Source organism: Brevibacterium yomogidense (genome assembly GCF_900163715.1).
Classification (GTDB): Bacteria; Actinomycetota; Actinomycetes; order Actinomycetales; family Brevibacteriaceae; genus Brevibacterium; species Brevibacterium yomogidense_A.
This window is the reverse complement of record NZ_FWFF01000017.1, coordinates 1-57671: the sequence shown is the minus strand read 5'-3', so window position 1 is coordinate 57671 and position 57671 is coordinate 1. Positions and strand designations below refer to the sequence as shown.

At 69.3% G+C, this 57671-nt stretch carries 54 protein-coding genes and 1 pseudogene (1 of these 55 running past the window's edge); 10 read left to right on the top strand and 45 right to left on the bottom strand.

Annotated features, from left to right (window positions below):
• The 13 genes from resB to FM105_RS09130 form a co-directional block, all read right to left on the bottom strand.
• On the bottom strand, nt 1-962 hold the 5' portion of the coding sequence (gene resB, locus FM105_RS09190) for a cytochrome c biogenesis protein ResB (protein ID WP_256970318.1). 706 nt of this gene lie to the left of the window's left edge; only the first 962 of its 1668 coding nucleotides appear in the window; it begins with the start codon at nt 960-962; the stop codon falls past the left edge of the window.
• A 20-nt stretch (nt 963-982) separates the two neighbouring features.
• Complete coding sequence (locus tag FM105_RS09185) at nt 983-1762, bottom strand: cytochrome c biogenesis CcdA family protein (protein ID WP_087007533.1); 780 nt, start codon at nt 1760-1762, stop codon at nt 983-985.
• Nucleotides 1759-2418: a TlpA family protein disulfide reductase gene (locus tag FM105_RS09180; RefSeq protein ID WP_087007531.1), complete on the bottom strand. Its 660-nt coding sequence runs from the start codon at nt 2416-2418 to the stop codon at nt 1759-1761. The genes FM105_RS09185 and FM105_RS09180 overlap by 4 nt, the downstream gene beginning before the upstream one ends.
• Nucleotides 2415-3080: a histidine phosphatase family protein gene (locus FM105_RS09175; RefSeq protein ID WP_087007529.1), complete on the bottom strand. Its 666-nt coding sequence runs from the start codon at nt 3078-3080 to the stop codon at nt 2415-2417. The genes FM105_RS09180 and FM105_RS09175 overlap by 4 nt, the downstream gene beginning before the upstream one ends.
• On the bottom strand, nt 3080-4417 hold the full coding sequence (gene hemL / locus FM105_RS09170; RefSeq protein WP_087007527.1) for a glutamate-1-semialdehyde 2,1-aminomutase: 1338 nt from the start codon (nt 4415-4417) through the stop codon (nt 3080-3082). The genes FM105_RS09175 and hemL overlap by 1 nt, the downstream gene beginning before the upstream one ends.
• Entirely contained in the window at nt 4414-4905 is a 492-nt protein-coding gene (locus tag FM105_RS09165) for a MarR family winged helix-turn-helix transcriptional regulator (protein ID WP_087007525.1), read from the bottom strand. Before FM105_RS09165 ends, hemL begins: the two co-directional genes overlap by 4 nt.
• Nucleotides 4905-5969: a porphobilinogen synthase gene (gene hemB / locus FM105_RS09160; RefSeq protein ID WP_087008356.1), complete on the bottom strand. Its 1065-nt coding sequence runs from the start codon at nt 5967-5969 to the stop codon at nt 4905-4907. Before hemB ends, FM105_RS09165 begins: the two co-directional genes overlap by 1 nt.
• A 5-nt stretch (nt 5970-5974) precedes the next feature.
• The gene (locus FM105_RS09155; RefSeq protein WP_087007523.1) at nt 5975-7573 is read right to left on the bottom strand and encodes a uroporphyrinogen-III synthase; all 1599 of its coding nucleotides are present in this window, start codon (nt 7571-7573) and stop codon (nt 5975-5977) included.
• Nucleotides 7557-10448, bottom strand: coding sequence for a glutamyl-tRNA reductase (gene hemA, locus FM105_RS09150; RefSeq protein WP_087007522.1), 2892 nt, complete (start codon nt 10446-10448; stop codon nt 7557-7559). Before hemA ends, FM105_RS09155 begins: the two co-directional genes overlap by 17 nt.
• Nucleotides 10445-11137, bottom strand: a complete 693-nt coding sequence (locus FM105_RS09145) for a redox-sensing transcriptional repressor Rex (RefSeq protein WP_256970317.1) — start codon at nt 11135-11137, stop codon at nt 10445-10447. Before FM105_RS09145 ends, hemA begins: the two co-directional genes overlap by 4 nt.
• Nucleotides 11138-11255: 118 nt before the next feature.
• Entirely contained in the window at nt 11256-11513 is a 258-nt protein-coding gene (locus tag FM105_RS09140) for a glutaredoxin family protein (protein ID WP_087007518.1), read from the bottom strand.
• 74 nt (nt 11514-11587) lie between these two features.
• The gene (locus tag FM105_RS09135) at nt 11588-11686 is read right to left on the bottom strand and encodes a 30S ribosomal protein bS22 (protein WP_005504750.1); all 99 of its coding nucleotides are present in this window, start codon (nt 11684-11686) and stop codon (nt 11588-11590) included.
• A 140-nt stretch (nt 11687-11826) separates the two neighbouring features.
• Entirely contained in the window at nt 11827-13029 is a 1203-nt protein-coding gene (locus tag FM105_RS09130; RefSeq protein WP_087007516.1) for an acetoin utilization protein AcuC, read from the bottom strand.
• Between the two features lie 62 nt (nt 13030-13091).
• Between FM105_RS09130 and FM105_RS09125 the strand changes: the two genes are divergently transcribed.
• Nucleotides 13092-14495 carry a TrkH family potassium uptake protein gene (locus FM105_RS09125; RefSeq protein WP_087007514.1) on the top strand — a complete coding sequence of 468 codons (1404 nt, stop codon included), beginning with the start codon at nt 13092-13094 and terminating at the stop codon, nt 14493-14495.
• Nucleotides 14496-14645: 150 nt separating this feature from the next.
• Here FM105_RS09125 and FM105_RS09120 read toward each other — a convergent pair whose 3' ends face one another.
• From FM105_RS09120 to FM105_RS09105, 4 genes are all read right to left on the bottom strand, one after another.
• Nucleotides 14646-15332, bottom strand: coding sequence for a potassium channel family protein (locus FM105_RS09120; RefSeq protein ID WP_143275857.1), 687 nt, complete (start codon nt 15330-15332; stop codon nt 14646-14648).
• Nucleotides 15322-16146 (bottom strand): pyrroline-5-carboxylate reductase, encoded by an 825-nt coding sequence (gene proC, locus FM105_RS09115; protein WP_087007511.1) that lies wholly within the window; start codon nt 16144-16146, stop codon nt 15322-15324. Before proC ends, FM105_RS09120 begins: the two co-directional genes overlap by 11 nt.
• Before the next feature lie 67 nt (nt 16147-16213).
• A complete protein-coding gene (locus FM105_RS09110; RefSeq protein ID WP_087007509.1) occupies nt 16214-17125 on the bottom strand; it encodes a sugar phosphate isomerase/epimerase family protein in 912 nt (303 codons plus the stop codon).
• Between the two features lie 3 nt (nt 17126-17128).
• Nucleotides 17129-18325, bottom strand: coding sequence for a Ppx/GppA phosphatase family protein (locus FM105_RS09105; RefSeq protein ID WP_306298578.1), 1197 nt, complete (start codon nt 18323-18325; stop codon nt 17129-17131).
• An 86-nt stretch (nt 18326-18411) separates the two neighbouring features.
• Between FM105_RS09105 and FM105_RS09100 the strand changes: the two genes are divergently transcribed.
• On the top strand, nt 18412-19077 hold the full coding sequence (locus FM105_RS09100) for a 4'-phosphopantetheinyl transferase family protein (protein WP_087007507.1): 666 nt from the start codon (nt 18412-18414) through the stop codon (nt 19075-19077).
• Between the two features lie 34 nt (nt 19078-19111).
• On the opposite strand, the gene FM105_RS09095 is transcribed toward FM105_RS09100, so the two are convergent.
• The 4 genes from FM105_RS09095 to FM105_RS09080 form a co-directional block, all read right to left on the bottom strand.
• Nucleotides 19112-19894 carry an enoyl-CoA hydratase/isomerase family protein gene (locus tag FM105_RS09095; RefSeq protein WP_087007505.1) on the bottom strand — a complete coding sequence of 261 codons (783 nt, stop codon included), beginning with the start codon at nt 19892-19894 and terminating at the stop codon, nt 19112-19114.
• Between the two features lie 243 nt (nt 19895-20137).
• On the bottom strand, nt 20138-21259 hold the full coding sequence (locus FM105_RS09090) for a bifunctional 2-methylcitrate synthase/citrate synthase (protein ID WP_087007503.1): 1122 nt from the start codon (nt 21257-21259) through the stop codon (nt 20138-20140).
• Nucleotides 21256-22161: a methylisocitrate lyase gene (gene prpB, locus FM105_RS09085; RefSeq protein WP_087007501.1), complete on the bottom strand. Its 906-nt coding sequence runs from the start codon at nt 22159-22161 to the stop codon at nt 21256-21258. The genes FM105_RS09090 and prpB overlap by 4 nt, the downstream gene beginning before the upstream one ends.
• On the bottom strand, nt 22161-23657 hold the full coding sequence (locus tag FM105_RS09080; protein WP_087007499.1) for an MmgE/PrpD family protein: 1497 nt from the start codon (nt 23655-23657) through the stop codon (nt 22161-22163). The genes prpB and FM105_RS09080 overlap by 1 nt, the downstream gene beginning before the upstream one ends.
• Before the next feature lie 214 nt (nt 23658-23871).
• On the opposite strand from FM105_RS09080, the gene FM105_RS09075 reads away from it, so the two are divergent.
• Nucleotides 23872-24411: a DUF4916 domain-containing protein gene (locus FM105_RS09075; protein ID WP_087007497.1), complete on the top strand. Its 540-nt coding sequence runs from the start codon at nt 23872-23874 to the stop codon at nt 24409-24411.
• Nucleotides 24412-24417: 6 nt separating this feature from the next.
• Here FM105_RS09075 and FM105_RS09070 read toward each other — a convergent pair whose 3' ends face one another.
• Nucleotides 24418-25029, bottom strand: coding sequence for a hypothetical protein (locus FM105_RS09070; RefSeq protein ID WP_143275856.1), 612 nt, complete (start codon nt 25027-25029; stop codon nt 24418-24420).
• Nucleotides 25030-25075: 46 nt separating this feature from the next.
• Here FM105_RS09070 and radA point away from each other — a divergent pair, with 46 nt between their 5' ends.
• Entirely contained in the window at nt 25076-26455 is a 1380-nt protein-coding gene (radA, locus tag FM105_RS09065; RefSeq protein WP_087007493.1) for a DNA repair protein RadA, read from the top strand.
• A gap of 8 nt (nt 26456-26463) precedes the next feature.
• On the opposite strand, the gene FM105_RS09060 is transcribed toward radA, so the two are convergent.
• Nucleotides 26464-27225, bottom strand: coding sequence for a hypothetical protein (locus FM105_RS09060; protein ID WP_087007491.1), 762 nt, complete (start codon nt 27223-27225; stop codon nt 26464-26466).
• Between the two features lie 202 nt (nt 27226-27427).
• On the opposite strand from FM105_RS09060, the gene FM105_RS09055 reads away from it, so the two are divergent.
• The gene (locus FM105_RS09055) at nt 27428-28480 is read left to right on the top strand and encodes an A/G-specific adenine glycosylase (protein WP_087007489.1); all 1053 of its coding nucleotides are present in this window, start codon (nt 27428-27430) and stop codon (nt 28478-28480) included.
• Nucleotides 28481-28619: 139 nt separating this feature from the next.
• The gene (gene udk, locus FM105_RS09050; RefSeq protein WP_087007487.1) at nt 28620-29234 is read left to right on the top strand and encodes a uridine kinase; all 615 of its coding nucleotides are present in this window, start codon (nt 28620-28622) and stop codon (nt 29232-29234) included.
• A gap of 101 nt (nt 29235-29335) precedes the next feature.
• On the opposite strand, the gene FM105_RS09045 is transcribed toward udk, so the two are convergent.
• The 16 genes from FM105_RS09045 to hpt all read right to left on the bottom strand — a co-directional run bounded on the left by FM105_RS09045 (nt 29336) and on the right by hpt (nt 45316).
• Nucleotides 29336-29647, bottom strand: coding sequence for a winged helix-turn-helix domain-containing protein (locus FM105_RS09045; RefSeq protein ID WP_087007486.1), 312 nt, complete (start codon nt 29645-29647; stop codon nt 29336-29338).
• Nucleotides 29644-30174 (bottom strand): hypothetical protein, encoded by a 531-nt coding sequence (locus FM105_RS09040; RefSeq protein ID WP_087007484.1) that lies wholly within the window; start codon nt 30172-30174, stop codon nt 29644-29646. Before FM105_RS09040 ends, FM105_RS09045 begins: the two co-directional genes overlap by 4 nt.
• Before the next feature lie 206 nt (nt 30175-30380).
• The gene (locus tag FM105_RS09035; RefSeq protein WP_087007482.1) at nt 30381-30947 is read right to left on the bottom strand and encodes an amino-acid N-acetyltransferase; all 567 of its coding nucleotides are present in this window, start codon (nt 30945-30947) and stop codon (nt 30381-30383) included.
• Nucleotides 30948-31068: 121 nt separating this feature from the next.
• Entirely contained in the window at nt 31069-33678 is a 2610-nt protein-coding gene (locus tag FM105_RS09030) for an ATP-dependent Clp protease ATP-binding subunit (RefSeq protein WP_087007480.1), read from the bottom strand.
• A gap of 236 nt (nt 33679-33914) precedes the next feature.
• Complete coding sequence (locus FM105_RS09025; RefSeq protein WP_087007478.1) at nt 33915-34247, bottom strand: histone-like nucleoid-structuring protein Lsr2; 333 nt, start codon at nt 34245-34247, stop codon at nt 33915-33917.
• Complete coding sequence (locus FM105_RS09020; RefSeq protein WP_087007477.1) at nt 34216-34437, bottom strand: hypothetical protein; 222 nt, start codon at nt 34435-34437, stop codon at nt 34216-34218. The genes FM105_RS09025 and FM105_RS09020 overlap by 32 nt, the downstream gene beginning before the upstream one ends.
• 74 nt (nt 34438-34511) lie before the next feature.
• A complete protein-coding gene (gene lysS / locus FM105_RS09015) occupies nt 34512-36023 on the bottom strand; it encodes a lysine--tRNA ligase (protein WP_087007475.1) in 1512 nt (503 codons plus the stop codon).
• Nucleotides 36024-36096: 73 nt separating this feature from the next.
• Complete coding sequence (locus FM105_RS09010) at nt 36097-37017, bottom strand: Rossmann-like and DUF2520 domain-containing protein (RefSeq protein ID WP_087007473.1); 921 nt, start codon at nt 37015-37017, stop codon at nt 36097-36099.
• Nucleotides 37007-38914: a PH domain-containing protein gene (locus tag FM105_RS09005; RefSeq protein ID WP_087007471.1), complete on the bottom strand. Its 1908-nt coding sequence runs from the start codon at nt 38912-38914 to the stop codon at nt 37007-37009. Before FM105_RS09005 ends, FM105_RS09010 begins: the two co-directional genes overlap by 11 nt.
• A 161-nt stretch (nt 38915-39075) precedes the next feature.
• Nucleotides 39076-39558, bottom strand: coding sequence for a PH domain-containing protein (locus tag FM105_RS09000; RefSeq protein WP_087007469.1), 483 nt, complete (start codon nt 39556-39558; stop codon nt 39076-39078).
• Nucleotides 39555-40061, bottom strand: coding sequence for a DUF3180 domain-containing protein (locus FM105_RS08995; protein WP_087007468.1), 507 nt, complete (start codon nt 40059-40061; stop codon nt 39555-39557). Before FM105_RS08995 ends, FM105_RS09000 begins: the two co-directional genes overlap by 4 nt.
• Nucleotides 40058-41125 (bottom strand): 2-amino-4-hydroxy-6-hydroxymethyldihydropteridine diphosphokinase, encoded by a 1068-nt coding sequence (gene folK, locus FM105_RS08990; protein WP_087007466.1) that lies wholly within the window; start codon nt 41123-41125, stop codon nt 40058-40060. Before folK ends, FM105_RS08995 begins: the two co-directional genes overlap by 4 nt.
• 15 nt (nt 41126-41140) lie before the next feature.
• Nucleotides 41141-41974, bottom strand: coding sequence for a dihydropteroate synthase (folP, locus tag FM105_RS08985; RefSeq protein WP_306298577.1), 834 nt, complete (start codon nt 41972-41974; stop codon nt 41141-41143).
• A gap of 5 nt (nt 41975-41979) precedes the next feature.
• The gene (gene folE, locus FM105_RS08980; protein WP_087007464.1) at nt 41980-42546 is read right to left on the bottom strand and encodes a GTP cyclohydrolase I FolE; all 567 of its coding nucleotides are present in this window, start codon (nt 42544-42546) and stop codon (nt 41980-41982) included.
• Nucleotides 42543-44681 (bottom strand): ATP-dependent zinc metalloprotease FtsH, encoded by a 2139-nt coding sequence (gene ftsH, locus FM105_RS08975; RefSeq protein WP_087007462.1) that lies wholly within the window; start codon nt 44679-44681, stop codon nt 42543-42545. The genes folE and ftsH overlap by 4 nt, the downstream gene beginning before the upstream one ends.
• A gap of 83 nt (nt 44682-44764) precedes the next feature.
• Complete coding sequence (hpt, locus tag FM105_RS08970; RefSeq protein ID WP_087007460.1) at nt 44765-45316, bottom strand: hypoxanthine phosphoribosyltransferase; 552 nt, start codon at nt 45314-45316, stop codon at nt 44765-44767.
• A gap of 174 nt (nt 45317-45490) precedes the next feature.
• Here hpt and FM105_RS08965 point away from each other — a divergent pair, with 174 nt between their 5' ends.
• Nucleotides 45491-46414, top strand: coding sequence for a DUF368 domain-containing protein (locus FM105_RS08965; protein ID WP_087007458.1), 924 nt, complete (start codon nt 45491-45493; stop codon nt 46412-46414).
• On the opposite strand, the gene tilS is transcribed toward FM105_RS08965, so the two are convergent.
• The 3 genes from tilS to dacB all read right to left on the bottom strand — a co-directional run bounded on the left by tilS (nt 46399) and on the right by dacB (nt 50352).
• Nucleotides 46399-47538, bottom strand: coding sequence for a tRNA lysidine(34) synthetase TilS (gene tilS / locus FM105_RS08960; RefSeq protein WP_087007456.1), 1140 nt, complete (start codon nt 47536-47538; stop codon nt 46399-46401). The two genes, FM105_RS08965 and tilS, sit on opposite strands and share 16 nt — an antisense overlap.
• A complete protein-coding gene (locus FM105_RS08955; RefSeq protein ID WP_179207133.1) occupies nt 47535-48731 on the bottom strand; it encodes a zinc-dependent metalloprotease in 1197 nt (398 codons plus the stop codon). Before FM105_RS08955 ends, tilS begins: the two co-directional genes overlap by 4 nt.
• An 85-nt stretch (nt 48732-48816) precedes the next feature.
• The gene (dacB, locus tag FM105_RS08950; protein WP_256970316.1) at nt 48817-50352 is read right to left on the bottom strand and encodes a D-alanyl-D-alanine carboxypeptidase/D-alanyl-D-alanine endopeptidase; all 1536 of its coding nucleotides are present in this window, start codon (nt 50350-50352) and stop codon (nt 48817-48819) included.
• Between the two features lie 160 nt (nt 50353-50512).
• On the opposite strand from dacB, the gene FM105_RS08945 reads away from it, so the two are divergent.
• From FM105_RS08945 to FM105_RS08935, 3 genes are all read left to right on the top strand, one after another.
• The gene (locus FM105_RS08945; protein ID WP_087007452.1) at nt 50513-51010 is read left to right on the top strand and encodes an inorganic diphosphatase; all 498 of its coding nucleotides are present in this window, start codon (nt 50513-50515) and stop codon (nt 51008-51010) included.
• Nucleotides 51011-51279: 269 nt separating this feature from the next.
• Nucleotides 51280-51921, top strand: coding sequence for a VOC family protein (locus tag FM105_RS08940; RefSeq protein ID WP_087007450.1), 642 nt, complete (start codon nt 51280-51282; stop codon nt 51919-51921).
• Nucleotides 51922-51958: 37 nt separating this feature from the next.
• Nucleotides 51959-52612 carry a hypothetical protein gene (locus FM105_RS08935; RefSeq protein ID WP_087007448.1) on the top strand — a complete coding sequence of 218 codons (654 nt, stop codon included), beginning with the start codon at nt 51959-51961 and terminating at the stop codon, nt 52610-52612.
• 26 nt (nt 52613-52638) lie between these two features.
• On the opposite strand, the gene FM105_RS08930 is transcribed toward FM105_RS08935, so the two are convergent.
• From FM105_RS08930 to FM105_RS14800, 3 genes and pseudogenes are all read right to left on the bottom strand, one after another.
• On the bottom strand, nt 52639-53526 hold the full coding sequence (locus tag FM105_RS08930; RefSeq protein WP_256970315.1) for a CPBP family intramembrane glutamic endopeptidase: 888 nt from the start codon (nt 53524-53526) through the stop codon (nt 52639-52641).
• Between the two features lie 56 nt (nt 53527-53582).
• Entirely contained in the window at nt 53583-57149 is a 3567-nt protein-coding gene (locus tag FM105_RS08925; protein ID WP_087007444.1) for an efflux RND transporter permease subunit, read from the bottom strand.
• A gap of 200 nt (nt 57150-57349) precedes the next feature.
• Nucleotides 57350-57671, bottom strand: a pseudogene (locus FM105_RS14800) (HNH endonuclease signature motif containing protein); the annotation flags it as partial.

The window sequence follows — 57671 nt, the reverse complement described above, 5'->3', positions numbered from 1 at the left end:
CCGATGAGGTAGATGTTCGAGCCTTCGACGCGCACCGGCTCGTTGGGACGGAGGACGAAGCTCGTCTCCTCCTCCGGAGTATTGAGGGTCACGTCCGCATCGAACTGGCGCGGCTGACCGAACTGTGCGCCGGTCGCCTCATCGTCGAAGCGGGTCTCGAGGTCATCGAGGGTGAGCCGGAACTCAGGCAGGGAGTTCGCGTCGAAGAACGTGCCGGGTTCGAACGAATCGTACGAGACCAGCGAATGGGAGAACGTGTCGCCCTCCACCAGCACCCGCTGGCCGGAGTATCCGAACAGCCCGCCCATCGCCATGATGATCACGGTCGCGAGGATCGACACGTGGAAGACGAGATTGCCCGTCTCCTTGAGGTAGCCGCGTTCGGCGGCGATGTGGTCCTCGTTGCGGACGGTCCGGTAGCCGGACTTCTTCAGCTGCTCATGGGCCGTCTCCAGCAGTTCTTCCGCGGTGCGCTGCTGGGCGCCGGTCGCAAGCGGCGTCGTGCGGTATGCGGACATGCGGGTGAGCCTGCGCGGCGCCTTGGGCGGGGCCTGCCGCATCGCCTGGAAGTGGTGCTTGGTGCGCGGGATGATGCAGCCCACGAGGGACACCATGAGGAGGATGTAGACCGCGGAGAACCAGACGGACGTGTAGACGTCGAACAGCTGCACGGTGTCGAGGAACTCTCCCCACGAACCGTTCTCCTCGATGAACGTCGACACGGCGCCGGGGTCCTGGTTGCGCTGCGGCAGCAGCGACCCGGGGATCGCTGCGAGTGCCAGCACGAGCAGCAGGATGAGCGCCGCGCGCATCGTCGTCAGCTGGCGCCACGCCCAGCGCAGCATGCCGACGAATCCGATGTCCGCTGCGGGCGCCCGGCCCTTCGCACCCTTCGCACCCTTCGCGCCCTTCGTCGCCTTCGACGTCGTCGGTGGCTGCGACGCCTGCGACGGCTTCTCCACGTCGTTCCTTCGCGCGTTCACTAGATGACTACCTCGAATCCTGCGATCGTGCCCTGCAGGCTGTTGATCCACATCGTCCACACTCCGCTCAGCAGGAGCAGTCCCAGAATGATCAGCATGATCCCTCCGGCCCGCATGATCCCCCGCTGGTGCCTGCGCACCCACTCCAGCCGGCCCAGACCCTTGTGGATGAGTACCGCGACGATGATGAACGGGATGCCCAGCCCCAGGCAGTAGATGAACGTCAGCAGGGTTCCGCGTGCGATGGCTCCCTGCGCCCCGAATCCGGTCGACAGTGCGAGCACGGCGGCGAGGGTGGGACCCATGCAGGGTGCCCAGCTGAGCGCGAACACGGCACCCAGGGCGGGGGCCCCGGCCAGACCCGCACGGGGCCTCGGCGTCGGCTGCGACGTCCGCTGGAGGAACGGGATGCCCCCGAGGAAGATCACGCCGGCCAGGATCACGACGACGCCCAGGACGCGGTTGACGACGCCCATCCATTCCGCGAGGAACATGCCGACCGTGGAGAACGCCGCGCCCATCGCGACGAAGACCGCGGCGAAGCCGAGGACGAACAGGCTGACGCCGATCACGACGCGGGACGTCTTCCGGTCCTCGAGCGACGTCCCGGACAGACCTGTCACGTAGCCGATGTAGCCGGGCACCAGCGGGAGCACGCACGGAGAGACGAACGAGACCATTCCGGCCAGGGCGGCGACGAGCACCGCCAGCAGGAGCGGGCCGTTCAGGACAGTCTGCGCGAACGACTCGCCCAGGCCGCCGGCCAGGACGTCAGTCACTGCGCCAGGACGTCTTCGATGAGCCCCGTGAGCGTCGACTGTGTGACGGCACCGACCACACGGGCCGCGGCGCGGCCGGACGCATCGAGGATCACCGTCGACGGGGTCGCCTGCGGGGGCAGGACGCTCGACAGCAGCGAGACCATGGAGCCGTCCCCGTCGATCATGATGGGGTAGGGCACCTCGAAGGTGCGGACGAACGACTCCGCCGTCGCCGCCTGATCGCGCACATTCACGCCCAGGAATTCGACCTGGTCGCCGAAGTGCTCGTACGTCGCGTTCAGATCCGGTGCCTCGACGCGGCAGGGTGGGCACGCGGCGTACCAGAGGTTGATCGCGACGACCCTGGGACGCCATGAGGCGAGGCTCGTGCTCTCACCGGTGAGCGTCTCGAAGTCGAGGTCGAGCGGTTCTCCGCGCTCGTCGCCGCTCAGCTGCGTGATGACGCCGCTGCCGGACACGTAGCCCTTGTCCTCGCCGGACTGCGCCTGCTGCGCGAGGTCCTCGGAACCGGAGCTGCCGCATCCTGCCAGCGCGAGGCCGGAGAGTCCGAGCAGTCCCAGAGCGCCCCGGCGCGTCGGGATCCGGTCGAGGCCCGCCAGTCGGTCGAGCCGTCCCAGTCCCCCGCGTCCGTCGGTGCTGAAGGGGCGCGTCATGCTCCCGTCCCCGGCTGAGTGAGCTGCAGATCCCCGGCGATGTCCTCGTATTCCACGACGTCAAGTGTGCCGGAGCCGTCTGAGAAACTCGTGACCGAGGCGAGCGCGCACTCCCGCTTCCGCGGGTCGTGCGCGAGCGGCCGGCCCTCCGTCCAGAGGCGCGTCGACCAGATCGGCAGCTGGTGGGACACGATGACTCCGGAGGCCTCGTCGAGCCCGTCGCGCGCGGCGATCGCGGCCAGGCGCGAACGCAGCGACATCATCGCCGCGCGCATCCGCAGGGCCTGGTCGATGTAGCGCTCACCCCACGACGGGCGCAGGGGGTTGCGGACGAGGAACAGCGACCGCGGATCCCGGACCAGTGAGTCCTTCGTCACACGGGTGCCCTCGAAGTCGTTCTCCGCTTCGATCACGCGCTCGTCCGTCACCACCGGCAGTGCGAGTCGCTCCGCGAGCGGCGCGATCGTCTCCTGCGCGCGCTGGAGCGGCGAGGCGACCAGCGCCCGCAGGTGGGGGTCCTTCGCAGGCAGCGCAGCGGCGACCCGCTGCGCCATCTCGAAGCCCCGCTCGGACAGCCCGTACCCGGGGAGGCGCCCGTAGAGGATCCCCTCCGGATTGAAGACTTCGCCGTGGCGGACGAGGTGGATGCGCAGCTGCGGCATCAGGAGACCGCCGAGGAGCCGGTCGCCGCTGCCGCCCGCGCTGCGGCCGGCAGGGCGGAGACGATGCGGTCCAGGACCTCGTCCGTGTGGGCGTAGGACAGGAACCACGCTTCGAACGCCGACGGCGGCAGGTGGATGCCGGACTCCAGCATCGACTGGAAGAACGCGGCGTGGGCCGCGGTGTCCTGTGTTCCCGCATCCTCGAAGTTCCGCACCTCGCGCTCCGTGAAGAACACGGAGAACATCGAGTTCGCACTCTGGATGCGGTGTGCCACGCCGGCTGCGCTCAGGGCGTCGCCCACGGCGGCCCGCAGTGTGTCCGCCGCTGCTTCGAGACGGGGGTACACGTCCAGTTCGCGGGTGAGGCGCAGCGTCGCGAGGCCGGCCGCAGAGGCGACTGGGTTTCCGGAGAGCGTCCCCGCCTGGTAGACGGGGCCCGCCGGCGCCAGGTGCTCCATGACGTCCCGGCGACCGCCGAACGCCGCAGCGGGGAAGCCGCCGCCCATGACCTTGCCGAAGGTGAAGAGATCGGCGGGACCATCCGGATAGCCGTCGCGCGCGGACTCGTATCCGTACCAGCCCGATGCGGACACGCGGAAGCCCGTCATGACCTCATCGGAGACCATGAGTGCGCCGTGCTCCTGGGTGACCCGTCGGATCGCCTGGGTGAAGCCGTCGCGGGGCGGGACGACGCCCATGTTGCCGGGGCTCGCCTCCGTGATGACGCACGCGATGTCGGCACCGTGCTGCTCGAAGGCCCGGGCAAGGGCATCCTGGTCGTTGTACGGCAGCACGAGGGTGTCCGCCGCGGACGCACCCGTCACGCCGGGAGTGTCCGGCAGCGAGAAGGTCGCGAGGCCCGAGCCTGCGGCAGCCAGCAGGGCGTCGACGTGCCCGTGGTAGCAGCCTGCGAACTTCACGATCTTCGAGCGCCCGGTGAACCCGCGCGCCAGACGGATCGCGGACATCGTCGCCTCCGTGCCGGAGTTGACCAGGCGGACCTGCTCGACCGGCTCGACGCGGGAGACGAGCTCTTCGCTGAGCAGGACCTCGGCCTCGCCGGGGGTGCCGAAGCTGAAGCCGCGGCCGGCGGCCTCGCGGACGGCGGCGACGACCTCGGGATGCGAGTGGCCCAGGATCATGGGGCCCCACGAGCCGATGAGATCGACGTACTCCCGGCCGTCGACGTCGGTGAGGACGGCGCCGTCGGCGCGGTCGATGAAGCGGGGGGTGCCGCCCACCGCACCGAAGGCGCGGACGGGCGAGTTCACGCCGCCGGGGATGACGGCCCTGGCGCGGTCGAACAGTGCGGCGGATGCGGGTGCCGGGTGTGTCATGAGACGTCCTCTCCGTCGGGCATGATGCGGGCGTCGGCGGGCAGTTCGCGCATGTGCGCGAGCACCTTCGTGAAGATCCCCGCCATGACTTCGATCTCCGTGTCGTCGAGCAGGTCGATGAGATGCGTCCTCACACCGGTCACGTGCACGGGTGCGGTGTTCTCGAGCAGGCGGAAGCCGTCCTCGGTGAGCTTGCAGCGCACACCGCGGCGGTCCTCGGCAGTCTTCTCGCGCTCGACGATCCCCCGGTCCTCGAGGCGCGCGACGATGTGGGTCAGCCGCGAGCGCGACACCCCGGTGTCCGCGGCGAGGGTGGCCATCCGCAGCGTGTGGTCATCGGACTCCGACAGCCGCACCAGGATGGTGTACTCCGTGAGCCCCAGCGTGGATTCGGCCCGCAGCTCCCGGTCCAGACGGGTCATGAGCAGCATGTGGGAGTCCAGGAACGATCGCCATGCGACCAGCTGCTCCGAGGTGAGCCAGCGCATCAGCGGTCCTCCGTCGTCTGTGTCGTCGTCTGTGTCGCCGTCTGTGTCGCGGCGGGATCCGCCTGGCCGTTCAGCAGTGCGGCCACCTCGGCCGCCCAGTAGGTGAGGACGGCGTCCGCCCCTGCGCGCTTGAAGCCGACCAGGCTCTCGAGGATCGCGGGCATGCGCTCGATCGCGCCGGCGCGCGCAGCGAACTCGATCATCGCGTACTCACCGGAGATCTGATAGGCCCAGACCGGGACGGAGCTGGCTGCGGCCGCGTCTGCGAGGACGTCCAGATAGGGCGTCCCGGGCTTCACCATGACGATGTCCGCGCCCTCGGTGATGTCGAGCTCGAGTTCGCGCAGGGCCTCGCGGCCGTTCGCCGCGTCCTGCTGGTACGTCCGGCGGTCGCCGGTCAGCTGCGAGTCGACCGCTTCGCGGAACGGGCCGTAGAACGCGGAGGCGAACTTCGCCGCGTACGCGAGCACCACCACGTCCTGATGGCCCGTCGCGTCCAGCGCGTGTCGGACCGCGGCGACCTGGCCGTCCATCATCCCGGACAGGCCCAGCACGTGGGCTCCGGCATCGGCCTGCGCGACGGCCAGCGAGGCGTAGCGGTCCAGCGTCGCGTCGTTGTCGACGGTGCCGTCCGCCGCCAGGACGCCGCAGTGGCCGTGCGAGGTGAATTCGTCGAGGCACAGGTCGGCCATGATGACGGTGTCATCGCCCAGCTCATCGCGCAGGAGCCGCAGGGCGCGGTTCAGGATCCCGTCCGGGTCGTCGCCCTGGGAGCCCTGCTCGTCGCGCAGGGTGGGGATGCCGAAGAGCATGAGTCCGCCGACTCCCGCGGCGACCGCGGCGCGCGCATCGGACAGCAGCGAGTCGAGCGTGTGCTGCTTCACCCCGGGCATCGAGGTGAGCTCGAGCGGCTCCTCGAGGCTCTCCTTCACGAACATCGGGAGGATGAGGTCCGCCGCATGGAGGCGGTTCTCGCTCACCAGACGCCGCAGCGCCGGTGTCGTGCGGAGTCTGCGGGGGCGCGGTGCGCCGTCCGCCAGCTGGTAGACCGGTCTGCTGTCCATCATCGTCACCTCTTCTTGAGCGGGCGCATCTGGGAGGGCCGCAGAGGCGCCCGGCCGTCGGCCAGGTCCTGCGTGCGCTTCTTCACCGCGAAATCGACGAGGCCGCTGATGAGGGACCCGAGGTTCGCCTCGTCCGCGAGCACGTCGACCTCCAGCCCGTGCTCCTGCGCGGTCTGCGCGGTGGCGGGACCGATGGCGCACACCACCGTGCTGGACGGCGGCTTGCCCGCGATCCCCACGAGGTTGCGGACCGTGGACGAGGACGTGAAGAGCACGGCGTCGAAGTCACCGGATTTGATCGAATCGCGCACCGGCGCCGGCGGCGGAGCAGCCCGGACCGTGCGGTAGGCGGTCACGTCGTGGACCTCCCAGCCGCGCTCCTGGAGCCCCTCGTAGAGGACCTCGGTCGCGATGTCCGCCCGCGGCAGCAGGACGCGGCCGCCCGGGTCGATGAGCGGGTCCCGATCGGGCCAGTCCTCGACGAGGCCCCGAGCGGAGTGCTCTCCCGACGGGACCAGGTCCGGCGTGACGCCCCAGTCCTCGAGCGCGTCTGCTGTGGGCCCGCCGACCGCGGCGACCCGCACTCCGGCGAGTGCGCGCGCGTCGAGTCCGAACTCCTCGAACCACTCGCGGACCGCGCGGACCGCATTGACGCTCGTGAGGCCGACCCACTGGTAGTCGCCGTTCACCAGGCCCTGGATCGCCCGCTCCATCTGGGTGGGCGTGCGGGGCGGCTGGATCGCGATCGTCGGCACGATCGTGCCGATCGCGCCCAGCTCGGACAGTTCGCGGGCGGTCGAGCGACCCTGCTCCTTGGTGCGCGGGATGAGGACGCGCCAGCCGAAGAGCGGACGCGATTCGAACCAGTCGAGCTCTGCGTGCTGCTCCACGCCCTGACCGAAGAACATCGTCACGCGGGTGCGCTCGGGGACCTCGTCGCGCAGACGGCTCGGTGCCTGCCCGAACGTCGTCTCCAGCGTCAGCTGGGCGATTGTCGAGACCTCTGTCGTGAGGAGGACCGGAGTGCCCTCATCCCAGCCGTCGCTCAGCAGAGCCGTGAGCGCGTCGATGACGTCGTCGCGCTCGCCGTTGATGACGTGTCCGGTGTTCCGATGCTTCGAGACGTCGATGTGCGACTGCTCTCCGGCCTCGACGAGGCGGACGGAGCGGACGCGGTTCGTGGTCACGGGGGCACCCGCGTAGGCCGCTGCGGAGGCTGCGACTCCCACACCGGGAACGATCTCGAAGTCGACGCCCTGACGCCGTACCGCTGCGGCCTCGTCCGTCGTCGCGGAGAAGAGGACGCCGTCATGGGGCACGAGCCGCACGACGCTTCCGTGCTCGCGCGCGAGGCCCGCGAGCTTCCGTCCCCGGGTCGTCGCGGCCTGGCCGAGCTCCGTCGAGTCCATGCGCTGGACGTCTGCTCCGGCGTAGGCGTCGAGGATGCCGTCGTGCACCGTGGGATCGGAGACGACGAGCGGTGCGCCGGCCAGCAGATCCGTCCCGCGGCGGGTCATGAGCGACGGATCGCCGGGGCCCGCGCCGAGGAAGTAGACGGTGGGCACGGCGAGCGCACCGAACGCCTCATCAGCTGGATTCGCCACCCTCGTCACCTCCTGCTGCGTGGTGGGTGGTCGGAAGGTGGGTCTGCGGAGCATTCGCTCCGACCGACTTCCGAGGGTCGATGCCGAGTCCGTCGAGGAGCTCTTCGGCCACTCGCGCGCCGAGGTCCTTCGCCGCATCCAAGCGGGCGGCATGGGCCGCTTCCGAAGAAGCGGTGGCGGAGTCCGCCGAGGCCGTGGCTGAATCTGCCGAGGCCCGGTCGGAATCCCCTGCGGTGGGGAGCTGCGTCGCCTTCGTGACGCGCAGCAGTGTCCCCTCGTCGTCCGCGAGGACTCCGGAGACCTCGAGGGTCCGGCCGTCCAGCGTCGCGAGCGCGCCGATGGGGGCGGAGCAGCCGGCCTCCGCGCGGGACAGGATCGCCCGCTCGCAGTCGACGGCCAGTGCCGTCGTGTGGTCGTGCAGTCCGTGCAGCGCATCGCGCAGCGACGCGTCGTCCGCGTTCAGATCGGCGGTCGCGTCGCGGCATTCGATCCCGAGTGCGCCCTGGCCCGGGGCCGGGAGCATGATCGGTCCGACGAGCACGTCGGTGGCCTCGTCGATCCGGCCGAGCCTCCGCACGCCGGCGGCGGCGAGCACGACGCCGTCCAGGCGCCCCTCCGTCACGTGGCGGATGCGGGTCTCGACGTTGCCGCGCACTCCGGTCACCTCGATGTCGGGGCGCGCGTCGCGCAGCTGTGCGGCGCGACGCGGGGAGCCGGTGCCGATGACGGAGCCTGCGGGCAGATCGGTGAGGCGCATGCCGTCGCGGGCGATCAGGACATCGGACGGGTCGACGCGCGGGGGCACGGCACCCAGGTGGATGCCCGGTGCCGGTGCGGTGGGGAGGTCCTTCAGCGAGTGGACGGCGATGTCGATCGTGCCGCTCAGCAGTGCGCTGCGGACTGCGGAGACGAACACACCGGTTCCGCCGAACGAGGCGAGCGGCCTCATGTTCACGTCGCCCTCTGTGACGACCTCGACGATCTCGACCCGCCATCCCGTCTGCGCGGCGAGCTGCTGCGCGATCGCCGTCGACTGCGACCGGGCCAGCTGCGACCTGCGGGTGCCGAGCCGCACGGTGCGGCCGGTGGGCTCGTCCGGTTCGACGACGTCCAGCGTGTGGTCCGCCACGGGGCGCTGGCCATCGGCCACCACGTAGTGGTCGTCTGCTGACGAGGAGGCTTGCGACGGGGTGGCTTGCGACGAGCCGGCTGATGACGAGGCCGAGGCCGAGGTGACGGCCGAGGAGGCCGCGCCTGCGACAGGACTCGTGCCCGCGACCGGACCGGCACTTGTGACGGGACCGGTCTCCGGCGTCGACACGGCCGCCGCCGGATTCAGCACCGCGGTGGGCGCAGTCGCCAGCGCGGTCACGGACCCAGACCCAGTCACAGACCCAGTCACCGACCCGGACACGAAACCAGTCCCGGACGCGAAGCCGGACTCAGAGATGGACCCAGCGCCCTCCGGAGCGGATGCGGAGGCGAGCACGAACGGATTCGCGGCCATGGCCTCGGCGGCGGTGGCTGTGGAGTCCGGGCCGGGAGCGGACGCGGATTCGACCGCGGCGGGCGGCGTGCGCTGCAGATCGAAGAGCATCGAGAGCGCCGCGGCGTAGTCGACCGATTCGTCGTCCGCGCCCATGAGCTCCTTCACCCGGACCGTCGGAGTGTGGATGAGGTTGGTCGCGACACGGCGCAGGGACTTCCGGATGTCGTCGAGGTCCTTGTCGGACACGCGGTCGCCCAGACGGCGCGACAGCCGTTCGAACTCACGGTCCACCGTGTCGCGGGCCTGGCGGCGCAGCGCCGTGACGGTCGGCGCGATCTGGCGTGCGCGACGGCTCGCTGACAGCGCGGCGATCTCCTCGTGGATGATCGAGCGCACCTGCGTGACGATCTCCACGACACCGGAGGTCTGCGTGTAGGCGGAGTCGGCGAAGAGCGATGAGAGGCCCTCGAGGCCGATCGTCCGCACGTGCTCGTGCGTCTCCACGTCCGGATCCACGTCGAACGGCAGTGCGAGGTCGACGACGAACGTGCTGGTGGGCTCTTCACCGGGGGCCAGATGATCGAGCGATGCCGTGACGGTCCCCGCATCGATGACCGTCCCGCGGGCGCCCGTCACGGAGATGACGAGATCCGCCCGGGCGAACTCCTCTGCGAGCACGGCGGGCGTCAGTTCCCGGGCCCGCCCTCCGACGGAGTCCGCGAGCCGCTGCGCCTTGTCGAGCGTCCGGTTGAGCACGGTCACGGAGGCGACGCCCTGGCGCGCGAGGGTGGCGACCGACAGTCCGGACATGGCGCCTGCGCCCACGACGAGCACATCCGCGTCTGCCAGCGGACCGATGTGGGGCACGGCCTCCGTCAGGGCGGTGTCGAGCAGTGAGCGGGCGACGGAGTCGAGCTCCGTCTCCGCGTGCGCGCGCTTGCCCACACGGAGCGATTCCTGCACCGTGCGGCTGAGCTCACCCGTGAGGTGTCCCTCTTCCTGCGCGGCACTGTACGACTGGCGGAGCTGGCCGAGGATCTGGGATTCGCCCACCGCCATCGAATCCAGTCCGGCGGCCACCGTCAGGAGGTGCTCCACGGCCTTGTCGTCGAAACGGACGTAGACGTGGTGCGCGAGTTCCGCCCACTCGATCCCCGTGACGCTCACGAGTGCCGAGCCCACGTCGGCGAGTCCGCCGTGGAAGGCGCGGACGTCGGCCACGATCTCGAGGCGGTTGCACGTCGCCAGCACGAGCGCACCGTCGACGTACTCACCGCCGAGCACGCGGTCGGTGAGGAGGTCGACGTTCCTGCCCGACAGCGCGACGGCGTCGAGCACCGACATGGGTGCGGAACGGTGTGAGACTCCGAGTACGAGCGTGGTCACGTCTCTGCCTCCAGGGGGCCGGGCGACGGATGGGGACTGTGTGCGGCGGCTCCCGGCACGGGCTGCGCGCCACCGGCGGCCTCCGCGCTGCTGGGAGCGAAGTGTGAGAGGACCTGCAGTTCGGTCGCGAGGTCGACGTGGCGGACTTCGACGCCTGCGGGCGTGCGCACGGGCACGGGCGCGAAGTTCAGGAGGCCCCTGATGGGGGTGCCCGCCACGGCGTCGACGACGGACTGGGCCGCGCCCGCGGGGACCGCGATGACGAGGAGTTCGAGTGCCAGCGCTTCGACTGCGCGCGGCAGATCGGAGATGTCCGTGACGACGAGGTCGCCGACCGGCTCGCCGATGCGTGCGGGGGCGGCGTCGAAGACGGCCTGCACGGAGAAGCCGTGCTCGGGGTCCGACAGGTAGTGCGCCAGTGCGGTGCCCAGACGGCCCGCACCCACCACGCCCACGGGGCGCAGCCGGTCGATGCCGAGGAAGGAGCGGATCGCGTCGGCGAGGTCGAGGGCGTCGTAGCCGACCCCGCGGCGTCCGGTGAAGCTGAGGAGGGAGAGGTCGCGGCGGACGATCGCTGCGCCGACACCGCAGGTGCGGGCGAGGTCCTCGCTGGAGGCTGTCGTCCGGCCGGAGGCGATGAGAGCGGTCAGTGCGCCGAGGTAAACCGGCATGCGGGTCACGGCTGGCATGGGAGCCGACCGTTGTGCGCCACCGGGCGCCGTCGCAGCCGACAAGGTCTGTGCCACCGCGTCTCGCTCTCCTCTCTGCGCTGTGCGCTCAATCAGATGCTCGTCCGATTGAGCGCGTTCAGGCTTTGGCCGCTTGGCGCGCGTCGATGGCGCGCGCCAAGCGATCGGGGTCGATCCGGTGGAAGCCCACCTGCCGGCCATCGACCAGCACGACGGGGACATCCCAGTCGTACCGGTCCTTCAGTTCAGGGTCTGTGTCGATGTCCGTGAACGTCACATCGACGTCACGGCCCTCGGACACCTGCGCCACGACCTGCTCCGCAGCGGAGCACAGTCCGCAGTCCGTCCTCGTGAGGACGGTGACCCGAACGACCACCGGTCTCCCTTCACCCCTTCACAACAAACCCCCGGCCTGCACATGCGTGCCGGACGGGGTCTGCGCGAGAAGTATTACTTCTTGTTGCGGCGCTGGTGGCGCGTCTTGCGAAGCAGCTTGCGGTGCTTCTTCTTCGACATACGCTTGCGGCGCTTCTTGATCACTGAGCCCATGGGCACACCTCACCGGGTTGACATCACGGTGAACAGGGGATGCCCACCGCCGGAACATAGCCGCTCAAGTCTATCCCCGCGCTCGGGTCAGGGCAAAAGGAGTCCGCCGGACGTGATCCCGGCCTCAGCCGGGCGGGCGCTCAGTCGTAGTAGGCGTCGAGTCCGAAGAACGGGAAGACCGATTTCCGGGTCGCCATGACGGCGCGGTCCAGGTCCGCCTGGGGGTCGTACCCGTTCGACCACGGGACGAAGGAGCCGTCGTAGCCGTCCGTCATGACCAGCGGTGCATCGCGCCCCACGATCGACTCCGCGTAGCGCCTCCACCGATCGGGCGTCTCCGTGCTCGGCGCGATCTGCGCTCCGGCGGCGATCGCGACGAGCTGGGTCCAGGCGCGCGGGACCACGTCGAGGATCGAGTAGCCGCCGCCACCGGTCGCGATCCACTTCCCGCCTGTCAGCTCCTCCGACAGCGAGCGCGCCAGCAGTGCGGTCTCCCGCATGCCGTCGACGCTGAAGCGCAGGTGGGTGAGCGGATCGGCCCGATGCCCGTCGCACCCGTGCTGGGTCACGAGGATCTGCGGGTCGAACTCGCGCAGCACGTGGGGCACGACGGCATCGACCGCGCGCAGCCAGTCCGCGTCGTCCGCGCGGGGCGGCAGTGCGACGTTGACGGCGGAGGCGGCCGCCTGCATCCCGCCGATGTCGTTCGCGAAGCCGGTGCCGGGGAAGAGGAAGCGGCCGTTCTCGTGGACGGACAGCGTGAGGACGCGGGGGTCGTCCCAGAAGATCCGTTCGACTCCGTCCCCGTGGTGGGCGTCGAAGTCGATGTACGCGACGCGGCGGTACCCGTTCTCCAGGAGCGTGGTGATCGTCGCGGCGATGTCGTTGTAGATGCAGAAGCCCGATGCCCGATCGCTCATCGCGTGGTGCATGCCGCCGCAGAAGTTCACGGCGCGGTCGTACCCGCCGCCCGCCACGGCGCGCGCGGCCTCGACACCGGCCTGGAAGATCCGGCCGGAGGCCTCGTGGATCTTCTCGAAGCGCGGCACGTCCTCCGTGCCGATCCCCCACTCCTGCTGGAACGCTTCGTCGAGCGAGGTCGTCTCCCCCGCTTCCTTCACCGCATCCACGTAACCGCGCGTGTGGACCTTCGCGAGCTCTGCCTCATCCACCCCGCCGACCGCGGACACCGTGATGCGCGGATGGTCGAAGAGGCCGAAATCGGTCGCGAGCTTCGCGGTGAGGTCCAGCCTGAGCGGATGCATGGGGTGGCTGGGCCCGAAGTCATAGTCGGTGAAGGTCTCGTCCCACGTGACGAAGAGATCGAGATCACTGCTTTCCATGCCCACACTGTATCCGTCCCGATGCGGTCCTGACGCCCTGCCCCGGCCGTACCATGTGTGGAATGGAGAGCACCGCGGGTTCCGGCTCATCGGACGGGGAGGCGCAGTCATCGCGCCGTCGGCTGCGTGACGCGGTCGACGACGCGGTGCTCGCGTCCCCGGCCCGCACGGCCATGGTGGCGTTCGTCCTCGTCGCAGCCGTCGTCACCGCCCTGCTCTGCCTGCCGGTCGCCGTGCGCAGCCCGGGGTCCGCATCATTCGCCGACGCGCTGCTGGTCGCAGTGTCCGCCGTCTGCGTCACCGGGCTCACTCCTGTCGTGACGGAGGTGCACTGGTCATCGTTCGGCATCGGCGTCATCACCGTGGCCGTGCAGGTGGGCGGCATCGGCATCCTCACCGCCGCGTCGCTCCTGGGCATGGCCATGTCGAAGCGGCTGGGCATCCGCCAGCGGCTCCTGGCCGCGCAGGCGACCAGCGCCTCCCAGCTGGGGCAGGTGGGGTCCCTGCTGCGGGTCGTGCTGCTCACGATGATCGCCGCCGAGGTCGTCGTCGCCTCCCTGCTGCTGCCCCGCTTCCTGCTGCGCGGCGAGGGCGTGTGGGAGGCGCTGTGGCACTCGGTCTTCTACTCCGTGTCCTCGTTCAACAACGCGGGCTTCACCGTGCACGCCGACGGGATGGCCCACTTCGCCGACGACCCGTGGGTGCTGAGCGTGATCGGCGCTGCGGTGTTCGTGGGCTCGCTCGGCTTCCCCGTCGTCTTCGTGATGAGCATCCTGTGGCGGACGCCCCGGGCCTGGGACCTCCACACGAAGCTCACCCTCGCGACGTCCGCGATCCTCGTCGCGGTCGGCTGGGTGCTGCTGCTGGCCTTCGAGAACGCGAACCCCCGCACACTGGGCGGCACCGGGTGGTTCGGCACGGCGGGAGAGGCGCTCTTCCTGTCCGTCGTCTCCCGGTCCGGCGGCTTCGCGACCATGGACATCGAAGCGATGTCGCAGATGAGCCATGTCGTGCTGGACCTGCTGATGTTCATCGGCGGGGGCTCCGGGTCGACTGCGGGCGGGATCAAGGTGACCACCCTGGCCGTGCTCGTCCTGGCGGCGACTGCAGAGGCCCGCGGCTTCACGGACACCACCGCGTTCCATCGCCGCATCAGCCCGGGCAGCATCCGACTCGCGGTGTCGGTGCTGCTGGCGGGCGGCACGATCGTCCTCCTGGGCACGATCGCGATGCTCGGAGTCACGGACGAGCCGCTGGACCTGGTCCTCTTCGAGGTCGTGAGCGCGTTCGCCACGTGCGGACTGTCCGTCGGGGTGACGGAGCGCTCACCGGATGAGGGGCTCTACGTCCTGAGCGCTCTCATGCTCGTCGGCCGGCTGGGGACCATCACGCTGGCCTCCGCGCTCGCGCAGCGCTCGCAGAGCCGCCGCTACCGGTACGCGGAGGAGCGCCCGATCATCGGCTGAGGGCTCCGGTCGTCATCGGTTGCTCGCCGCGGACCGGTGGGTTCGGGGCGCCATTCGCCGCCTGCGTGCTCCGGGGACCGCCGCGTGCACCGGCGCGTGGAGCACGGAGGCGGTCAATCGACGGCGCAGCCGGGTGCAGGCCGCGCACGCTCAGGGTCGGCCCGCGAACCTCCTCAGCTTGTCGACGTGCCCCGCGACGATGAGCACGTCCTGGCTGCCCATCCGCGTGTCCATGTCCGCGTAGGTGAAGTCCTTCCCGGGCGCCTTGATGCCGACGACGGTGACCCCGTAGGTGTCCCGGATCCGCGCTTCCGCGAGGGTGAGGCCCTTGGCCTCCTCGGGCGGCCGCATCTTCACGACTGCGAAGTGCCCGTCGTCGAAGTCGATGTAGTCGAGCATCCGGGAGTTCATGAGGTGGGCGACCCGATCGCCGGCCTCCGTCTCCGGGTAGAGGACGTGCTCCGCCCCGATGCGGCGGAGGATCTTCCCGTGCGCCTCGGAGATCGCCTTCGCCCAGATCTTCTCGACGCCGAGGTCCGTGAGGTTCGCGGTCGTGAGCACACTCGCCTCGATCGACGATCCGATCCCGACGACCGCGGTCGAGAACTCTCCCGCTCCCAGCTGACGCAGCACATCGAGGTGGGTCGCATCCGCCTCCACGACGTGCGTGAGCTTGGGCGACCACTCCTGCACGAGTTCCGGATTCGTCTCGATCGCCATCACCTCGCGACCCATCTGCATGAGCGAACGGGCGGTCGCGGACCCGAAGCGGCCCAGGCCGACGATCAGGACCCCGGACGAGGACGTCACCGCGCGGCGGCGGCGCTCACCCCTCACGGTTCTCCGCCTCCATCTCCAGCGACCGGTCCCCCGCGGCGCGGACCGCGCGTGCGACGATCTCGTCCATTCCGTCCTCGGCGAACGACGCGATGCCGGCCGCCGTCGTCCCGCCCGCACTGCTCACGGCCGCGCGCAGGGCGGCAGGATCGGGCGAATCCGTGAGCAGGCGGCCGGCGCCCTCCGCAGTTGCCGCGACGGCTCGCTTCGCAGTCTCCTCGTCGAGTCCCTGGGACACTGCCGCCGCGACCATGTGCTCTGCGAGCAGGAAGAAGAAGGCGACGCCCGAGGCGGATGTTCCGATCATCGTCGGCATGTCCTCCTCGCTGATCGGGATGACCTGGCCCGCACCGCCCAGCAGAGAGGTGAGCTCGTCCAGCGTGGCGGATGGGACCTCGTCAGCGGCGGCCAGCGAGATGACGCCGTGGCCCACGGACGACGGCGTGTTCGGCATGATCCGCACGACGGGACGGTGCGGGAAGTGCGCGGTGAGCGTGGCGAGGTCCACACCGGCGGCCATCGACACGACAGTAGCCGTGTCCTTCAGTGCGCCGTCCAGTTCGGACGCGGTCTCCGCCAGCATCCAGGGCTTCACCCCGAGGAAGACCAGGTCCGCCCCGTCGACGGCGCTGCGATTGGCCTGAGGGTCGTCCGCGACCGCGGTCGTCGGCACCCCCAGGCGGGATCCGAGCGCGGCGGCCGACTCCGCGGAGCGAGTCGTCGCACGCACCTGACCCGCGTCCTGTCCCGCGGCGAGGATGCCCGCCAGCAGTGCACTGCCCATGTTCCCTGTACCCACGAAAGCGATCAGCATGAGATGAGGCTACTACCGGCCCGACCGCCTGTCCTAGTGCGCGAACAGTCCTCGTGGACGTCCATTCCTATTGCGCGTCGAGCCCCAGGTGCCGACGCGCGAAGGCGAGCGATTCCGTGAGCATCGCGTCCCGGGTCGACCGGCGCGCGGTGAAGCGGGTGTTCACCTCGACCACGACATCGCCGGACCAGTCGTTCTTCGCGAGGTACTGGAGCGTCTCCGCGACCGGCATCCGCCCGCGGCCGGGGACCAGGTGCTCATCCGTCAGTGTGCCCGCACCGTCCGTCAGGTGGACGTGCCGGAGCTTCGGGAACAGGGCGCCGACCGCTTCGAGTGCGTCCGTGCCCGCTGTGGAGGCGTGCGAGAAGTCGAACGTCACCGCGTCGTAGTCCTGCCCCGCGAGGTCCCAGTGCGGGGAGTAGACGATCACCTCCCGCAGGCCGGCGCGCCACGGGTACATGTTCTCCACCGCCAGCGTCACCCCGGTCTCCCGGGCCATCTCGCGCACGCCCTCGACGAAGTGACGGGCGTAGCTCCCCTGCCAGCGGAACGGCGGGTGGAGGACGACTGTGCGCGCGCCCGCGTCCTTCGCCAGTTCGGCGGTGCGGCGCAGCTTCTCCCAGTGGTCGTGGTGCATGACGCGCGGGAGCAGCAGGAGCGTCGGCGCGTGCACGGACAGCACCGGCAGACCGGTGGACCGCGACAGCAGGTTCATGAGCGACGGGTCCTGCGTCTCCTCGTTGTTCGTGATCATGACCTCGACACCGTCGTAGCCCAGACGGGCCGCCGTCTCGAAGCATTCGCGCACCGTCATCGGATAGACGGACGAGGTGGAGAGCCCGATCCGGATCTCGTTCTCCGAGCGATGCGTCGCATCCGAGTCGTAGACGGGATTCCTGGCGAGCTCCTCCCGCTGCCGCTTCGCCTTCGAGCGTGCGGCGTTGCGGCTGGTCAGAGGTGGTCGAGACGCATCAGCCACGGGTCACCTCCTGCGCTTCGATCCGGCCGAACCGGATGCTTCGGCAGACCCGGCCCCACTGGCAGAACCGGATGGACGTGCTCCTCCCGCCGGCACCGTCGGGACAGCCGGGACTGCTGTGGCAGTCGGCGCGGGCGGACGGACGGCCGCGCCTGCATCGTCACTGGGCGTGAGGTCTGGGGTCTCTCCCGTCGACGTGCCGTTCGAGGGCATCGTGAGTGCGGGAGGGGGCAGGGCCCCGATCCCGCGGCGGGTGGGTGAGAGGACCTCGGAGGAGTCGAGCAGGTCGAGCTGGCGCATGATGATGCCCTCGCGCAGAGCCCAGGGAGAGATCTGGAGGATGGGGACGTCGAAGATCGTCATGGCGGCCTCCGCGACGATCGCTCCCGCCAGCACCTGACCGGAGCGGGCCTCGGACACGCCGGGCAGTGCCGCGCGCTGGCTGGGCGTCCGGTGCACGAGCTCATCGATGATGCCCGGCATGTCCTTCCGCTTGAGTTCGCGGGGGACGAAGATCCCCGCACCGCTGGGTGCCGCTCCCGCGATCCGGGCCAGGGACCGGAACGTCTTGGACGACCCCACCATGCGGTCGGGCTTCCCGACGCGGTTCAGGTCGCCCGCGACGCGACCGATCGTGTGCCGCGCGTACTTCCGCAGCCCGTCGACCTCATCGGCGGATGGGACGTCCGAATGGAGGAAGTCGCGATGCATGCGTCCCGCTCCCAGCGGGAGCGACAGTGCGGCGTCCGGATACTCATCGCGACCCGATGCGAGCTCCAGCGACCCGCCGCCGATGTCCATGAGGAGGATGCTCCCGGCCGACCAGCCGAACCAGCGGCGGACGGCGAGGAAGGTGACGCGCGCTTCGTCCTCCCCGCTCATGACATTGAGTTCGACGCCCGTCTCCTGGCGGATCCGGTCGATCGTCTCATCGCCGTTGGGCGCGGAGCGGATCGCAGACGTCGCGAAGGCGAGGATCTGCTCGGACCCCTGGTCCTCCGCGATGTCGATGGAATCGCGCACGAAGTCGACCAGGCGGTTCTGCCCGTACGTGGAGATCGACCCGTCGTCCTTCAGGTATTCGGCGAGCCGGAGCACCTCCTTGTGTGAGGTCGCCGGCAGAGGCGGCGCACCGACGTGCGCATCCACCACGAGGAGGTGGACGCTGTTGGACCCGATGTCAAGGACGGCTAATCGCACCTCGCCATGGTAGCGCGCACTCCTGCCGCCCGGCGGTTGGCGTACCGTGGACTCGCTGCGGACAGTGACGCACGGAACGGAGGCGCATGGGTCAGCCCCTGCTGGAGGACCTGCTGCGGGACCTTCTGCCTGCGACCGTCCGCGTCGCCGCCACCCGCGGCGATGCACCCGCACACGAGCTGCTTCCCGCCGAGGCCGCCCACATCGCCCGTGCCGTGGACTCTCGTCGCGCGGACTTCGCCGCCGTGCGGCACTGCGCGCGGGTCGCCCTCGCGGAACTCGGGATCGAGCGCGGGCCGATGGTGCCGGGCAGGCAGGGCGCACCGGTCTGGCCGACGGGAGTCGTCGGTTCGCTCACGCACGCCGCCGGTCTGCGGGCGGCCGCGGTCGCACGCGACGGGGACATCGCCTCGCTCGGCATCGACGTGGAGGCGGCGGCGCCGCTGCCCGACGGCGTCCTCGACGTGATCGCGCTGCCGCAGGAGAAGGACTGCCTGCGCAGGCTCGATCCGCTGTGCGGGAGGGTGCTCTTCAGCGCGAAGGAGGCGCTGTACAAGACGTGGTTCCCGCTCACCCTGCGCTGGCTGGACTTCGAGGACGCCGAGGTCCGGGTCGCCTCCGACGGCGGGTTCACCGCCCGCCTGCTCGTGGAGGGGCCCACTGTCGACGGGCGGCGGATCCAGACGCTCACCGGCCGGTGGGCGATCGCGGACGGGATCGTCGCGACCGCGATCGCCCTGCCGCGCAGATGAGCGGGGATGGTCCCTGTCAGCCCCGTCAGACTCGTCAGCCCTGCCAGTCCTGCCGACGGAACCCGAAGTCTGGCTTCTCCTTCGCGAAGAAGGCCCGCTGCCCTTCCCCCAGCTCGACGGGGTAGACGTCACCCAGCCACCCTGCGGGGTCGAGGTCCTCGCCCCGCATGATCCGCAGGAGACCCGTCTGGGTGAAGGCGGAGCGCCCTGCGATGCGCTCGGCAGTCCGCTGCGCGGCGGCGAACGGATCATCGTTGACCTCGTGGAGGAATCCGAGCGAGTCCGCGCGACCGGTGTCGATGAGGTTCCCCGTCAGCAGCAGGTAGCGCGCCCACGACTCGCCCACTGCTGCGGCGAACCGGCGAGTGGGTCCGGGCGGGTACACGAGGCCCAGCTTCGCGGCCGTGATCCCGAAGCGTGCGCCCGGGGCGGCGATGCGGATGTCTGCCGCGGCCGCCAGTTCGGTGCCGCCGCCCACGCAGACGCCCTCGATCGCGGCGATCGTGGGGATGTCCGCCTGAGCCAGGGCGTCCTCCGCCGCAGAGTTCATCGCCCAGAAGTCCGCCAGCGGCACGTTCAGGTCATTGATGTCGGAACCGGCGGAGAAGTTGCCGTCCGTGCCGCGCAGGATGAGCACGGAGACATCCGGCGAGGCGTCGATGGCCGCCACGATGTCAGGGAGCGCGAACCACATCTCGCGGGAGAGTGCGCCCAGCTTCTCCGGCCGGTCGATCGTGAGGGTTCCGACGGAGCCCTCGAGGTCGAAGCGGAACCCGTCGACGAGCGGGATGGCGGGGATGGACGACTCAGTGGTCACAGGGGTCTCCTCACGGGGATGACTGGGTCACACGGGTGCTGTGGGGGTCTGATGGGTACTGCGGGGGTTTCATGGGTGATGCAGCGGTCTCACGGGTGCTGTGGACGGCTCACGGGGGACGACCAGGGCCCACGGTGAATGCCGCACGGCCGGGGCACCGAGGAGGTGCCCCGGCCGTGCGGGTGGCTCAGCAGCGGGAGCCGGCCCGGACCTCGGGCGCGGTTCTCCCGCAGTGACGGTCGCTCAGCGGTCGGTCGGGACTGACCGCTGCTCGGAGCCGCTGTATGCGCTCAGCGGGCGGATGAGCGCGTTCGACGCCTGCTGCTCCATGATGTGCGCGGACCAGCCGGTGATCCGCGACATGACGAAGATCGGCGTGAACTGCGGTGTGTCGAAGCCCATGAGGTGGTAGGCCGGGCCCGACGGGTAGTCGAGGTTGGGGTAGATCCCCTTCCGTCCCACGAAGTCCTCTTCGAATGCGTTGTAGAGCGCGAGCAGATCGTCCGCGCCCTTCGCCTCGACCATGTCCTCGAACGCCTTCCGCATGGTGGGAACGCGCGAATCGCCGTTCTTGTACACGCGGTGGCCGAAGCCCATGATCTTCTCTTTGTTCGCGAGTGCCTTGTCGATCCACGCGCTCGCGTTGTCCGCGGTCCCGACCTCTTCGAGCATCGCCATGACGGCTTCGTTCGCACCGCCGTGCAGGGCGCCCTTGAGCGCACCGATCGCACCGGCGACGGCGGAGTACATGTCCGACGTCGTCGACGTGATGACGCGACCCGTGAAGGTCGAAGCATTGAACGAGTGCTCCGCGTAGAGGATCATCGACACGTCGAAGCAGCGGACGACCGCCGCGTCCGGTACCTCGTCGAAGACCATCTTGAAGAAGTTCTCCGCGTAGCTCAGCTCCGACGACGGGGCGACCGGGTCGAGCCCGTGGCGACGACGGTGATCGATCGCCACGATGGTCGGCAGCTGGGCGTAGAGGCGCTCCGCCTTGCGGCGGTTGGCCTCCTCTCCCTCCTCCTCGGCCTCAGGGTCCACTGCGCCCAGGTACGCGACCGCCGTCTGCACGACGTGCATGGGGTGCGTGTCCTTCGGCAGACCGAGGATGATGTCGACGAGCTCCTGCGAGATCGCGCGCTGACCGCGTTCGCGGGCCGTGAACTCGGCCAGCTGCTCCTTATCGGGCAGTTCGCTGTTCCAGATGAGGTACGCGACCTCTTCGAACGTGCAGTTCGCGGCGAGCTCCTGCACCGGGTAGCCCCGGTAGGTCAGGGAGTTCGTCTCCTGCACCACTTTGGACACGGCGGTGGTGTCGACGACGACCCCCGCCAGGCCCTTCTTGATCTCCTGATCCGTCACTGGTGTCCCTCCTGAGAGAAGTTGAAGACGGCTGAGTCGAACGAGTTGTACGCCTCGTAGTCGATTGCCTCGTAGAGGTCCGCACGCGTCTGCATGCGATCCACCACCGAGGCCTGGGTGCCCTCCGAGCGGATCGCCCTGAGTCCGTCGGTGATCGCGCCCATCGCCAACCGCAGTGTGGTGACAGGGTAGATGACGACACGGACACCCGCATCGGCCAGCTGAGACGTCGTGAACAGCTCGCTCTTGCCGAATTCGGTCATGTTGGCGAGGATCGGTGTGCCTACGGCGTTCGCGAATTTCTCGAACTCGCCCAGATCACGCATCGCCTCCGGGAAGATCATGTCCGCGCCGGCATCGACGTAGGCCTTGGCCCGATCGATCGCCGCGTCAAGACCCTCTCCCGCGCGGGCATCCGTGCGAGCAGTGAGGACGAAGTTCTCATCGCGGCGGCCCTTGGCGGCGGCGGAGATTCGCTTGACCATCTCCGCCGTCGTCACGACCTCCTTGCCGTCGAGGTGGCCGCACCGCTTGGGGTTGACCTGGTCCTCGAGGTGGATGCCGGAGAGTCCCGCGTCCTCGAACTCCTGGACGGTGCGGGCGACGTTCATCGCCTCGCCCCACCCGGTGTCCGCATCGATGAACGTCGGCAGGTTCGTGACCCGCGCGATGTTCCGTCCGTGGTCCACGACCTCCGTGAGCGTCGTGAGGCCGATGTCCGGCAGCCCCTGCGCCGCGGAGAACGCGCCGCCGGAGATGTAGACGCCCTCGAACCCGGCCTGCTCGATGAGCATGGCAGTCAGCGGGTTGATGGCCCCGGGGAACTGGACGATCTCGCTGCCGTTCAGCAGTGCGCGGAAATCCGCGCGCCTGGCAGCTGCGGTCTTCTCAGCGCCCAGCATCAGAAGACGCCCTTCGAGCCGGAGTGCTCCAGGCCGTCCACCGTGAAGCTCAGGGCGCGCAGGTCAGCGGCACCGAGGTCCGCGAGGTTCTCCGCGAGTCCCAGGAAGCGGTTCTGCTCCTGCTCGGACAGGATGCCGTCGGACAGGGTGCGGAACTTGTTGACGTAGTTCTCGCGGACGAACGGGCGCGCGCCGTTGGGGTGTGCGTCTGCCACGGCGATCTCGTCGACCAGTGTGGAGCCGTCCTCGAATTCGATCTCGACGCGGCCGCCGAAGGCCATCTCGTTCGGATCGGTCGAGTGGTAGCGACGGGTCCACTCCGGGTCCTCGCGGGTCTCGACCTTGTGCCACAGCTCGACCGTCTCCGGACGCCCCGCGCGCTCCGGCGCGTAGGACTTCTCGTGGTGCCACGCCTGGTCCTCGAGCGCGACGGTGAACATGTACATGATCGAGTGGTCCAGCGTCTCGCGCGATGCCTTCGGATCCATCTTCTGCGGGTCGTTCGCGCCCGTGCCGATGACGAAGTGCGTGTGGTGCGAGGTGTGGATCGTCACCTTGCGGATCTTCGAGAAGTCCTCGATCTGCGCGCCCATGCGGCGGGCCAGGTCGATGAGGGCCTGAGCCTGGTATTCCGCGGAGTGCTCCTTCGTGTACGTGTCCATGATGCCGCGCTTGGCCTCTCCCCTGCTGGGCAGCGGGACCGTGTAGCGGGCTTCCGGACCGGACAGGATCCAGGCGATGAAGCCGTCCTCGCCCTCGTAGATGGGCGACGGAGCGCCCTCGCCGCGCATCGCACGGTCGACCGACTCGACGGCCATCTTGCCGGCGAAGGCGGGTGCGTGGGCCTTCCAGGTGGAGATCTCGCCCTTGCGCGACTGGCGGGTGGCGGTGGTGACGTGCAGCGCCTGCTGGACGGCCTGGTAGATGACCTCCGTGGGCAGGTGCAGGAGCGTGCCGATGCCCGCCGCAGCCGAGGGGCCCAGGTGGGCGACGTGGTCGATCTTGTGCTCATGGAGGCAGATGCCCTTCACGAGGTCGACCTGGATCTCGTACCCGGTGGCGATGCCGCGGATGACGTCCGCACCGCTGATGCCCTTGTGCTGGGCGACGGCGAGGATGGCCGGGATGTTGTCGCCGGGGTGCGAGTACTCCTTCGCGAGGAAGGTGTCGTGGAAGTCGAGTTCGCGGACGGCCACGCCGTTGGCCCAGGCGGCCCACTCCGGCGAGATCGTCTCCTCGAGGGAGAGCCCGAAGACGGCGGCACCCGGCTTCATGGGGTGGCCCTGCGCCTGCTCGCGGGCGTGCATGGGCGCCCCGCGGCGCACGGAGGCGGCGGCGACGGACGCGTTGTCGATGATGCGGTTGATGACCATGTCCTGGACATCCGCCTCGACCGCGACGTCATCCGCGGCGACCTCTGCGATCTTCCAGGCGAGCTGGTCCTCACGGGCGAGGGGTTCGGAGCTCTTGTACGTGCGGACTTCGTGGTTGATCAACTGGCTCTCCTTCGTCTTGAGCGCTGACCGCTCGAGTGACCTGGATGGTCCCAAGCCTATTCGGCGGGGTGTCGTCGGCCCAGCGGGGATGTCCGGTGGGCCGCATCACACCACATATCTCGACATCAAGATACTTCAGTTCGAGGGAGGTTCTCAAGTTTTTCGTGCCGTCCCGGGCGGCCTACGAACCGGTGATCGCCGCTACATTGGAGGCATGACGCGCACAGCCCTGGACTTCGACGAGAACTGGCTGGATCCGGAGGAACTCGAGCACATCCGCCGTCGCATCCCGATCACCTACGTGCACGGGCTCCCCGTCAGACGCGGGGACGACGGGGAGGTCGAGAGCATCGGACTGCTCCTCCGCACTCTCGAGGACAGCACACTGGGACGGGAGATCGTCGGCGGCCGCGTGCGGTACCACGAGTCGATCCGCGCCGCGCTCCTGCGACATGCGGAGAGCGATCTGGGCCACCTCGCCCTGCCGACGGTGCCCCTGTCGCTGACCCCGTACCACGTCGCCGAGTACTTCCCGGCGGAAGCGGTCTCGCAGTACCACGACCCGCGCCAGCACGCCGTCGCGCTGTGCTACATCCTGCCCGTGATCGGCGACTGCGAACCGCGCGGTGCCGCACTGAGCCTCGACTGGCTCACGCCGCGGGAGGCCGTCAGCGACGAGATCCTCTCGGAGATGCGCCACGGGCAGCAGCACATCGTGCGAGCGGGGCTGGCCCACCTCGGCATCCTCCCCTGAGCGGGCTCAGCCCAGGGCCCCCACCACGGCCCTGAGTGCGGTGCGGACCTCTTCGCGCTGCTCCTGGGAGTCGAGCCCGGTCGCCGTGAGCGTGACCAGGCACCGGTCATCCGCCTTCGGCTCCACGGAGACCGCGAGCTTCGCTCCCCCGCCCAGGCCGGTGCGCCAGTAGAGCCGCTTGGGCGTATCGGACTCCCGCCCTCCTGAGCCCACGGACAGGCCCGCGAGATGCTCAGCGGCCAGGACCTCGGCGACGGCACGGGCGCGCAGCTCCCCTCCTGCCCCTGGCAGGGTACGGGAGGCGGCCACCTGGAAGTCGCCCGCGCTCGACTGCCCTGCGACGCGGCGGCCGATCGACTGCTCGTACACGACGGTCGCCCCCTGTGCCCACCAGCCGGCGTTGTCCACGCGATCGGTGAACAGCGGCTCCACCGTTCGCGCGAGCTCCGCGTGCGTGAGTGCCGCTCCGCCCGCGTCGTTGAAGGCAGCCGCGATCGTGGGCCAGTCGAGTCCAGTCGCGCGCTCGATCGGCGCTGCACCGTCGGGAGAGCCTGTGGCGGGTGGGGCTGTGGCGGGTGGGGCTGCATCTGACGATCGGGGTGCCTGTGCGTCGCTCATGCACTGATCGTAGGACCGTGTCCGTGCCTCGTGGAAGACTTCGACCATGGCGTCGACGATGCAGTACCTGTGCAATGCGTGCGGTCACACGACTGCGAAGTGGCTGGGCCGGTGCCCGCAGTGCCGCGAGTGGGGGACGATCGAGGAGACGGTCCCCGCGCGCAGGACTGTGCGCACGCAGGCGAAGCCGGCACCGGACAGCGTCGGAGCCACCCCCATCACAGAGGTCGATCGCAGGCTGGCGGAGGCCCGTTCGACCCACATCCCCGAATTCGACCGTGTGCTGGGCGGCGGCCTGGTGCCGGGGGCGGTCGTGCTGCTCGCCGGTGAACCGGGCGTCGGCAAGTCGACCCTGCTGCTGGAGGTCGGGTCGTGGACCGCTCGCCAGGGAACTCGGGTCCTCTACGTGACGGGCGAGGAGTCCGCCGCCCAGGTCCGGCTCCGGGCCGAACGCGTCGACGCCCTGTCGGAGACCCTCTACCTCTCCGCGGAGACGGACCTGGGGATCGTGCTCGGCACCATCGACCAGCTCCAGCCGGACCTCATCATCATCGACTCCGTCCAGACGCTGGCGTCCGCGGACGTCGATGGCGCGCCGGGCGGGGTGGCTCAGGTGCGGGAGGTCGCCGCGGCGGTGATCCGCGCCGCGAAGGACCATGCGATCCCCACGGTCCTGGTCGGTCACGTGACGAAGGACGGCAGCGTGGCCGGTCCGCGGACGCTGGAGCACCTCGTCGACGTCGTCTGCTCGTTCGAGGGCGAGCGCCACTCGCGCCTGCGGATGCTCCGCGCCGTGAAGAACCGCTACGGTCCGACGGACGAGGTGGGCTGCTTCGATATGACGGAGTCGGGCATCGAGAGCCTCCCCGATCCGTCGGGCCTGTTCCTGACCCGGTCCGCGACGCGGGCGCCGGGGTCGTGCCTCACGGTCGCGCTCGAGGGCCGGCGTCCCATGCTCATCGAGGTCCAGTCGCTCATCGACGACGCGCACAGTCATCCCCGACGGACGGTCAGCGGGCTCGATTCCAACCGCATCGCCATGATCCTCGCGGTGCTGGGCCGCCTCACGAAGACGGCGGACAAGGACGTGTTCTCTGCGACGGTCGGCGGCATGCGGGTGTCGGAGCCCGCCTGCGATCTGGCCCTGGCGCTCTCCCTCGCCTCAGCGCGCACGGGCGACGCCCTGTACTCCCGGCTCGTCGCGATCGGTGAGATCAGCCTGTCCGGGGAGATCCGCCAGGTGCCCGGTCTGGGTCAGCGGCTGTCCGAAGCGGCTCGCCAGGGCATCACGAATGCGATCGTCGCAGGCGGATCGCTCGACAACGTGCCCGTGCCGGACGGCATGCGCGTCGCAGAATGCGAGAACCTCGCAGAAGCCATCGCCACTGCCCTGCCGGAGACCACTCTGCCTCCCAGAGACGCTTGACGCGGAGGCTAGTTCGCTGCCTCTTCCTCGGCTTCGGCTTCGGCTTCGGCTGCATCCTCACCCGCGGCAGCGTCGCCCTCACCGGCGCCGTCGCCCTCACCGGCGGCATCACCCACAGCCTCGCCTGCTCCGGCGTCAGCACCGGCATCGTCGCCGGGGTCATCCGTCGCGTCATCCGCGGGGTCGCCCTTGAGCGTGAAGGGGGCGGGCTCGCTCTCCTCGTCACCCAACTTCACGATGAGCTCGTACTGGCCCGCGGGGAACGCTTCCGCGGTCTGCCTGCACGACTCGTCGACGGGGACTCGCGGCCAGTCGAGAGACGTCTTCTTCCCCGACTGCGCAGGGAACACCAACGGGTTCGACCCGCCTTCGGCGTCCTCATCGGTGCTCTCGCAGTACCGCGACGACCAGACGGTGTCGCCCTCGTGCTCGATGACGAACTCCTGGCGCTCCGTGCCCACGTCGATCAGGCAGTCGGCGGAGTGGGTGTTCTTCACCTCGATCGTGAGGACGGGCTCCTCGTCGTCCTCGTACTCGTCCTCATCCGTCGACGCGGCCACGCGCGTGGTGTCCGGCGGGCAGCCTCCGGAACCGGCGTCGCCCACCGGTCCGGGTGCGCTCGGCTCCGGTGATTCCGCGACGGGCGGAGGGCTGCCCACACCCTCGCGGACGCTCTGGATCGCCTGCACTGCAAGCACGACACCCAGGGTGAGTACGGCGGCGACGATGATCGCCAGGACTGCCACGATGATGCGGCGCCGCCGGAACATCTGGCGCCGGGCATCGTCCGGCCCTGGCGCCCGGCCGCGGGTGTCCCCGCGCCCCCTGTCACCGCGCCCCCGCGCAGGCGGACGGGCCGCTCCGCGGGAACCCGTAGACTTCCCGGACGGACGGCTGGGACGACCCTGACGCGGACCACGACCGGAGCTGCTCATCCCCTCGAGCCTAAGGCGAGCACGCAGGAAGGACCCGATGACACACCGCCGGACGACACAGGTCACACGCGCACCCCAGACGCCGGGCCTCCCACCGGTGCCTCAGGCCCGCGTCGCCGACGTCCAGCGGCTCGTCATCGACTGGTTCAGCCGCAATGCCCGACCGCTGCCGTGGCGCGAACCCGACGCATCCGCGTGGTCGATCCTGGTGTGCGAGGTGATGAGCCAGCAGACGCCGGTCGCCCGAGTCCTCCCCCGGTGGCGCGAGTGGATGCGACGGTGGCCGAGCCCTGCAGACCTCGCCGCCGCTCCCCCGTCGGACGTGCTCATCGCGTGGGATTCCCTGGGCTATCCGCGACGTGCGCTCAGGCTCCAGGAGACGGCCGCCGCGATCGCGGACCGGCACGGCAACCAGGTCCCCCACGAGGAGGACCGACTGCTGGCGCTTCCCGGTGTGGGCGCCTACACGGCCGCTGCCGTCGCAAGTTTCGCCTACGGCCGCAGGGCAGTCGTCCTCGACGTGAATGTCCGCCGGGTGCTGGGACGCGTCTTCGCGGCCGTGGAGCACCGGCCCGCCTCACTGACCGCGGCGGAGAAGCGGTGGGCCGGCGCGCTCGTGCCCGCACGCGAGCACGTGGAGTGGAACGCCGGAGCGATGGAGCTGGGCGCGCTCATCTGCACTGCACGGAATCCCGACTGCGATTCGTGCCCGTTGGCGGATGCGTGCGCCTGGGTCGCCGCGGGGAAGCCCTCCGATCCGACTGTCGTCCGTCGCACCCAGGCGTGGGCGGGCACCGACCGGCAGCTGCGCGGCGCGATCATGAAGGTGCTGCGCACGGCGCACGACGAGCTGGCAACGTCCGACGAGGAGCAGGCCGTGAGCATCAGCACGCACCTGCTCACGGCACCGACCGCTGAGCTCACTGCTGACGACGCCGAGGCCCTCGCGCGCCTGAGCGAGCCCATCAGGAAGGCCATCGCCGCGGTGCGCGACCTCGACGCCGACGGGACCAGGACCGCCCGGCTCATCGACGACCTCGTCCGGGACGGTCTCGCATCCCGCAGCTCAACCGGGATCCGACTGCCCTGACCAGCCGGGGACACAACCGACTGAGGAGACACGCAGAGACCGCCTCCGCACGCTCCCGGTTCCTCTAGGATGGTGCGCTGAGTCAACGCGAGCCCCTCCCGGGGCGTCGCACAGTGGCAGCGCGACGGAAGGGTCGGACGTGGGAGCTATCGCGGTGGGTGTCGCCGGCGGCACCGGGAGCGGCAAGACGACGCTGACCCGGTCGCTGCTGGATCGCTTCGGCAGCAAGTCGACGGTCCTCTTCATGGACAACTACTACCGCGCGCACACCGGCAAGACGTGGGACGAGCGTGCGGCCACGAACTTCGACGCACCGGAGGCGTTCGACATCGATCTGATGTACGAGCACATCCGCGCCCTCAAGGCCGGCGCGCCGATCGAGAGCCCGCTCTACGACTTCACGGACCACAACAGGTCTGTCGACACCCTCGCCGTCGATCCGACCCCGGTCCTCATCGTCGAGGGGATCCTCCTCTTCGCAGAGCCCAAGCTGTGCGACCTGCTGGACATCCGCCTCTTCGTGGACACGGACGCGGATGTGAGGATCCTGCGCCGGATCCGCCGCGACGTCGTCGAACGAGGACGCTCCCTGGAGTCCGTCGAGGCCCAGTACCTCGAGACGGTGAAGCCGATGCACGAGCTCTACGTCGAGCCGTCGAAGCGGAAGGCTGACCTGATCATCCCTGACGGCGGGCACAACCTCGTCGCGCTCGACATGATCATCCACCGGATCAGCCGGGAGTTCGCGGCCTGACGGGAGTTCGCGCCCGGCCGGACGTCCCATCCAGCGCGACCCGCGGCCTCATCGGCTGCGGGCGCGCTGCGTGCGGCCGTTCACGTCACGGGTTCCACCTGTCAGGAATCCTGCGGGTCCGCGATCCGTCGGAGGGCATCGAGGTGCCCGCGCCAGCGGACCAGCCCGTCTGAGGTCAGCGAGAGGGTCGTGCGGGGGCGCTTGCCGACGAACGACTTCGCCGCCCTGACGAATCCCGCCTTCTCCAGTTCCGCGATCTGCTTCGACAGCACGGAGTCGCTCACCTGGAGCTCGTCGCGGAGGTCGCCGAACGCCATCTTCTCCACCGTCGCGAGTGCCGCGACGAGCGAGAATCGGACGGGGTGGGCGAGGGAGGAGTCGAGCGCGAACCGGGGGTGCTGGGGTGCGCTCACGGCGCGTCCCCGTCCACGACCGCGCTCTGCGCCGCCTCCTCCTCGGCCCGTGCGGTCCGCGCGCGCTTCGCCTCCGTCGCCGCGGCGATCATGAACAGCCCGAGGAAGAGCGGCGCGAGCACCAGGGCTGCGAACGTCTCCCCCAGCAGCATGGACGCCGCCCAGAGGACGCCCCAGGACCCCATGTAGATGTACCAGCGCACGGCCAGCCCCCGGCGCAGAGGTCGGCGGAAGAGGAACGGGACGATGATCGCGACGAAGACCCAGGCCATTGCCATGACGGTGACCGCGAGCGGCGCATCGAACGAGGAGTCGGGGAGCACGCGCGCCGCGAGGTGCACGCCCAGGGTCGCCATGGTGCCGATCGCGCAGAGGATCGCGAACGAGATGAGGACGGGCGGCACCGCGTCGGGCGTCCGGTGACCGATCCGAGCGGCGTCGGCGAGCATCCGCCGCGCCTCCTCGGGTGTGGGTCCCCGGTCGCCGCCGCGGTCCCCCGTCGGCAGGCTGTCGCTGTGGGTGTCCATCGGACTGCTCCTTCGCATCACTGTCGTCCCGAGCCCCGTGAGGAGGGCTGCGGCTTCATCGATCGACCGGTTCCTGCAGAACGTCGATGTGTCCAGTGAAGCATGCACTTTCCAGCCTGGCAAGTACTTTCTTGCTGGAAGGCAGTCGCGGATGCGCCTCGCGTGCGAAGCGTGCGGTCCACAGCATCCGGTTCACGGCATCCAGTTCACAGCGTGCGGAGCATCCTCGAGTTCCCGAGCGTGTTCGGCTTGACCCGCGCGAGGTCCAGGAACTCTGCGGTGCCCTCGTCCCGCGAGTGGAGGAGCTCGACGTAGACCTCGGGCGCCACCGGTGTGCCCTCGATCACCTCGAAGCCCAGCGAGGAGAAGAAGTCGGTCTCGAACGTGAGGCAGAAGACCCGCTTCGCGCCCAGCACGCGCGCGTCCGCGAGCACCTGCTCGACGAGCGTCCTCCCGATCCCGCGCCCGCGGTAGGCGGGGCTGGTCGCGATGGTCCGGACCTCGGCGACGTCCGACCAGATGAGGTGGCAGGCGGCACAGCCCGCCAGGACCTCGCTCCCGTCGTCCTGCAGCTCGAGCACGAGCCAGAACTCATGGATGCCCTCGAAGTAGTCGACGCGCTCCTTGGGCACGAGGATGCGCGCATCGACCATCGGGGCGACGAGCTCCACGATGGCGGGGACGTCCGCCGCCCTCGCCCGCCGCAGGATCAGGCCATCGCCGAGGGGGTAGGGACGGTACTGGTCGCTCGCGCGCTCTGCTGCAGTCGTCATCCCACCATTCAACACCGTGGACGAGTGCTGCGACGAACCATCCGCCCCGGCACGACGAAGCGGCGGGCCGGACTCCTCGTCCGACCCGCCGCTTCCACCGAGCAGGCGCCTGCGCACTCCGTCAGCGCTCCGGCGGAACCTCTGCGGTGGCCTGCGCCTCCGCTTCCGCTCCCCCGCCGTCACCGGTGGGTCCGGAGCTGTTCGCCACGCCGGCTTCCGGGATCGCCCCGGAGCCGTCTTCGTCGGTGCCGTAGACCGCACCGACCCGCTCGAGGACGCGCGAGTCCTCTTCGCCCCTGAAGGTGAAGATCGCATCGATGCCCGTGCCCTCGACATCGACGTACACGCGCTGGCCCGAGCGCAGCTCATCGAACAGGATGCGCTCAGAGAGCTGGTCCTCGATCTCCTGCTGGATCGTGCGACGCAGCGGTCGCGCGCCCAGCACCGGGTCGTACCCGCGCTCGGAGAGCAGCTCCTTGGCCGCATCGGTGAGGTCGACTGACATGCCCTGGGCTGCCAGACGCGTGTCGAGCCGCTCGACGAACAGATCGACGATGGTCAGGATCTCCGCCTGCGACAGCTGCGGGAAGACGATCGTGTCATCGACGCGGTTGAGGAACTCCGGACGGAAGTGCTGCTTCAGCTCTTCGTTCACCCGCTGCTTCATCCGCGTGTAGTCGATCGACGGATCGCCCTCGACCTGGAAGCCCATCTGCTGGGTCTTCGCGATGTCCTTCGTCCCGAGGTTCGTGGTCATGATGATGATGGTGTTCTTGAAGTCCACCTCACGACCCTGCGAATCCGTCAGACGTCCGTCCTCGAGGATCTGCAGCAGCGAGTTGAAGATGTCCTGGTGGGCCTTCTCCACCTCGTCGAACAGCACGACGGAGAACGGCTTCCGGCGGACCTTCTCAGTCAGCTGTCCGCCTTCTTCGTAGCCCACGTAGCCGGGGGGAGAGCCGAAGAGGCGGGACACCGTGTGCTTCTCCGCGTACTCCGACATGTCCAGCGTGATGAGGGAGTCCTCGTCACCGAACAGGAACTCCGCCAGTGCCTTCGCGAGCTCCGTCTTGCCGACGCCCGTGGGGCCAGCGAAGATGAACGACCCGGAGGGACGCTTGGGGTCCTTGAGGCCCGCACGCGTACGACGGATCGCACGCGACACGGACTTGATGGCCTCGTTCTGGCCGATGACCCGCTTGTGCAGCTCGTCCTCCATCCGCAGCAGACGCGAGGACTCCTCCTCTGTGAGCTTGAAGACCGGGATGCCCGTGGACTGCGCCAGCACCTCTGCGATGAGCTCCTCATCGACGACGGCCGCGCCCTTGTCGCCGGCCTTCCAGGTCTTCTCGCGCTCTTCCTTCTGCTTCGTGAGCGCCATCTCCGCGTCTCGCTCGGACTGCGCGAGGTTGAAGTCCTGCGCGTCGATCGCGGCCTCCTTGCGGCGGCGCGCCTCGACGATCTGCTCCTCGATCTCCTTGACCTCAGGAGGCGACGACATGCGCGAGATCCGCAGTTTGGCACCGGCCTCATCGATCAGGTCGATCGCCTTGTCCGGCAGGAAGCGGTCGTTGATGTAGCGGTCGGAGAGGTTGACCGATGCGGCCAGCGCGCCGTCCGTGATCGTCACCTTGTGGTGCGCCTCGTACTTGTCGCGCAGGCCCTTCATGATGAGCACCGAATCGGCGAGCGTCGGCTCGGGCACCTGGATCGGCTGGAAGCGGCGCTCGAGTGCCGCATCCTTCTCGATGTTCTTCCGGTACTCGTCGAGCGTCGTCGCGCCGATCGTCTGCAGCTCGCCGCGGGCGAGCATGGGCTTGAGGATGCTCGCAGCATCGATCGCGCCCTCTGCGGCACCCGCACCGACCAGCGTGTGGATCTCATCGATGAAGAGGATGATGTCCCCGCGCGTGCGGATCTCCTTGAGGACCTTCTTCAGCCGCTCCTCGAAGTCACCGCGGTAGCGGGAGCCCGCGACCAGCGAACCGAGGTCGAGCGTGTAGAGCTGCTTGTCCTCGAGCGGCTCCGGCACTTCGCCGTTCACGATGGACTGCGCGAGCCCCTCGACGACGCTCGTCTTGCCGACGCCGGGTTCGCCGATGAGCACCGGGTTGTTCTTCGTCCGGCGGGACAGCACCTGCATGACGCGCTGCATCTGCAGCTCGCGCCCGACGACGGGGTCGAGCTTGCCTTCCCGCGCGGCGGCGGTGAGGTTGGTGCCGAACTGGTCCAGCACGAGCGATCCGGAGGGGGTCCCCTCTTCGCGCGCACCGGTCGAGGCAGGTTCCTTGCCCTGGTAGCCCGAGAGGAGCTTGATGACCTCCTGGCGCACGCGCGCCAGGTCGGCTCCGAGCTTGACGAGGACCTGCGCGGCCACGCCTTCGCCCTCACGGATGAGGCCCAGCAGGATGTGCTCCGTGCCGATGTAGCTGTGGCCGAGCTGCAGCGCTTCGCGCAGGCTCAGCTCGAGGACCTTCTTGGCGCGCGGGGTGAAGGGGATGTGCCCCGAGGGCGCCTGCTGGCCCTCGCCGATGATCTCCGTGACCTGCTCGCGGACCTGCTCGAGGGAGATCCCCATCCCTTCGAGCGCCTTCGCGGCAACGCCCTCACCCTCGTGGATGAGACCGAGCAGGATGTGCTCGGTACCGATGTAGTTGTGCTTGAGGAGCTTCGCCTCTTCTTGCGCGAGCACGACGACGCGCCTGGCCCGGTCGGTGAACCGTTCGAACATGATGGTCCTCCTCGTGTCTGATTCCTAGCACTCTAACCACGCGGAGGGTCGTTCTATTGCGGTGTTCGCCCTGAGCCGAACGGTGTTCGCCGTCAGCCGAAGATTGATCGCGGACAGCGATCCGCAGCGCGCATCCGCAGCGCGCGTCCGGAGCCGCGCCGCCGCCGCGTGCGGGCAGACGGAAGCGCCCCGACCAGAGTGCGTTTCGCAGCAGTGGTCGGGGCGCTTCCGTGGGGTCAGTGCGCTGCGTGGTACTCGTCGATGATCGCCTGGGAGATGCGACCGCGCTCGGAGACCTGCTTGCCCTCGCTCTTCGCCCATTCGCGGATCTTCGCGTTCAGGTTGCTGTCCTGTCCGCCCGAGGAACGACGCGGACGCGCCGCTCGCTGGGTCGCGGCGACCCGGCGGGCCTTCGCGATGTACGGGGCGAAGGCCGCACGCAGCCTCTCCGCATTCTCATCGGACAGCTCGATCTCGTAGGTTCCCTGGTCGAGCCCGAAACGGACGGTCTCCGTCGCTTCAGTCCCGTCGATGTCGTCAGTCAGGACGACCTTCATTTCGCGTGCCATGCGGGTGATTCTCCTCTGTGACACCGGTGGAGGATTCGTGATCCTCCGCCGCATCTTCACTGTCCATTCGTCGGTAGTACCGCTCCATCTCCTCGCGCTCGATCGAATCCGAACGGAGAATCCCTCGCATTACGTACCAGAACAGCAGTCCGACACCGATCGAGGGAAGGAGGACCTTGATGTACTCCATGAACACACTACCTTTTCTTCAGAGGAGTGCGCACCCTCGCCGGATCATTCACAACGGCACGCACGTGATTCATATCAATCGGACAGCGGCTTCACGAGAGGAAAGAGAATCGTCTCGCGGATACCCAGACCCGTGAGTGCCATGAGGAGGCGGTCGATTCCCATTCCCATTCCGCCCGCCGGAGGCATTCCGTATTCCATCGCGGTGAGGAAATCCTCGTCGACGCGCATCGCCTCCGCGTCGCCCGCAGCCGCATCGCGCGCCTGCGCCTCGAAGCGCTCCCGCTGGATGACGGGGTCGTTGAGCTCGGAGTACCCGGTCGCCAGCTCGAACCCGCGCACGTAGAGGTCCCACTTCTCCACGACGCCGGGGTTGTGCCGGTCGCTCTTCGTCAGGGGCGAGGTGTCCACGGGGAAACCGGTGACGAATGTGGGCTCGTGGAGTTCGTCCGCGTGGAAATGCTCCCACATCTCCTCGACGTACTTTCCGTGCAGCCGGAACACACCTGCAAGGTCGATATCGTGCTGGCGCGCAAGTGCTTCCAGCTCATCCACGGATGTATCGGATGTCACATCGACGCCGAGCTTCTCGGAGAGCGATTCATACATCGGAATGGTCCGCCATTCACCGCCGAGATCGTATTCCGTGCCGTCTGCGAGAGTGACTATATGAGAACCATATGCATCAAGCGCTGCGTTCTGCACGAGGGTCTTCGTCAGTTCCCCGATTGATCGGAAGTCGCCGTATGCCTCATATGCCTCGAGCATGGCGAATTCCGGCGAGTGCGTGGAATCAGCACCTTCATTCCGGAAGTTCTTATTGATTTCGAAGACATTGTCCAGTCCGCCCACGAGTGCCCGCTTGAGGAACAGCTCCGGGGCAATGCGCAGATACAGCTCCATGTCATACGCATTGATGTGAGTGCTGAAGGGCCTGGCCGCGGCACCGCCGTGGATGGTCTGGAGCATCGGCGTCTCGATCTCCATGTAGCCGCGCTCGTCGAACGTCCGACGCAGCGACTTCATGACGTCCGCACGCACGCGCACGTTCTCGCGCGCCTGATCGCGTGTGATGAGGTCGATGTAGCGCTGCCGCATCCGGGTCTCGTCCGTGAGCTCGGTGTGCAGCGTGGGCAGCGGGCGCAGGGCCTTCGAGGCGAGCGCCCAGTCGTCGGCCATGATGGACAGCTCGCCGCGCTTCGACATGATGACGCGTCCGTGCAGGTGCACGTGGTCTCCCAGGTCGACGTCGCGCTTCCACCGATCGAGGTTCTCCTGGCCGACCTCTGCGAGGGACAGCATCCCCTGGAGGCGGGTCCCGTCACCGGCCTGCAGAGTCACGAAGCAGAGCTTGCCGGTGTTCCGCTGGAACACGACCCGACCCGCGACGCCGACGATGTCGTCCGTCTCCTGCCCGGCCTCGAGGTCCGGGTGGGCTGCGCGCACCTGGGCGAGGGTGTGGGTGCGGTCCACCGCGACGGGATACGGCGAGCGCCCCTCGCCGAGCATCTGCTCACGCTTCTCCTTGCGGATGCGCAACTGCTCCGGATCGTCGTGGTCATGGGGCTGGGGCTGGGTCTGCGGCATGGGCCCAAGGCTACCGCGCGGCTCCTGCCGCGCGGAAAACGAGCCGTTCAGCGTTCTCAGCCAGTCCGCACCCTCAGTCGTCCTCTGCGTCCAGCGGGTCCGGTGCGTTCAGGGTGTCGAGCAGTCGCGCCGCAGTGGGCTCGTCGATGCTCCCGTTCTCCAGAGCCCGCGCAGTGGTCGCGCGGGCCATCGCCCGGTAGGCATCGACGACCTCGGCGGTCCCCCGGGTCAGGGCGAACTCGGACAGCGCCTCGACATGGGCGCCGACGGTCGCCACATCACCGCGGCTCACGGGACCGGTGAGCGCCCGCGGCCCCGCTCGCAGCACATTCGACACGCTCGCATCGACGAGCGAGGCGAGGACGCGCGAAGGATCCTCCACGCCCAGCGAGGACAGGACCTCCATCGCCTGCGCGAGGATCGCGACGGTGTGGTTCGACGCGTGGGCGATCGCGGAGTGGTAGAGCGCTCGGTCCGCCTCCGCGAGCACGATCGGCTCGGAGCCGATCTCGACGACGAGTGCCTGGCCGATCGGCAGGACCGGCTTGGGCGCTGTCACCCCGATGGTGGTCTGGCGGAGACGCGGGAGGTCCATGCTCGTGCCGGTGAAGGAGAGTGAGGGGTGCAGTGCGATGGGGATCGCACCCGCGTCGGTCGCCGGCTGGAGGACACCGAGGCCGTGGCGGCCCGCACAGTGCACCACGATCTGCCCGCCGCTGAAGAGGCCGAGCTTCGCCAGCCCGGCGACGAGCTCTTCGATCGTGTCGTCCGGCACCGTGAAGAGGATGAGCTCCGCGCGTTCGACGAGGGTCTCCACGTCGAGCACCGGGACGCCCGGGAGCATCGCGTCGACGCGGTCGCGGCTCGCCTCGGACCCGGCGGTCACGCCCACTATCGCGTGCCCCGCATCGCGCAGCGCGGCTCCCATGACGGCTCCGACCTTGCCGACGCCGATGATGCCCACGCCCAGTCGGGTCTGATCGTCAATGTTCATGGGGCGGCCTTTCGGACGGTGCGGGCGGTGACTGCGCAGGCGGAGACTGCGCAGGTGGAGGCTGAGTCGGCGGCGCGGGCGGAACCGGCGGAACCTGTGGGACCAGCCGAGCATGCGAAACCGGTGGGGCCGACGGAACCGCTGGAGCAGGTGGGACCGGAGGCACTGCGGGGCCACCCTGGTACGCGTCCAGTTCCTCCCGGGCCATCCGGGTGACAGTCGCGTGGTGATCGAACAGCTGTGTCGCCTCAGCCGCCGGCAGGTGCACGAAGTGCGGTGCGATGGGACCGGGTGAGATGTGGAGAGCGATCGTGGAGAGCCGAAGTGCCCTCTGCAGCGGGCCCTGCTTCAACCGCAGCGACTGCACGCGGGCGTGTGGGACGAACTCGAGCGTGCGGGACAGTCGACCCGACCGGATGAGGGTGAGAGTTCCAGTCAGCGCATGCGCATTGCGCTTCCACGTGACCGGATCCATCCATGCCGATGCGCGGGGGCGACCCCGGTAGACGTGCTCCGCGGCCAGGGTCTCCGCGTCGCGCGTCATGGGACCGGCCATCCCCGCGAGGACGAGCGAGCGCGCATCCGTCCCCTGCGGCGGACGCGGGTCGGGCAGGCACAGGCCCAGCATGAGCATGACGTCGTCGCGCGTGCCGACGGGCAGCAGCACGTTCTGGGTGGTGTCGTCGTCGCTGCCCACGGAGGCCATGGTGAACTCGGCGCGCCACCAGCCCGGTCCGCGCCACAGCAGCGGCTGGTGGAGCTTCACGGCCTGGATGCGGTCGAGCGGAATGATGCGGTTCGTCGTCGACGCCAGTCCATGGCTGACGCGCAGGCCGTCCTCGGTGATCGCCACGGTGAAGTTCGCGAGGCCCAGTTCCGACCTCAGCACGCCGATGAGCGCGAAGATGCCGGGGATCATCGCGAACACCGTGGTCACCAGTGCAGCCGGGGTCGCCAGGACAGCGACGATGATGATCGCCACGATCATCCCCACCATGAACACCGCTGTCACCAGCACCGTCGTCGACAGCAGTGCGGAGAAGACCAGGCGGTGGAGCGGCACGCGCAGCAGGCGGCCCTCCGCACCTGCCGTCGGCGACAGCCGATACGGGCGAAGCAGCGCTCGGAGGCTGCTGCTCAGGTCGTCGACCGTGACGGATGCGTGCGTCTGGAGCTGCTGGGTCGTCCTGCTCAGCAGCCGCTGTCCGAGCGGCGCCGTCGGTGCGGCCGGACTGGCCGTGGGCATCTGCCGGGACGGGACGGACTCCGGGCCTGCGGGCCCGTGCGTCGGAACCCGGCCCGCCGCCGAGGTGCCGGTCGCCGCTCCGGTGCCCGTGGCCTCGGCGGCGGGGCGGGCTTCCGGAGCGTGCGTCGTCCGCCCCTGCCGGCCGGAGCGCAGGTAGCTGAGGATCTCGTCCCGCAGCGCCTCCGCCTGGGCCCGCTTGAGATAGGAGATCGTGATGTCCGAATCCGACCCGCCCGCGACGTCGAAGACGAGCGAGGCGAGGCCCAGCAGACGCGGGATGAACGGCAGGGAGATGTCGACGGACTGGACGCGGTCGTGCGAGGCGGATCGCTCCTTCCTCGCGATGACGCCGGTGCGCAGGGACACGCCTGCTCCATCGACGCGGAACCGTGTGTACCGCCAGCTCAGCCACAGGAGGACCATGGTGATGACCAGGATGAGGACGATCACGCCGATCACCGCAGCGGTGATGAGCGGGTGCTCCCGGATGAGGGTCGGCAGCAGCCGGATCACGCCGAACCCCCCGGCGTCGCGGCCCTCACCGCCCAGGCCCTCGACGACCAGGTCCTCCAGGACGGCCTGGAGATTCTGGAACACGATCACGACGATGACACCCAGCGCAGCGATCAGCCCGGCGCCGCCCTTGAGCACCGGAGTCAGCCGGTGGACGTGCCGCCACCGTGCAGGATCATCCGCGGCCGGCCGAGCATCCGGACGCGGGCTCTGCGGCGCCTGTGGCTGATTCTGTGGTGGGTGATTCTGAGGCGGCTGGTCCTGCGGTGGAGGAAACCGCCCGGGCCCCTGCGGCGCGGTCACAGTCCCGCCAGACGGGCGCCGCCGCGCGACGCGATGGAATCCCGGAGCGCCTCTGCCTCCGGCCGCGGCAGGCCCGGCAGGGATGCGTCGGTCGCCGCTGACGCGGTGTGGAGTGTGATCGTCGCGAGTCCCGCCATGCGCAGCAGCGGACCGGCGGAGACCTCGACGTACTGCAGCCGTCCGTAGGGGACGACCGTGGTCGACCGGAACATGATGCCGCGCTGGACCAGGAGATCGTGCTCGCGCTCGAGGTAGCCCAGGGCCTTCACCTGACGCACGACGATGATCGCCTCGATGACCGCGAGGATGATGCATCCGGCCGCGAGGGCGAAGCCCAGGACCATGAGCCAGGTGATGTCGAAGATCAGTCCGCAGACCGCGGCGACGAGGAGGATGACGACGAAGATCGCCCACACGATCGCGGATCCGATGAGCTGGACGCCGATGAACTTCGGGCTGACGGGGTTGAGCTGTCTCATGCGGGAGCCTCCGGTGGGTCACGTCGTTCACGTCGTCCGTCCCCGGGACCGTCCGAGGCTCGTGGGTCGTCGGGCGGCAGCGAGCAGAAGGACTCCACGATCAGTCCGACGGCCATGAGGATCGCTGCGGAGATCGCAGCGGCGAGCATGCCCAGGCCCGCTTCCGCGCGCAGGCCGAACGCGGAGGCGAAGAGGTAGAGGGCGCCACCAAGGTACCAGGCGGTGAGCACCGCACCCGCCAGGGCCGCGGCCTTCGCGAGCATCGCGATCCGCGCCGCCTTCACCAGGTCGATCTCCGTCGTCCTGTCCCCGTCGCGCCAGGCGCGCACCGGCCATCCCAGCGCGAGCAGGACCCCGGACAGGACGAGCATCCCGACGATCGCGGGCCACGGCACCAGCGGCAGTGCATTCCCGCCGCGCTCCCACAGCGTGTGGAACGCGATGGACGCGACGAGTCCCACGACCCCCCAGAGGAGGAGCTGCGTGGGCCTGGTGCGGTTCATCCTCCGTCACCCTCACTCGCCGAGGCCGGGCCCCCGTGGTCTGCGGTCCAGACGACCGCGTCGGTGCGCCGCACTCCCTCCGCGTCCTCTGAGAGCGCGAGCGCGGTCGCGATCGGCTCGGGTCCGCGCGGTGTGTCGACGAGCGCGTCCGCCTGGAGATCGGCCCACGGAGCGAGCACGAATGCCCGCTCCCCCGCGCGCGGATGCGGGAGGGTCAGCACGTGGTCGTCGAGACGCACCTCGGCAGCCGACGGATCGGGTCCCGGCATGTCCTCTGCTTCGGTTCCCGGCACATCCCCGGCCTCGGTTCCCGGCACATTCCCTGCGTCGAGGCTCGTGCGCACGTGCACGACATCCAGGTCGAGCGTCCGCGGGCCCCATCGCACCTCACGGGTCCGCCCGGCACCCACTTCGATCCCCTGGCAGACGGCGAGCAGCTGGTGGGGCGGCAGAGTCGTGTCGACGATGACCGCGGCGTTGTGGAAGTCCGGCTGGTCGATGCCGCCGACGGGGACCGTCACATACACGGGGGATCCGGCGACCACGTCGATGCGCGGGTGGAGATCCAGGGCATGCGCCGCGTCCTGCAGGGTCGCGAGTGCATCCCCCAGGTTCGCCCCGAGCGCGATGACCGCGCGCCAGCGCGGGGACAGCATCCCGCCGGCCGGAATCTGTGCCGGTGCCTGTGTCGCTGCCCGCGTTCGGGTATGCGCCCGTGTTCGCCGCACGGTGACGGCGACATCGGTGAACGCGTGGGCGATCGGCGCCTGCGGCTTGCGGACCGTCACCTCCACCTCCGCGCAGGATGCGAGGCATCGGTCCGCCAGCGCCCCGGCCAGTGCCTCGATGAGGTCGTAGGGCTCCCCCGCGACGATCCCCGCGAGGTCGTCGGCGAGTGTCCCGTAGTCGATGGTGTCGGCGAGGTCGTCGGTCGCGGCGGGAAGCGACAGGTCGCCCCGCAGGACCACGTCGACGACGAAGTCCTGGCCGTCTCGCTTCTCGAAGTCGAAGACGCCGTGGAAGCCGCGGATGGTGAGGCCGGTCAGGCGGATCTCATCGGTCACGTCAGGTCCTCCATGTCAGCTACTCGGGCTGCTCGCTGCGTTGACGGCCGCAACAGCATCGGCTGCGATGCGCGAGGCGCGCGGTTCGTGGACCCGCACCGCCCAGGCACCTGCCTGGGCGGCCATCACGGTGATCGCGGCGGTGCCCGCATCGCGGTCCTCCTGCGAGGCCGATGCCGGGTCCTCGGGTGAGGCCAGCGACGCGAGGAACCGTTTGCGGGACGCGGCGACGAGCAGCGGCAGGCCCATGTCGACGAACACGTCGAGGCGGGCGAGCAGGTCCCAGTTGTGCTGGGCGTTCTTCGAGAACCCCAGCCCCGGATCCAGGATGAGGGCGTCGCGGGACACGCCGGCGGCCTCGGCGGCCTCGATCCGGGCTGTGAGTTCGTCGGCGACCTCGCGGACGGTGTCGTCGTAGTGCACCGGGGCAGCGGTGTCGGACAGCAGGCCGCGCCAGTGCATGAGGACGAGGGGTGCACCGGATTCCGCGGCCAGGCGGAGCATTCCGGGCTCGCTCTGCCCGGCTGACACGTCGTTGATGATGGCGGCGCCTGCGTCCAGCGAGGCGCGCGCCACTGATTCCCGCATCGTGTCCACGCTGATGACGGCGCCGTCACGGGCCAGTTCGCGGATGACGGGCAGGACGCGGGCGAGCTCCTCCTCCTCGGAGACGCGCGCCGATCCGGGTCGGGTCGATTCCCCGCCCACGTCGATGATGTCCGCGCCCCCGTCCAGCAGCTCGATGCCATGGGCGACTGCGTCCGCGTGCGTGAACCAGCGACCGCCATCGGAGAAGGAGTCCGGGGTGATGTTGAGGACCCCCATGATCTGCGTGCGCGTCAGGTCCACGACCGTCACCTCCTGAGGATGAGGCTCATCGCCTCGGAACGGGATGCTGCATTGCGCAGCTGGCCGCGCACCGCCGACGTGATCGTCGAGGAGCCCGGCTTCTTCACGCCGCGCATCGACATGCACAGGTGCTCCGCCTCGACGACGACGATCGCGCCGCGCGGCTGCAGGTGAGTGACGAGCGCGTCCGCGATCTGCGTGGTGAGTCGCTCCTGCACCTGGGGACGGCGCGCGAAGACTTCGACGAGGCGTGCGAGCTTCGACAGGCCCGTCACCCGACCCTCGGGGCCGGGGATGTAGCCGATGTGCGCCGCTCCGTGGAACGGCACCAGGTGATGCTCGCACGTCGAGTACAGAGCGATGTCCCGCACGAGGACCATCTCGTCGAACCCGATGTCGAACTGGACTCCCAGGATGTCCGCGGCGTCCTGGGAGAGCCCTGCGAAGGACTCCTCGTAGGCCCGCGCGACACGGGCCGGGGTGTCGACGAGCCCGTCACGGTCGGGATCCTCGCCCACGGCCAGGAGGATCTCCCGGACTGCGGCCTCGATGCGTGCATGATCCACGGTCATCGCGGGGGCTCCTGTCCGTCTGCACCCGGGAATCCGGTCGGGCCCGTCTCTCCACCCGGTACAGCGCCTCCCGCGGGCCCGGTGTCTCCAGTCGGCCCGACCTCTCCGACCTCTCCGATCGGTCCGATCTGTCCAGTCGGCCCGGCTCCTCCGGCGTCTCCACCGTCTCCATCCCCATCGCCGTTCTCCACGCGGGGTGCGGGCGGGTCGATCGGGGGACGGTCGGAGACCGGGCGGTCGCGGCTGGCGAGCCAGACGGTGCGGCGGTCCCGCTTCACGACGTCATGGAAGAGCTCTGCGAGCTGGTGCTCGTCGAGCGTCTCCTTCTCGAGCAGGTCGTATGCGAGGCGGTCGAGGACGTCGCGGTTCTCGTTGAGCGCCCAGTACGCGTCCGCATGGGCCGCGTCGACGAGTGCGCGCACCTCGGCATCGATCGTCGCGAGGGTGGCGTCTGAGAACGACTTGTCCGAACCCCCCATGCTGCGTCCCGCGAACGGCTCCGACGATCCGTCGCCCAGCTTCACCATGCCGGCACGATCGCTCATGCCGTACTCGGTCACCATCTTGCGGGCGATGTCCGTGGCCTTCTCGATGTCGTTCGCCGCACCGGTGGTCGGGTCGTGGAAGACGATCTCCTCCGCGACGCGGCCGCCCATCGCATATGCCAGCTGGTCGAGCAGCTCGTTGCGGGTCGTCGAGTACTTGTCCTCGCTGGGCATCACCATCGTGTAGCCCAGCGCCCGTCCGCGCGGCAGGATCGTCACCTTCGTGACGGGGTCCGTGTCGTTCATCGCGGCGGCGACGAGTGCGTGTCCGCCCTCGTGGTAGGCGGTGACGCGACGCTCCTTGTCATTCATGAGGCGGGTGCGCTTCTGCGGTCCGGCGATCACGCGGTCGATCGCCTCGTCGACGATCGTGTTGTCGATGACGGACTTCTTCTCGCGCGCCGTGAGCAGTGCGGCTTCGTTGAGGACGTTCGCGAGGTCGGCACCGCTGAAGCCGGGGGTGCGCTTCGCGACCATGCCCAGATCGACGTCGGGGGCCAGGGGCTTGTCCTTCGCGTGGACGCCGAGGATCTGCTTGCGGCCCTTCATGTCCGGGGCCTCGACCTGGATCTGGCGGTCGAAGCGTCCCGGGCGGAGCAGGGCCGGGTCGAGGACGTCCGGGCGGTTCGTCGCGGCGATGAGGATGACGTTGGTCGAGGCTTCGAACCCGTCCATCTCGACGAGCATCTGGTTGAGCGTCTGCTCGCGCTCGTCGTTCCCGCCGCCCATGCCGGCGCCGCGCTGACGGCCGACCGCGTCGATCTCGTCGACGAAGATGATGCAGGGCGAGTTCTCCTTCGCCTGCGTGAACAGGTCGCGGACGCGCGATGCGCCGACGCCCACGTACATCTCGACGAAGTCCGAACCGGAGATCGAGTAGAACGGCACCCCGGCCTCGCCGGCGACTGCGCGGGCCAGCAGGGTCTTGCCCGTGCCGGGCGGTCCGTAGAGGAGCACGCCCTTGGGGATCTTCGCCCCCACGGCCTGGAACTTGTCCGGCTCCGCGAGGAACTCCTTGATCTCCTCGAGCTCTTCGAGGGCCTCGTCGACACCCGCGACGTTCTCGAACGTGACGTCCGGGTTCTCCTTGTTGACCAGCTTCGCCTTCGACTTGCCGAAGTTCATGAAGCGGCTGCCGCCGCCTCCCAGCTGCGACAGGAGGAACCAGAAGACGATGAAGATGATGACGAACGGCAGGAGGTTCAGCAGCAGTGTGCTGATCCACGACTGCTGCGGCACCTCGTCGGTGTATCCGCCGTCGGGGGCCGCGCTCGTCACGGCCTCGATGATCTCTTCGCCGCGCGGCTCGATGTAGAAGAACTGGACCTTGTTGCCGTAGTCCTTGCCCGCGAACTCGTATTCGTCGGCGAGCACCAGGTCGACCCGCTGATCGTTGTCGACGATCTTCGCCTGCTCGACCTTCCCCTCGTCGAGGAGCGTGAGGCCCTGTTCGGTGTCCACGCGCTGGAAGCCCGTGCCGCCTGACAGCAGGAGGCCGACGGTGATGAAGGCGAGGACCAGCAGCACCCAGATGAAGGGACCTCGGCGGGCCTTCTTGACGGGGGTGCTGCGATCGGGGGTTTCTGCCATGGGTCCTCTCAGGAGCGTCTACGGCGGCCAGGCGGCGGATGCGGCCCGGTCAGGGTACCGCCTCCGTCTGCAGGGAGACTGCGTCAGCTGTACACGTGCGGGGCCAGCGTCGCGACGAACGGGACGTTGCGGTACTTCTCCGCGAAGTCGAGGCCGTATCCGATCACGAACTCGTTGGGCACGTCGAAGCCCACGTACTTCACGTCGATGTCGACCTTGGCAGCTTCCGGCTTGCGCAGCATCGTGCAGATCTCCACCGATGCGGCACCGCGCGACTTCAGGTTGGTGAGCAGCCACGACAGTGTGAGACCGGAGTCGATGATGTCCTCGACGATGAGGACGTGCTGGTCCTTGAGGTCCGTGTCGAGGTCCTTGAGGATGCGCACCACGCCGGATGACTTCGTGCCGGAGCCGTACGAGGAGACGGCCATCCAGTCCATCCGCACGGGTGAGTGCAGCGCGCGTGCGAGGTCCGCCATCACCATGACGGCGCCCTTGAGCACACCCACGAGGAGCAGCTCACGGTCCTTGTAATCACGATCGATCTCCGCCGCCATCTCCGTCAGGCGGTGCTGGATCTGTGCTTCCGTCGCGTGGATCGTCGTGATGTCGTCGCCAAGGTCCTGCTCGTCCACCTGTAGCTCCTCGTTCGCAGTCGTGAGACTCAGGCCGGGTCGGCCTGCACAGTCGTCGTATGTGCCAACCACTCTAGCGGTCGGCGCGGAGGCTGATCGTCCGGCGTGAACTCCCGTGTCCGGCATCGACTATCGTTCGGTCCGAACCCCGCGCCCCCGAACGAGGACACGAGTGTGACCACCCCCACAGACCGCCGCTCACTGGCGCAGCTGCCACTCGATCTCGGCAGAGGCTTCCTCATCGGCCTCACCGAACTCGTGCCGGGCGTCTCCGGTTCGACGATCGCCCTGATCGTCGGCATCTACACGGCGCTCATCCGCTCGGCCGGCCACGTGGTCGGCGCCGCCAAGCACCTGGTGCGCGGCCGCGGCTGGAGCTCTGCGCGGAGCGAGCTCGGGCAGGTCGACTGGCGCATCATCATCCCCGTGCTCGTCGGCATGGCCGCGGCCGTGCTGCTCCTGGCCGGGCCGATCAACCACCTCGTCGAATCGTTCCCGCTGAGCTCCCTGGGGCTCTTCTTCGGCATCGTCGTCGTGGGCATCGCGGCACCGCTGCGGATGGTGCACTGGACCTCCCGACCGCGCCTCGTCCACTACGCGCTGTTCCTCGCGGGCTTCGTCGCGGCGTTCCTCCTGACGGGGCTGGTCGCCGACGGAGACCAGGAATCGCCGTCCATGATCATCGTCTTCCTCGCCGCCGCCGTCGCGATCTGCGCGCTCGTCGTCCCGGGCGTCTCCGGGTCGTTCCTCCTGCTGGCGATGGGCCTCTACGCCCCCACGCTGCAGGCGGTGAGCGATCTGGACCTCATGTACATCGGCGTCTTCGGACTGGGCGCGGTGGTCGGGCTGGCGAGCATCGTGCAGGGGCTCCTCACCGCGCTGGAGAAGTTCCCGCACCTCACCGTGGTGCTCATGGCCGGTCTCATGGCGGGATCCCTGCGGGCGCTGTGGCCCTGGAAGCCGGCCGACGGGCCGTTCTCGTCGGGCGATGTCGTCGCCCCCATCCTCTTCATGGTGGCGGGCGCGGTGTTCGTCCTCGTGCTCATGCTGCTCGATCGCCGAGCCTCCGAAGCACCGCTGGCTCAGGGCCGGCCCTGATCTTCGCGACCGGATCCCACGTGGAGGATCCGGTCGCCGGTCCGGCGCACCACGCCGCCTCCCGGAACGGATGCCTCCCGCTTGACCGCGCCCGAGGCCGCCGCCACCTCCCGCACGTCCCGCACGTGGTCTGCGGTGAGCTCGCCCGCGGCCACGCCGCGGTCCACCAGCCAGAGGCGCAGGATCCGGCTGGTCACCGCCGGGCCGAAGGCGGCGAGGTCCCGGACCGCCAGCGAGGCCGGAGCAGCTGTGTCGTCGTGCACGGGAACGTTGCCCTGCAGTGAGACGTCTCCGTCTTGCGGGGCCCTCCCCTGCACTGACGCGTTCTCCTGTGCGGAGGTGAGGAGGTCTGCCCAGGCGGCCGCGGCCTCGGCGTCCAGGTGGTCGGCGTCCTCCCGCAGGAGGTCGGCTGTGCGCGCGAGCCCGGCGCGCGGGTCCTGCCCCAGCGAATCGCGCAGCAACTCGAGAGTCCGGCGGGCGCGCACCCGGGTGAAGCGCGTGTCGTCATTCATCGGGTCGTCCCACACCTCAAGGTCCTGCGCCGCGCAGCTCTGCCGGGTCTCGTCTCGCGTCACGCCGAGCAGTGGACGCCCGATCTTGATCGGCCCGTTCGCGGTGTCGAACCGTGTGCGGGGGGCCATCCCGGACAGGGACCTCGCGCCCGATCCCCGCAGCAGTCCCAGGAGGACCGTCTCCGCCTGATCGTCGCGCGTGTGGCCCGTGAGGATCTGCGGGATCGCACCATGAGGCGGAGCGCTGTGCGCGATCGCGGCCAGAGCCGCGTACCGGCCGCTGCGAGCCGCCGCCTCGAGTCCGCCGGAGTGGTGCGGATCGACCTCCGTCGTCACGCTGGTGACCGGCAGTCCCAGCGCCTCCACCCGATCGACCACCTGCGCCGCCACCTGCGCGGATCCCGGCTGCAGCCCGTGGTCGACCGTGCACGCGAGGAAGCGCCCCTCACCCCGCCTGTGCAGGAATGCGGCGGCTGCGGCGAGCGCCAGCGAATCGGCACCGCCGGACACGGCGACGATGACAGGGGTGGTGTCCTGTGGCCTGCAGTGAGCGCGCAGTGCGTTCCGGATCCGAGCGGTCGCAGGATCGAGCCGCGGCCGCCGGCCCGTCATGGGCAGGCCGCCTCCACGGGGGCGGCCGCTGCCTCATCGTCCGCTGCCTCATCCGGGTCGGCAGACTCCTGTGCGCCGTGCACACGTGCGACCCAGTCGTCAGGACGGGCGATCTCTGCGACGGTCGGCAGCATGTCGGGTGAGGTGAAGACCGCGGCGAGGCCCTCGTGTCCGACCCTGCGCACGACTGAGCGGACGAACACGGCGCCTTCGCGGTACTGCTGCAGCTTCGAGTCCATCCCGAGCAGTCGGCCGATGGAGCCGCCGGGCCCGATCCCGTCTTCCCGACGTGCTTCGAAGCGCTGCCGGATCCGGGCCAGGTCGGGGATCACCGACGGGCCGACGGCGTCCATCACGACGTCCGCGTGCCCTTCGAGGAGGCTCATCAGTGCCATGACCTGGTCGAGGACCGCCTTCTTCTCCGGTCCTGTCACGACGTCGACGAGCTGGGTCTCACCGCGCACGATCTCCGGAATGCTGCGAATGAGCGGCTTCAGGCCGGTGAGCCCGGAGAGGGCGGGGTCGTCGCCCAGCAGCTCGGAGACCAGTGAGCTGAGGTGGTCGCGGAGCCAGGGCGCTGCGGCGAACTGGACGCGGTGGGTGGATTCGTGCAGCGCGACCCAGAGCCGGAAATCACGCGGGGTGACGCTCATCGTCGCCTCGATCTGCGCGATCGAGGGTGCAACGAGCAGGAGCCGCCCCGCTCCGGCGGGGTGCGGCCCGCCGCCGAAGGGATCGAACTGCCCCAGCACCCGTGTCGAGAGGACGGAGAGGACTGCCGCCATCTCGAGTGTGTTCGGGACCCGTCCGGCCTCCATCGCGGCGCGGACGTCGTCCGGCAACGCCGTGCCCACCATCGCGGTGAGCGACTGCCCCGTCGCCTTCGCCCAGCCCAGTCGGTCGACGATCAGGACACTGCCGGCGGCGGCCCGTGCGCGGACCGCGTCTGCCTCCCCGGCCTCCAGCCGCATGACGTTCAGGACGAGATCGATCGACGTGTCCGCTGCGTCCCGCAGCTGGTCGACGACCTCTGCGGTCTCCTTCTGCGGGAGGCGCGGACCGCCGGGGACCAGCTCCCGCACCGAACGCTCCAGAAGGGTGAGGTCCAGGATGTTCGCGCTGGATCTGTCTGGGCCGGATCCGTCTGGGCTGGATCCGCCTGAGCTGTGTTGGTCCGTGCCGTGTCCGTCCATGCAACCATCCTGCCCCATGCACGGACTGCGCCGCGGACGGACACACAGGTTCACTGCAACCGCACACGCGAGACCGACGTCCCGCTCACCCGCAGCCGCACTCCGCGATGCGTGCGAGTGCCGTGTCGAAGGCGAGGCGGGCCTCGTCGGAGGTGCCCCGATCCATCTCGTCGGCCATCATCGAGAACACGAGCAGTCGGTCGTCCGCCGTCACCACGGTCCCGGACAGCGAGCTCACGGTGGCCAGCGATCCGGTCTTCGCGTGGACGACGCCCGCGCCGGACTCGGTCTCGTCGCTCGTGTAGCGCGGTGCGAGCGTGCCGGAGAACGCGGCCACCGGCATCGCCGGGACGAGCATCGACAGGTCCCCCTCCGCCTGGGCGGATGCCTCGATTATCGTCGTGAGGTCGCCCGCGGAGATCCGATTCCCGTAGTCCAGGCCCGACGTGTCCTGCAGTGCGATCGAGCCGGTGTCCAGGTCCTGGGAAGCGAGGGCGTCGATGACGGCGGACGGGGCCTCGGCGGCGGAGGCCTCCCGATCGGTCGCGAGGGCGACCTCGCGACCCAGCACCTCAGCGACGACGTTGTCGCTGTGGACGAGCATGAACTCCACGAGCTGAGACACCGGAGCGGATTCGACGGCTGCGAGCTCGCTCGCACCGGACGGTGCGGCGGACGGCTCCGCGACCACGACCTCGAGGCCCGCGTCGGCTCCCGCGTCGGCCAGCGCCGAGGCGAACGAGTCGGTCGCCACCGCCGCGGCATCCTCGTGACGAGACGAGTACCGCTCGTTCGGCTCGCTGTAGCCGGATTCCTGCATGAGCGGGACGATGGGGGTGATGTAACCGCTCTCGATGTCCGGTCTCTCCCACCCCGCGTGCCACCCGTCACCCGAGTACCTGCTGAGATCCGCGGAGACCGTCACCTGCGTGATGCCCGATTCCGTCAGCGCCGCCGCAGTGTCCTGGGCCAGCGTCGTCAGCCCGGCGCGCCCCATGACGGCGTCCGGGTCGTTCTCGCCGGGCCCGAGCAGGACATCGCCGCCGCCCACGAGGTGGACGGTCGCCGGACCGGTGGAATCTGCGCCGGGATCTGCTCCAGTACCGGAATCTGCACCAGTATCTGCGCCGGCCACTGCCTCCGCAGGCGGTGCATCCACCAGGGCACGGGTCGTGAAGCGCCTGTCCGCGCCGAGTGCGCCGAGGGCCGCGGCGCCGGTGAGGACCTTGGTCACCGATGCGGGCGTGTGGGCGGTCTGCTCGTCGCGGGCGAGCAGGACGTCGCCGGTGAGGGCGTCCCGGATGTCATAGCTCCAGCGGCCGGAGAGCTCGGCGTCCTCGAAGATCGGCTCGACGATCTCGTCGAGACCGGACGGGATCGGCGCGTCTGCGGGCAGGGGTGCTGCGGCGGCCTCTGCTTCGGGATCGATCGCACCGGGGCTCGGCAGCGCGTCCACCTCGATCTGCGGCGCAGTCGTGAACGGCCCCGGCACGATGTCCGCCGCGTCCAGCGCGACGAACGCCGCCACCAGCACCGCGGCGCCGCCCGACACCCACCACGCGGTGCGCGGCCGACGACGTCCGGCCGCGCGCGGTCGACGGCCATCAGTGGTGTGGGACACTCGGCCTCCTGCGCGCGGGACTGGATTCGCTCACTATGCTAGGTGAGACTTCCCGGAGCGCGGGGAGCGCTCCCATCCGCACGGCCGCGCGCCGTTCCGCAGTCAGTCGGCTGTGGTGCGGGCTGGGCCACTGACAGTCAGTCATCTGTAAGGAGACCACATGGAACTTCTCGCCACCATCGAAATCCCGGCGGGCTCCCGCAACAAGTACGAGGTCGATCACGAGACCGGTCGGCTGAAGCTGGACCGCTACCTCTACACGTCGATGCAGTACCCCACGGACTACGGGTATTTCGAGGACACGCTGGGCGAGGACGGCGATCCGCTGGACGTGCTCGTGCTGCTCCACGAGTCTGTGTTCCCCGGGTGCCTGGTCGACGCCCGCCCGATCGGCGTCTTCAAGATGGAGGACGAGGCCGGTGGCGATGACAAGGTGCTGGCGGTCCTGGGCGGCGATCACCGCTTCGACCACATCCAGGACGTCGAGGACATCCCCGCGTACCGCCTCGAGGAGATCGCCCACTTCTTCACCCGCTACAAGGACCTCGAGAAGGGCAAGTTCGTGAAGGGCTCCGAATGGGCCGGCAAGGATGAGGCCGAGCGCATCGTCACCGAATCGATCGAGCGCTTCAAGGCCGAGGGCCACTCGGACGCGTAAGAGGGTCACTCGGACACGTAAGAGCGCCACTCGAACACGCAGTACGAGCGCGAAGGTGCTCAGAGCCGTGCCGAACCGCCTGTCTTCACACCGGACCTCTCACGGGCCGATCGCACCGCTCACCGCAGCGTGTCCGGTCAGCCCGTGAGGGGTCCGATGTGTGTGGTGGAGGGGCCGATCCGCACGGGGCACAGCCGTCACCAGCGCTTCTCGTGAGAGTTAGGGTGACCTCACTGCCCACGTCGCGGCTAATGTGACACTCTGCACATATGCATCTCGACCACGTCTCCTTCGCCGCTGAACCCGACGGTCTCGAGGCCACCGCCGGGCGCCTCGCCGATGCACTGGGCATCGAGTCATACAACGGCGGGGTCCACCCCCGCTTCGGCACTCGCAACCTCGTCTTCCCGCTGGAGAGCGGCCACTATCTGGAGGTCGTCGAACCTCTCGAGCACCCTGCCACCCTCTCCACTCCGTTCGGTCAGGCCGTCCGCGCACGCTCCGAGATGGGCGGCGGATGGATGGGCTGGGTCATCCGAGTCGATGATCTGGCACCCGTGGAGGCTCGGCTGGAGCGCGCTGCGGTCGACGGCAATCGGACGCCCCCGGGACACGACGAGGTCGTGTGGAAGCAGATCGGCATCAAGGGCCTCATCGCTGATCCGCAGCTGCCCTACTTCATCCGCTGGGACTCCCCCGCCGCACAGCACCCCGCCGCGCTGGGGCCGCGCAACGACGTCTCCATCGCGGAGCTGTCGATCGCCGGCGACCGCGACCGGGTCCGCGATTGGCTGGGCACGGACGACAAGAAGCCGATCTCCGAGATCAGCATCGACTGGGTCGCACCCCACGGGGCGCCAGGCATCCAGTCCGTGACCTTCACCACGCCGCACGGCCTCGTCACGATCTGAGGGGCGGACCCTGCACCCGCACGGCACCCCCGCGTCCATGACAGCACCGCCCCGGTCGTCTGCCACCGAGGCGACGGTTGCCCCGCGCGTCCTGTTCTTCAGCGGTGTGGGGCTCTCGATCGCGTTCACCTTCGTGTTCGTCCTCATCGTCGACGCGTTCTACTCCGCCTCGTCCTCGACCCTGCAGACCGCGGGTCTCCAGGTCGGCCTGGTCTCCACGCTCGAGCGCCTCATCACGACGGGCCTCATGGTCGCAGGGATCCTCCTCTACCGCACCGCACCGATGGGACGGCGACTGATCGCCATGGGAGTCATCGTGGCGGCCCCGGTCCTGTCGTTGGCGCTGAGCACCCTCCAGGGATTCCTGTCGTCTGCTCTGGGGATGACACCGAGTCCTGCGTTCTCCGCGGTGATGCTCCTGACATCCGGGGCGACCATGTTCGCGCATGCGGCGTTCCTGCTGACAGCCTGGAACATCGTCGCGGGGCGGGCCCTGTCGGTGCACATCGTCGCAGTGAGCGGGGCCGTGGTGCTCACGCTCGTGCGCGTCGTCCTGCAGGCCGTGGCTCTGGGCGCACCGGGGTCCGGCACGGCCACCGCGGGGCTCACGTGGGTGTCGTCCGGGCTCCTGCTCGTCGGCATGGCCCTGCTCTTCTTCGTGAGCTGGAAGCGCCGCCACGCCGTCCGATGACAGCGCACTCACCTGCTCAGGTCTGCTCAAGCCAGAGGATCGACCAGGTGGAGGATCCCGGGAGCCAGGAACCCGACCACATCGATGATGACGTGCGCCCACACGAACGGCATGACCGCCGATCCGGGACCCGTGACGCGTGACGTGCAGGAATCCACGCCGGAGTCCGCCCCTCGACGCGTGACAGACCCTGAGACGAGGACCCGGGCCGACCCGCGCGCACTCTGAGCGCTGCGGCGCGACACAGGCGTGCCCTCCCAGCGGAGCGCGCACCATCCGAAGATCAGCCCCATCGCGACGTTCCCGATGAAGGGGCCCACCCCCTGGTACAGGTGGTAGCTGCCGCGCAGGATCGCGAGGGCGACGATCACGGTCCACGGCGACCAGCCCAGCGCGTGCAGGCGGATCCGGAAGTACCCCATGAGGAGCACTTCCTCGAGGAGCCCGTTCTTCACGGCAGCCAGGACGAGCACCGGCACCGTCCACCAGTGGTCGGCGAGGTTGTCCGTGTTGATCTGAGCGGTGAGCCCCAGCCCGCGGCCGGCCGCGTAGATGCCGAGCGTCCCCACCCCGATCACGAGGAACAGCAGGCTCCCGCGCCCGAGGTCCCGCCAGGCTGCACGTCCTCCGGCGACTCCCAGCCGCCGCAGGACCGGCGGAATACTGGCGCCGCCGCTCAGCACGCGGTCGCGGCTCAGCAGCAGGAGCACCAGCGCGACGGGGACGAGCGCGAATCCGAGCCCCAGCAGCTGGTAGGTGAGGTCGAACCACGGTCGCTCGTTCGTGGACGTGTTGAGGTTCGCCTGCGCCTCGGACAACGGTGCGCGGGACAGGAGGTCGAGCAGCCGGACGATGGCGTAGACGCCCGACTGCGCCAGGCTCAGGCCCGCGACCACGAGGGCCTCGGCGACCACCTGCCTCTTCGTGAGGGACGGGGTGCTCGCCGAGGCGCCGGTGAGGTTCTGCTCGGTCAGTGCTCTCCGCCTTCACGGCCCGGATCTGAGACCCCGCCCGTTCCGGTGCCGGTACCAGCGTCTGTTCCGCTGCCGTCGTCGGTGCCCGCGGCCTCGGGAGCGGTGGTCTCTGCACCCGCAGCCACGGGAGCAGAAGTCTCCGCGTCCGCCGGCGCAGCAGTCGCTGCCCGGTCGCGGGTGAGGTCGCGGATCTTCTGCTTCTCCTGGCGACGCTCCTTGGCGCCCTCGACCAGGGAGTAGAGGACCGGGACCAGGATGAGCGTCAGGATCGTGGACGAGATCAGGCCGCCGATCACCACGATCGCGAGCGACTTCGACACGAAGATCCCGCCGCCCGTCAGGCCCAGAGCCATCGGGATGAGGGCGAAGATCGTCGCGGCCGCCGTCATGAGGATCGGGCGGTAGCGGAGACGCGCACCCTGCACGATCGCGGTGCGCAGGTCCGCGCCGCGCTCACGGAACTGATTGATGAGGTCGATGAGCACGATCGCGTTGGTCACGACGACGCCGATGAGCATGAGCATGCCGATGAGCGCGGTGAGGCCCAGCGCGGTGTCCGTGAGCAGCAGCAGACCGATGGAACCGGTCGCGGCGAAGGGGATCGACACCAGCAGGATGAACGGCTGGATGAGCGATCGGAACGTCGCGACCATGATGACGAACACCAGCAGGATCGCGACGAGCATCGCGAGGCCCATCTGTGCGAATGCCTCGTCCTGCTCTGCCGATGCGCCGCCGATGTCCGCGCGGACGCCGTCGGGGAAGGTGTGCTCGTCGATAGCCGTCTGCACGTTCGCGCTCACCGTGCCCAGGTCGTCGCCCTCAGGCGTCGCGGACACGGTGACCGAGCGCAGGCCGTCGACACGGCTGATGGTCGGCGCGGTCGTCTCCTCCGTCACGTCGGCGACATCACTGAGCTCGATCGTCTCGGGCTCCGGGGCCGCTGGGGCCGGGGCCGCGCCCTCAGGCATGCCCGGCATTCCCCCTTCACCGGGAGCCTGCTCCCCACCGGGGGTCTGGCCCGCGCCCGGAGCCTGGCCCCCACCCGAGTCCGCAGCGCCGCTGGAGATCGGAGTGGCCTCGAACTCGAAGCTGCGGAGTTCGTCGACGGTCTCGATGTCGCCCTGGAAGAGCAGAACACTGCGTCCCACATCGTCGATGACGAGCTGGCCGAGCTGCTGACCGCCCATGGCGCGCGACACGATCTGGCCGATGCTCTGCTCTGTGAGGCCGTACTCTGCGGCTTCCTCGTGGTCGATCGCGACCTCGACGATCGGCTGGACCGCGACCGTGTCGTCGGTGGTGGACTGGATCCCGTCAACGTCGGCCAACACATCGCTGACCTCCGTCGCCGCGTCCTCCAGCTGTCCGGTGTCGTTTCCGGTGAGGCGGACGTCGATGGTCGAGCTGCCGCCCATGGAGGCTGCGGAGAGCACCTCGATCGTGCCGACCCCGTCGAGTTCCTCGATCTCGGACTGGAGGGCGGAGCCGACGGCTTCCGCGTCTGCTCCCTCCTCCAGGTTCACGATGTACTGGCCGGAGATCCCGCCGCTCGAGCCCATCGAGAACCCGTCGCCGCCGCCGCTGACGCTCACGAGCGACGAGGCGACCTCGTCGGTGTCGGCGAGGATCTCCTCGACCTCGCGGGCCTGCTCGGATGCTTCGTCGAGGTCCGAGCCCGCTTCGAACTCCTGGGAGATCTGGACGACCGGCTCACCGGTGTCACCCATGAGCTCGGTCTTCAGCAGGGGCGTCATCGCGAGGGTTCCCGCGAAGACGAGCACCGCGACGAGGAGGACGGCGACAGGGTGGCGGACCGTCCAGTTGACGACGGGCACGTAGGTCTTCTGGAGCCGGGTGACGGGCTGGCGCATCGCGGCCATCTCGTCGATCGCCACGGGTTCGGTGTGCTCGGTCTCTCCGTAGCTGCCGACGATCGGAAGCTCCGACGTGGAGCGGCGTCCGGACGGGTTCGAGGCGTCGATCGGACGCTTCGCAGCCTCCTTGCGCTCCGTCCGCCACTGCTTGACGAACTGGCGGCGATCCGCCTTCCACGCGCGCTTCTGGTCGCGTGTCAGCTTCGCCTCCTTCCCTCGGCGGGAGAGGAACCAGTAGGCGAGGACGGGCACGATCGTCAGGGCGACGAACAGGGACGCGATCAGGGCGAGGGACGCCGTCAGTGCGAACGGCCGGAACAGCTCGCCGGTCTGTCCGCCCACGAACGCGACGGGCAGGAACACCGCCACGGTCACGAGCGTGGAGGCGGTGATCGCTGTGGCGACCTCACCGACTGCAGCACGGATGTTCTCCGCCTTGTCACCGCCCAGTGCGTGCCGTCGGCGGATGGCCTCGACGACGACGATGGAGTCGTCGACGACGCGGCCGATGCTGATCGTGAGCGCGGCCAGCGTCAACATGTTGAGGGTGTATCCGGACACCCACAGTCCGATGAGGGTGATGAGGAGGGAGGCGGGGATCGAGATCGCCGTGATGATCGTCGCCCGCACGCTCAGCAGGAAGACGAGGATGACGAGGACGGCGAAGCCCAGACCCAGAAGGCCTTCGACGAGGAGGTCCTCGATCGACTGCTCAATGAAGGGGGCTTGGTCGAAGAGGGTGACGAACTCGACGTCGTCGCCCAGCGTCTCCTGAATGCCGCCGAGGGCCTCCTCCACTCCGTGTGAGACCTCGACGGTATTGCCGTCCGGGGTCTTCATGACCTGGAGCATGAGCGAGTCGTCGCCGTTGGTGCGCGAGATCGACGAGGCGGGTGCCTCGACGAGTTCGACGTCTGCCACGTCGCTGACGGGCACGGGCCCGTCCGAGCCGCCGACGACGAGGTCTCTGATCTGGTCGACTGAGGTGAGGCGGCTGCCGATCTCGACGGGGGCGGCGCCCTCGTCGGACTCGAGCTGGCCGGGCGAGGAGGGGACGCCGTTGGCCTGCAGCAGACCGGCGAGCGAGTCGACGCTCACGCCCTCATCCTCGAGGTCGTCCTCACGGACCGTGATGTTGACCTGCAGCGGCCTGTCGCCGGTGACGGTGGCGCTGCGCACTCCTTCGATGTCGTTGAGCTCGGGGATCGCGATGTCTTCGAGGTCGGATGCGAGCTGGTTGACGTCTTCCTGCCCGCTCACGGAGAGCATGACGATCGGGAAGTCGGCGAGGCCGCCGGCCATGACGGACGGTTCGACTCCGTCCGGCATCTGCGCCTCGACCTGAGACACGGCGCGCTGCAGGGAGCGGACCACGTCATCGGAGTCCGTGCCGTAGTCGGTCTCGACGATGACCTGGGAGGATCCGGAAGACGACGTCGACTGGATGCTCTCGACTTCTTCGACGCCGGTGAGGGCTTCTTCGAGGGGCGCGGTGACCTCGCGTTCAACGGCTTCCGGGGACGCACCTTCGTACTGGGCGGAGACGAATGCCTGGGGCAGTTCGACTGGCGGGAACAGCTCCTGCTTGAGCGCCGAGGTGCCGATGATGCCGAAGACGGCCGCGCAGATGGTGACGAGTGCGATGAGGGCGCGATTGCGCAGGCTCAGGCGGGTGAGAGAAAGCACGGAGGTCCTTGCCAGAAGAAGATGCGACGGGTTCGATTCTACGGTGCTCGCGACGGTGGCGAAGTGGGGCTATCCGCCGTTCACGCGGGATGTCCCGAACGTCTTCACCGGCGGAAGTGCGCTCGAGGCTCAGTCGCGTGTGGGACCAGCCTGATTTCTCTGCGGTTCTCAGGCGTCGGGGCCCACCCCTGCCCTGGACGTCAGAACGGGGGTGGAACCTCACCGGGCACGTCGGGCCCACCGGACGTCTCAGATTCCTCCGGTGCTTGAACCGTGGTGAACAAGTCCGGGCCCTCGAAGTCCTCCCCCACCGGCGCCCGATCCAACCACTCCGCCCGCGCCACCAACACCCCCGGATCAGGAGGATCCAACCCCGCCGCCAACGGCGGCGGAGACGTCGACGCGGTCTGCCCCATCGGCAGCACCCACGCCACCTCATTCCGCCCCAAACGCTGCAACCGGATGACGCCCTGAGTCTTCAACTCATGATGGTGCTTACACATCGCATGCAGGTTCTCCATC

Coding starts and splice junctions, on each gene's coding strand:
- folE (WP_087007464.1), bottom strand. CDS start 42,546: ATGACCGTGGATCATGCACGCATCGAGGCCGCAGTCCGGGAGATCCTC.
- proC (WP_087007511.1), bottom strand. CDS start 16,146: ATGCTGATCGCTTTCGTGGGTACAGGGAACATGGGCAGTGCACTGCTG.
- prpB (WP_087007501.1), bottom strand. CDS start 22,161: ATGCTGGGCGCTGAGAAGACCGCAGCTGCCAGGCGCGCGGATTTCCGC.
- hemB (WP_087008356.1), bottom strand. CDS start 5,969: ATGGACAGCAGACCGGTCTACCAGCTGGCGGACGGCGCACCGCGCCCC.
- FM105_RS09180 (WP_087007531.1), bottom strand. CDS start 2,418: ATGACGCGCCCCTTCAGCACCGACGGACGCGGGGGACTGGGACGGCTC.
- FM105_RS09075 (WP_087007497.1), top strand. CDS start 23,872: ATGACGCGCACAGCCCTGGACTTCGACGAGAACTGGCTGGATCCGGAG.
- FM105_RS09125 (WP_087007514.1), top strand. CDS start 13,092: ATGGAGAGCACCGCGGGTTCCGGCTCATCGGACGGGGAGGCGCAGTCA.
- FM105_RS08935 (WP_087007448.1), top strand. CDS start 51,959: ATGACAGCACCGCCCCGGTCGTCTGCCACCGAGGCGACGGTTGCCCCG.
- FM105_RS08995 (WP_087007468.1), bottom strand. CDS start 40,061: ATGAACCGCACCAGGCCCACGCAGCTCCTCCTCTGGGGGGTCGTGGGA.
- FM105_RS09010 (WP_087007473.1), bottom strand. CDS start 37,017: ATGAACATTGACGATCAGACCCGACTGGGCGTGGGCATCATCGGCGTC.
- FM105_RS09055 (WP_087007489.1), top strand. CDS start 27,428: ATGACACACCGCCGGACGACACAGGTCACACGCGCACCCCAGACGCCG.
- FM105_RS08940 (WP_087007450.1), top strand. CDS start 51,280: ATGCATCTCGACCACGTCTCCTTCGCCGCTGAACCCGACGGTCTCGAG.
- FM105_RS09145 (WP_256970317.1), bottom strand. CDS start 11,137: ATGCCAGCCGTGACCCGCATGCCGGTTTACCTCGGCGCACTGACCGCT.
- FM105_RS09000 (WP_087007469.1), bottom strand. CDS start 39,558: ATGAGACAGCTCAACCCCGTCAGCCCGAAGTTCATCGGCGTCCAGCTC.
- FM105_RS09165 (WP_087007525.1), bottom strand. CDS start 4,905: ATGCGCTGGCTCACCTCGGAGCAGCTGGTCGCATGGCGATCGTTCCTG.
- hemL (WP_087007527.1), bottom strand. CDS start 4,417: ATGACACACCCGGCACCCGCATCCGCCGCACTGTTCGACCGCGCCAGG.
- FM105_RS08945 (WP_087007452.1), top strand. CDS start 50,513: ATGGAACTTCTCGCCACCATCGAAATCCCGGCGGGCTCCCGCAACAAG.
- FM105_RS09130 (WP_087007516.1), bottom strand. CDS start 13,029: ATGGAAAGCAGTGATCTCGATCTCTTCGTCACGTGGGACGAGACCTTC.
- FM105_RS09100 (WP_087007507.1), top strand. CDS start 18,412: ATGGGTCAGCCCCTGCTGGAGGACCTGCTGCGGGACCTTCTGCCTGCG.
- FM105_RS09035 (WP_087007482.1), bottom strand. CDS start 30,947: ATGACGACTGCAGCAGAGCGCGCGAGCGACCAGTACCGTCCCTACCCC.
- FM105_RS08955 (WP_179207133.1), bottom strand. CDS start 48,731: ATGGACGGACACGGCACGGACCAACACAGCTCAGGCGGATCCAGCCCA.
- radA (WP_087007493.1), top strand. CDS start 25,076: ATGGCGTCGACGATGCAGTACCTGTGCAATGCGTGCGGTCACACGACT.
- lysS (WP_087007475.1), bottom strand. CDS start 36,023: ATGCCGCAGACCCAGCCCCAGCCCCATGACCACGACGATCCGGAGCAG.
- FM105_RS09020 (WP_087007477.1), bottom strand. CDS start 34,437: ATGGAGTACATCAAGGTCCTCCTTCCCTCGATCGGTGTCGGACTGCTG.
- tilS (WP_087007456.1), bottom strand. CDS start 47,538: ATGACGGGCCGGCGGCCGCGGCTCGATCCTGCGACCGCTCGGATCCGG.
- FM105_RS09060 (WP_087007491.1), bottom strand. CDS start 27,225: ATGTTCCGGCGGCGCCGCATCATCGTGGCAGTCCTGGCGATCATCGTC.
- FM105_RS09175 (WP_087007529.1), bottom strand. CDS start 3,080: ATGCCGCAGCTGCGCATCCACCTCGTCCGCCACGGCGAAGTCTTCAAT.
- ftsH (WP_087007462.1), bottom strand. CDS start 44,681: ATGGCAGAAACCCCCGATCGCAGCACCCCCGTCAAGAAGGCCCGCCGA.
- FM105_RS09070 (WP_143275856.1), bottom strand. CDS start 25,029: ATGAGCGACGCACAGGCACCCCGATCGTCAGATGCAGCCCCACCCGCC.
- FM105_RS09040 (WP_087007484.1), bottom strand. CDS start 30,174: ATGGACACCCACAGCGACAGCCTGCCGACGGGGGACCGCGGCGGCGAC.
- FM105_RS09135 (WP_005504750.1), bottom strand. CDS start 11,686: ATGGGCTCAGTGATCAAGAAGCGCCGCAAGCGTATGTCGAAGAAGAAG.
- FM105_RS09025 (WP_087007478.1), bottom strand. CDS start 34,247: ATGGCACGCGAAATGAAGGTCGTCCTGACTGACGACATCGACGGGACT.
- FM105_RS09030 (WP_087007480.1), bottom strand. CDS start 33,678: ATGTTCGAACGGTTCACCGACCGGGCCAGGCGCGTCGTCGTGCTCGCG.